Source organism: Malikia granosa (genome assembly GCF_002980595.1).
Lineage (GTDB): Bacteria > Pseudomonadota > Gammaproteobacteria > Burkholderiales > Burkholderiaceae_C > Malikia > Malikia granosa.
The window spans coordinates 1-45,584 of record NZ_PVLQ01000036.1 but is presented as its reverse complement, the minus strand read 5'-3'; the positions used below and the strand labels follow the sequence as shown (position 1 = coordinate 45,584).

Sequence of the window (45,584 nt, the reverse complement as noted above, 5' to 3'; positions counted from 1 at the left end):
ATTGATGACACGCCCTAGAAAAAAGTCCTGAATCCGGGTTCAGCTTGGCTGGCACGCCGTCGAGCCAGACCGCTTCCCGGTCCAGCCGGGTGGCGTTTGCCAGGTCGATGTCGAAGGTGATTCCGAGCGCGCTGGCGAGCCGGGGCTGCTCGATCGGCAGCTCCCAGCTCAGGAAGACCTGGCTGCCATCCGACTCGGCCGAGAAGTCGCCTGGATCGAATCCATCCTTGTGCCGGTCGATCACGGCATGAGGCTGGGCCGTGTCGAAGATCACCACCCGGCCTCTTTGCAGCGGGATGCGCTGCCCCGTGGCGGGAAAATGCAGGTCCTGCCCGCGGTCCTCGCTCAGGAACAGGTTGCAGAAGGCCAGTGATCCATATTGCTCCGCATCATGGTGGTAGCGAGCGCCCAGGCAGGCCATCAAGGCCAGCTCGGATGGCGCCAGCAGTCCTGGCAGGCCTTGCGAGTCCATCCAGTCGCTCATCGCCTGCACGCACAGCCGGTAGTCCGGCCAGCGCACCCTTGACCTGGCCAGTGACAGCGGCTCGACATCGCCGGCCTCCAGGCCCAGGCGCAGGATCTCGCGCTGCCAGTCCGCGCCCAGCCTGGCCGAGAGAGGAGGCAGTTCCAGCAGGCCCGACAGCACGACAGGGCTCACGCTTCGGCTGCGCAGGCCGGCATCGGTGGAGAAATAGGCAACGAGCGGGCCTGGCATCTGGTCTTCCATGAAAAAGCCCGCACGAGGCGGGCACTGGCTTGAGGTGAGGTGAAGGCTTACAGCACGTCGCTCGCGTAGTCGGCCAGGCGCGAGCGTTCGCCGCGTGCCAGCGTGATGTGGCCGCCATGCGGCCAGCCCTTGAAGCGGTCGACCGCGTAGGTCAGGCCGCTCGAGCCCTCGGTCAGGTAGGGTGTGTCGATCTGCGCCAGGTTGCCCATGCAGATGATCTTGGTGCCAGGGCCGGCGCGGGTGATCAGCGTCTTCATCTGCTTCGGGGTCAGGTTCTGCGCCTCGTCGATGATGACGTACTTGTTCATGAAGGTGCGACCGCGCATGAAGTTCAGGCTCTTGATCTTGATGCGGCTGCGGATCAGCTCGTTGGTCGCCGCGCGGCCCCATTCGCCGGCATTGCCGCCTTCGCCCTTGGCCAGGAATTCGAGGTTGTCGTCGAGCGCGCCCATCCAGGGGCCCATCTTCTCCTCCTCGGTGCCGGGCAGGAAGCCGATGTCCTCGCCGACGCTGACCGTCGCGCGCGTCATGATGATCTCGGTGTAGCGGCGCTCGTCGAGCACCTGGGACAGGCCGGCGGCCAGCGCCATCAGCGTCTTGCCGGTGCCGGCCGTGCCGGCCAGGGTCACGAAGTCGATCTCCGGGTCCATCAGCAGGTTGAGCGCGAAGTTCTGTTCGCGGTTGCGGCTGCTGACGCCCCAGACCGCGTTCTTCAGGTGGCTGTAGTCCTTGAGCGTGCGCAGCACGGCGGTCTTGCCACGCACCTCGGTCACGCGCGCATAGAGCGCGGGCTCGCCCGGCGCCTCGAAGTAGACGAACTGGTTCAGGTTCATCTGCTCGGCCATCGGTCCGCTGATGCGGTAGAAGGTGTGCGGGCCCTGGGTCCAGCTCTCGACCTTCTTGCTCTGGTGGGTCCAGAAGTCGGCCGGCAGCGCGAGCCAGCCCGGATAGAGCAGCTCGTCGTCGGCCAGCGCCTTGTCGTTCTCGTAGTCCTCGGCCTGCAGCCCGAGCGCGCGCGCCTTGACCCGCATGTTGATGTCCTTGGACACCAGCACCACGCCGCGCTCGGGATAGCGTTCGGTCAGCGCCTTGACCACGCCGAGGATCTGGTTGTCGGCCTTGCCCTGGGGCAGGGCCGGCAGCGTGACATCGAGCGGTTCGGTCTGGAACAGCAGCAGGCCGGTGGCCTCCTTGTGTCCGATCGCCGCCAGCGGCAGGCCCTGCGCGATGTCGCCGCCGCTCTTGGCCGCGAGCTGGTCGAGCGAGCGGCTGACCTGGCGCGCGTTGCGTGCGACCTCGGTCATGCCCTTCTTGTGGCCGTCGAGCTCCTCGAGCACGATCATCGGCAGGTAGATGTCATGCTCCTCGAAGCGGAACAGCGAGACGGGATCGTGCATCAGCACATTGGTGTCGAGCACGAACAGGCAGGAGGCGGCACGGCCCTGGTGGCTGCGCGGCTTGATCGCCGCCTTGGCCTTGCGCGCAGACTGGCGCGCTTCGGTGGCCGGCAGCTCCGTGCTGGCTGCTGCGGGACTCGCGGCGCTGGCCACGGCTTCGGCCGTGGGCGCGGTGGCTGCCCCGGTGTCTGCCACTGCAACGGCGGCTGCGGCTTCAACAGGCAGCGGCTGGGCGCTGGATGCGACCACCTGGCTGACTGCGGCGACTTTCTTGCGCGCGGGCGTCTTGCGTGCCGGCTTGGCTGCAGGGGTAGCGGGCGTCGCCTGGGTGCCGGTTTCCGCGGCGGCCTGGGGTTCGGCGGCCGCCTGTGCCGGCTGGTCCAGGACCACGACTGGTGTGCCGACCGCGACGGTCTCGGCCTGCACGACTTCAGCTGCCGGGGCGGCCGCGCGGCGACGGCTGCGTACCGGCTTGGCCGCAACGGGTGCCGGCGCGCTCGCCGCGGTCACTGGTTCCGCCAGCCATTCGGCCGGGGTCGGGCTGTCGGCTTCGGCGGCTTGCTGGCTCGTCACGGTCTTGCGACTGGCCTTGACCTCGAAGGCCTCGGGCGAGATTCGTGCGGCTTTGCGGGAGGGGGCGGGGGGCAGGGGCATGGTCGGACCAGAAAGCAAAAAGCCGCCGGGAATCACCGGGCGGCTAGGGATGACGGGGTGGCAAAGAGGTAAGTTGCAATGCCTTGTAACATGCAAAACATTATGCCCCAGCACCGCGTCAGCTGGCGGCCGGATGCCGCCGCTGCCTGCCGGGCGTTCTGCGCAGGGCGCAGGGACCCGGCCCGAGCTTATTAGGCAGCCTGCTTGAGCGCCTTGACGGCGGCCAGCACTTCCTCGACATGGCCGGGAACCTTGAGGCCACGCCATTCCTGCTTGAGCTGGCCGTCGGCACCGATCAGGAAGGTGCTGCGCTCGATGCCCTTGACCTTCTTGCCGTACATGATCTTGTTCTTGACCACGCCGAACATGTGGCACATCTTTTCCTCGGTGTCGGCGATCAGCTCGAACGGCAGCTCGAGCTTGAGCTTGAACTCGTCGTGCGACTTCATGTTGTCGCGCGAGACGCCGAAGACGACGGCACCTTCCTCGACGAAATGCTTGTAGTGGTCGCGGAACTGCATCGCCTCTGTGGTGCAGCCGGGGGTGTTGTCCTTGGGGTAGAAGTACAGCACCACCACCTGTCCGTGATGCGACTGGTTGCTGACCTTGACACCCCCGGTCGCATTGGCTTCAAATTCAGGAATAAGTTTATTGACAACAACGGCCATCGTTCGGCTCCCTGCTCGGATCGGGTAAGGTAATATGCCGCCGTGCACGGAATTTCCCGACCTTGTCAAGGTCGGCTAGTCATGCACGGCTACGGGAATCAGCCTGCTATTTTACCCCGAAGCGGGCCCCTCTCCCGGCGGGCGCCTGCGCGCTGGCTCAGGGGGTTTCGAGCAGCAGCGCGGCGACGACCCGGCGTCCTTCCTGGGCCAGTATGTTGTAGGTGCGGCAGGCCGCGGCCGTGTCCATGGTCTCGACCCCGATGCCGCGCTCGATCAGGCCGCGCAGCAGCGCGGGCGAGACGAAGCGCAGCTTGGCGCCGCTGCCGAAGATCACCACTTCGGGCGCGTCGTCGGCCAGGCTGGCGAAATGCGCGGCGCTCAGCTCAGCGAAGCTCCGGCAGCCCCAGTCGCTGCAGCGGCCCTGCGAGCTCACGACCAGGCTGTGGTGTTTTTTCTCGCCGCTGACGGCAATCCAGTCCTCTGCGTAGGCATTGATGAACAGGGTGTCGAAGCGGTCAGGTTGGAGTTTCATGGCCAGAGCTCAAAATTGTGGTGAAATTATAGGTTTCACCCGAGGTTGAGACTATGCCAGCCCCCATCATCCATAAATCCGCCAAGCTGGACAACGTCTGTTATGACATCCGTGGACCCGTGCTGGACAAAGCGCGGGCGATGGAGGAAGACGGCCACAAGATCATCAAGCTCAACATCGGCAACTTGGCGGTGTTCGGCCTGGAGCCGCCCGACGAGATCGTGCAGGACATGATCCGCAACCTGCCGCAGGCGGCCGGCTACACCGACAGCAAGGGCCTGTTCGCGCCGCGCAAGTCGATCGTGCACTACTGCCAGGAAAAGCGCATCGCCGGCGTCACGGTCGAGGATGTCTATCTGGGCAACGGCGCCAGCGAGCTGATCGCGATGTCGATGAACGCGCTGCTCAATCCGGGTGACGAGATCCTGGTGCCCGCGCCCGACTACCCACTGTGGACCGCCTCGATTTCCCTCTCGGGCGGCACGCCGGTGCACTACCTGTGCGACGAGCAGTCCGACTGGAACCCGGACCTGGCCGACATCGAGCGCAAGATCACGCCCCGCACCAAGGGCATCGTGATCATCAACCCGAACAACCCGACCGGCGCGCTGTATCCGGACGCGGTGCTGCTGCAGATCGTCGATATCGCGCGCCGGCACGGCCTGATCGTGTTTGCCGACGAGATCTACGACAAGGTGCTGTACGACGGCAATGTCCACACCTCGATCGCGTCGCTGGCCGATGACGTGCCCTTCATCACCTTCAACGGCCTGTCGAAGAACTACCGCAGCTGCGGCTACCGCGCCGGCTGGATGATCGTCTCGGGCGACAAGCGCCGCATCAGCGACTACATCGAGGGCCTGAACATGCTGGCCTCGATGCGCCTGTGCGCCAACACGCCGGGCCAGCTGGCGATCCAGACCGCCTTGGGCGGCTACCAGAGCATCGACGACCTGGTCGCGCCGAGCGGGCGCCTGTGCCGCCAGCGCGACCTGGCGCACAAGCTGCTGACCGAGATCCCGGGCGTGACCTGCGTCAAGCCCAAGGCGGCACTCTACATGTTCCCGCGGCTGGATCCCGAGATCTATCCGATCGCCGACGACCAGCAGTTCGCCTACGAGCTGCTGGCCGAGGAGAAGGTGCTGATCGTGCAGGGCACGGGCTTCAACTACCCGACGCCGGACCATTTCCGGCTGGTCTATTTGCCGCACGAGAACGACCTCGCCGATGCGGTCGGTCGCATCGCGCGCTTCCTGGCCAACTTCCGCAAGCGCCACGGTACCGACCGCGCCTGAACCCCCTTTTCAATTTTTGCAACTGGAAGATATCCGATGAAACCGATCCAAGTCGGCCTGCTGGGCATAGGCACCGTGGGCAGCGGCACGTTCAACGTGCTCAAGCGCAACCAGGAAGAGATCACCCGCCGTGCCGGCCGCAGCATCCAGATCACCATGGTCGCCGACCTCGACGTCGAGCGCGCCCGCTCGGTGGTGGGCGAGGGCGTGCAGGTGGTCAACGACGCGCGTGCCGTGATCGCCAATCCCGAGATCGACATCGTCATCGAGCTGATCGGTGGCTACGGCATCGCCAAGGCGCTGGTGCTCGAAGCGATCGCGGCCGGCAAGCATGTCGTGACCGCCAACAAGGCACTGCTGGCCGTGCATGGCAGCGAGATCTTCGCCGCCGCCCAGGCCAAGGGCGTCATGGTCGCGTTCGAGGCCGCGGTGGCCGGTGGCATCCCGATCATCAAGGCGCTGCGCGAGGGACTGACCGCCAACCGCATCGAGTGGGTGGCCGGCATCATCAACGGCACCACCAACTTCATCCTGTCCGAGATGCGCGACAAGGGCCTGGACTTCGACGTGGTGCTCAAGGAGGCGCAGCGCCTGGGCTATGCCGAGGCTGACCCGACCTTCGACATCGAGGGCGTGGACGCGGCGCACAAGGCGACCATCATGAGCGCGATCGCCTACGGCATCCCGGTCCAGTTCGACAAGGCCTATGTCGAGGGCATCACCAAGCTCGGCGCGGCCGACATCAAGTACGCCGAGCAGCTGGGCTACCGCATCAAGCTGCTGGGCATCACCAAGCGCGTCGAGGCCGGCGTCGAGCTGCGCGTGCACCCGACCCTGGTGCCGGCCAAGCGCCTGATCGCCAACGTCGAGGGCGCGATGAACGCCGTCGTGGTGCAGGGCGATGCCGTCGGCACCACGCTCTACTACGGCAAGGGCGCCGGCTCCGAGCCGACCGCCTCGGCCGTGATCGCCGACCTGGTCGACATCACCCGCCTGCACACCGCCGACCCGCTCAACCGCGTGCCGCACCTGGCCTTCCAGCCGAGCGCGCTGAGCGACCTGCCGGTGCTGCCGATGAGCGAAGTCGTGACCAGCTACTACCTGCGCCTGCGCGTGGCCGACAAGGCCGGCGTGCTGGCCCAGGTGACCGGCATCCTGGCCGGCCTGGGCATCAGCATCGACGCGGTGCTGCAGCGCGAGGCCGACGAGGTGGCCGGCGAGGGCGCGACCCAGACCGACCTGATCATCCTGACCCACGACACCCGCGAAGGCACGATGAACGACGCGCTGGTGCAGATGCAGGCGCTGCCGACGGTGCTGGCGCCGATCGCCCGCATCCGCAAGGAGGAACTGGCCTGATGCGCTATCTCTCCACCCGCGGCCACGCCGACCGCAAGCGCTTCTGCGAAATCCTGCTCGAGGGCCTGGCGCCCGACGGCGGCCTGTACCTGCCCGAGTCCTACCCCCAGGTCGACGGCGCCCAGCTCGAGCAGTGGCGCCAGCTGCTGCGCGAGCAGGGCTATGCCGCTTTGGCCTTCGAAGTGCTGTCGCTCTACATCGACGACATCCCGGCCGATGACCTGCGCGCGCTCTGCGCCAAGACCTACACCGAGCAGGTGTTCGGCAGCAAGGAAATCGTGCCGGTGCGTCCGCTCGAGGACGGCCTGCTGATCGAGGCGCTCTCGAACGGCCCGACCCTGGCCTTCAAGGACATGGCGATGCAGCTGCTGGGCAACCTGTTCGAGTACGAACTGGGCCGCCGTGGCGAACAGCTCAACATCCTGGGTGCGACCTCGGGCGACACCGGCAGCGCGGCCGAGTACGCGATGCGCGGCAAGCAGGGCGTGCGCGTCTTCATGACCAGCCCGAACGGCCGCATGAGCCCGTTCCAGCAGGCGCAGATGTTCAGCCTGCTCGACGCCAACATCCACAACCTCGCGATCGAGGGCGTGTTCGACGACTGCCAGGACATCGTCAAGGCGGTCAGCAACGACCTCGAGTTCAAGCGCCGCTACAAGATCGGCACCGTCAACTCGATCAACTGGGCCCGCCTGCTGGCCCAGGTGGTGTACTACTTCGCGGGCTACCTGTACGCGACCGAGTCGAACGCGCAGAAGGTCAGCTTCGCGGTGCCGAGCGGCAACTTCGGCAACGTCTGCGCCGGCCATGTCGCGCGCATGATGGGCCTGCCGATCGAGCAGCTGGTGGTGGCGACCAACGAGAATGACGTGCTCGACGAGTTCTTCCGCACCGGCATCTACCGCGTGCGCGGCAGCGCCGACACCTACGAGACCTCGAGCCCGTCGATGGACATCTCGAAGGCGAGCAACTTCGAGCGCTTCGTGTTCGACCTGCTGGGCCGCGATGGTGCGCGCGTCAAGGCGCTGTTCGGCGATGCGCTGAATAGCGAGGGCCGCTTCGACCTGAGCGCCGATCCGCATTTCGCGCAGGCCGCTGCCCGCTACGGCTTCGTCAGCGGCAAGAGCACGCACGCGAACCGCCTGGACACCATCCGTGACACCTACCAGCGTTTCGGCCAGATGATCGACACCCACACCGCCGACGGCGTCAAGGTGGCGCGCGAGCATCTCCAGCCCGGCGTGCCCATGATCGTGCTCGAGACCGCGCTGCCGATCAAGTTCGCGGCCACCATCGTCGAGGCGCTGGGCCAGGAGCCGACCCGTCCCGCGAAGTTCGAGGGCATCGAGGCACTCCCGAAGCGCGTGCAGGTCATGCCGGCCGATGTCGCACAGGTCAAGGCCTATATCGAGGCGCATTGCGCCGACTGAGGGCTTGAGCCTGTCGTCTTCCTCCTGCCTGTCCCTTCCACCGTCGGGTTGTCGCCATGAGTGATGCAGTCCATGAAGTCCCAGCTCCGCGCCGTCCCGGGCTGATGAGCCTGGAGCAGGCGCTGGAGCAGTTGCTGGGCGCAGCCCGGCCGCTCGCCGGCCAGCAGTCGGTGGCCACGCTCGAGGCCGACGGCCGGGTGCTGGCGCAGGACATCCGCTCGGCGCTCGACGTGCCGGGCTTCGACAACTCGTCGATGGATGGCTATGCGGTCAACAGCGCCGAGGTCGCGGCGGCGATCGCCGCGGGCCGGTCGCTGCCGGTGTCGCAGCGCATCCCGGCCGGCCATTTCGGCCCGGCGCTGCAGCCTGGCAGCGTCGCGCGCATCTTCACCGGCGCGCCTGTTCCCGCCGGGGCCGACGCTGTTCAGATGCAGGAGGAAGCCGAGGTGCTGGCCGATGGATCGGTGCGCCTGCTGCAGGCGCCCGTTGCCGGCCAGTTCATCCGCCGCCGTGGCGAGGACATTCGCCAGGGCGAGGTCGTGCTGGCAGCCGGCACCCGGCTCGGGCCTGCCGAGCTGGGCCTGGCCGCCAGCCTGGGACTGGCCGAGCTGCCGCTGCGCCCGCGCCCGCGCGTCGCGCTGTTCTCGACCGGCGACGAGCTCGTGATGCCGGGCGAGGTTGCGCCCGAGGCGATGGCGCCCGGTGCCATCTACAACTCGAACCGCTATTTCCTGGCCGTGCTGCTCAAGCGCCTGGGCTGCGAGGTCAGCGACCTGGGCATCGTGCCGGACCGGCGCGAGGCTACGCTGGATGCGCTGCGCGCTGCCGCCGAATCGCACGACCTGATCGTCACCAGCGGCGGGGTCTCGGTCGGCGAGGAGGACCATGTCAAGCCGGCGGTGCAGCAGCTCGGCGGCCTCGACCTGTGGCAGATCGCGATCAAGCCCGGCAAGCCCTTTGCCCATGGCTGGATCGCGCGCTCAGGCAAGGTAACCCAGGCCGGCCAGCTGGACGGGTCGGGCCAGGCCGGTCAGACTGGTGAGAGCGCCGACCGCTGCCATTTCGTCGGCCTGCCGGGCAATCCGGTCTCGAGCTTCGTGACCTTCCTGCTGCTGGTGCGGCCCTTCCTGTTGCGCCTGCAGGGCATCAGCGCCGGGCAGGGCGTCACGCCTGGTGGGGCCGACGGCCTGCCGCCGGCGCTGGCCTTGCCGGCGCATTTCGACTGGCCGCGCGCCGATCGTCGGCGCGAGTTCCTGCGCGTGCGCCGCAATGCCGCGGGCGGGCTGGACCTGTTCCCGAACCAGAGCTCGGGCGTGCTGACCTCGGTCGCCTGGTGCGACGGCCTGGTCGACCTGCCGGCCGGGCGCACCATTGCGCGCGGCGAAACGGTCAACTTCATTCCCCTGGCGGCCCTGCTGGGCTGAAACCGCATGCAGATCGAGATCCGTTTCTTTGCCTCGCTGCGCGAGGCGCTCGGGCTTTCCAGCCTGAGCTGGCAGACCGAGGCCGGCACCGTGGGCGCGCTGCGCGACGAACTGGTCGCGCGCGGCGGCGTCTGGGCCGAGGTGCTGGCGCGCGGCCGCGCGGTGCGCGCCTCGCAAGACCAGGTCATGGCCAGTGACGCCACGCCGCTGCGCGAGGGCGCGGAAGTCGCCTTCTTCCCGCCGGTGACCGGGGGCTGAGCATGTCGGCACCCGAAGCAGCCGCCAGCGCCCAGCGCCGCGCCAGCGTCAGCATCCGCCACGAGGACTTCGACCTGAGCGCAGAGGTCGCCGCCCTGCGCGAGGGCATTCCCGCCGTCGGCGCGGTCTGCGCCTTCGTCGGCACCGTGCGCGACCGCAACGAGGGCGCCTCGGTCGCGACGATGGAGCTCGAGCATTACCCCGGCATGACCGAGAAGGCCATCGAGGCCATGATGGAGCAGGCCTTCGCGCGCTTCGACATCCTGGGCGCGCGCGTGGTGCACCGGGTCGGCCTGCTACAGCCGCAGGACCAGATCGTGCTGGTCGCGGTCAGCTCGATGCACCGCGGCGAGAGCTTCCAGGCCTGCGAGTTCCTGATGGACTACCTCAAGACCCAGGCGCCGTTCTGGAAGAAGGAGGTCACGCCCGAGGGCGCGCGCTGGGTCGATGCGCGCGTGAGCGATGACGCGGCGCTCTCGCGCTGGGGCATCGCCTCGGGCAACGCCTGAGCCAGGCTGACCTATCCCGACCGATCGCGCGGCCAGGCTTCCTTTGCAGGCGAAGGTCAGCAGGCCGGGGTCGCCGGAGTCTGTTCCCGCTTCATGAAGCTCAGCGGCGCTTCAGTCCTTGTATTGCCGGCCTTCTGCTGATCCGGCTGCTGGCCCAGCGCCCTCGCGCGCAGCTGGCCGCAGCCGCCGTCCACGTCCTGCCCGGCCGAGTCGCGCAGGCAGGCGATGATGCCGTGGCGGCGCAGCGCCTGGGTCATCTCCCAGGCGCGCTCCTCGGATGGGCGCTGGAAGCCCGAGCCCTCGACACTGTTGAAGGGGATGAAGTTCATCATCGCCTTCTTGCCCTTGAGCAGCGGGATCAGGCGCTCGACCTCGTCGTCGCCGTCGTTGATGCCTGCCAGCAGCGTCCACTGGTACTGGATGGGATAGCCGGTGGCCTGGGCGTAGCTTTCTGCCTGCTCGACCAGTTCGGCCGGGGTGATGCGCGGCGCGCGCGGCAGCAGTCGGGCGCGCAATGCCGCGTCGGTCGTGTGCAGCGACACGGCCAACGCCGGCTTGACTTGGCCCTGCGGCAGGCGCTCGAAGGCGCGCGGGTCGCCGACGGTCGAGAACACCAGGTTCTTGTGGCCGATGGCGCCATGCGTCGCGAGCAGCTCGATGGCGTCGAGCACATTGTCGAGGTTGTGCGATGGCTCGCCCATGCCCATGAAGACGACCTTGTCCACCTTGCGCAGGCTGCGCGCGAGCACGACCTGGGCCACGATCTCGGCCGAGCTGATCTGGCGCAGCAGGCCGCTCTGGCCCGTCATGCAGAACTGGCAGCCGACCGCGCAGCCGACCTGGGTCGAGACGCAGATCCCGCCGCGCGGCAGCAGCACGCTCTCGACCGTCTGGCCATCGGCCAACTCGACCAGCAGCCGCGCCGAGCCGTCACTGCCGGGATGCACGCTGCGGATGCGTGCCAAGGCTTCGAGATCGGCCTGCAGCGCGGGCAGACCCTTGCGCAGGCTCAAGGGATAGTAATGCTCGGACTGGCGCCTGGTGCGCTGGTCGAGCGCTCTAGCCTGCAGCCAGGCGCGCAGGATGCGGTCTTCGTGGACGGGGCGGGCGGCGAGCGCGCGCAGGCGCTGCCTGATGTCTTGGATCTGCATGGGATGGGAATGCTAGCACCTGAGGTGCGCCCGATACGACGCTGGTCTCAACGACCTTGAAATGCTCGCCACCGGCCCCCAAGTCCGACACAATCAATCATCACGGAGGTACTGGATGCGAGCTGACAGACTCACCACCAAGTTCCAGGAGGCGCTGGGCGAGGCGCAGACGCTGGCGCTGGGCAACGACCACGCCTATATCGAGCCGGCCCATGTGCTGGCTGCCATGCTGGCGCAGCAGGACGGCCCGCGGTCGCTGCTGCAGCGCGCCGGCGTCAATGTCGCTGTCCTGGCCCAGGCGGCCGACGCGGCGATCAGGAAGCTGCCCCAGGTGCAGGGCCAGGAGCAGGTCCAGGTCGGGCGCGACACGGTCAGCCTGCTGCAGGCGGCCGAGAAGGACGCGATCAAGCGCGGCGACCAGTTCGTCGCCAGCGAGTCCTTCCTGCTGGCGCTGGCCGACAGCAAGACCGACCTCGCTGCCGCCGCGCGCCAGGCCGGCCTGCAGCGCAAGACCCTGGAAGCCGCGATCGTCGCGGTGCGTGGAGGACAGAACGTGGACAACCCGGAAGCCGAAGGCCAGCGCGAGGCGCTGAAGAAATACACCCTGGACCTGACCGAGCGCGCACAGCAGGGCAAGCTCGATCCGGTGATCGGCCGCGACGACGAGATCCGCCGCGCGATCCAGGTGCTGCAGCGCCGCAGCAAGAACAATCCGGTGCTGATCGGCGAGCCCGGCGTCGGCAAGACCGCCATCGTCGAGGGCCTGGCCCAGCGCATCGTCAACGGCGAGGTGCCCGACTCGCTGCGCGACAAGCGTGTGCTGGTGCTCGACATGGCGGGGCTGCTGGCCGGCGCCAAGTTCCGCGGCGAGTTCGAGGAGCGGCTGAAAGCCGTGCTGAAGGAAGTCGCGCAGGACGAGGGCAGGATCATCCTGTTCATCGACGAGTTGCACACCATGGTCGGCGCCGGCAAGGCCGAGGGCGCGATGGACGCGGGCAATATGCTGAAACCCGCCCTGGCGCGCGGCGAGCTGCACTGCATTGGCGCGACCACGCTGGACGAGTACCGCAAGTACATCGAGAAGGACGCCGCGCTGGAGCGCCGCTTCCAGAAGGTGCTGGTCGACGAGCCCAGCGTCGAGGACACCATCGCCATCCTGCGCGGCCTGCAGGAGCGCTACGAGAAGCACCACAACGTCGACATCACCGACCCGGCCATCGTCGCGGCGGCGGAACTCAGCCACCGCTACATCACCGACCGCTTCCTGCCCGACAAGGCGATCGACCTGATCGACGAAGCGGCGGCCAAGATCAAGATCGAGCTCGATTCCAAGCCCGAGGTGATGGACAAGCTGGATCGCCGCATGATCCAGCTCAAGATCGAGCGCGAGGCGGTCAAGCGCGAGAAGGACGAGGCCTCGCGCAAGCGGCTGGCTCTGATCGAGGAGGAGCTCGAGAAGCTGCAGCGCGACTACGACGACCTGGACCAGATCTGGAAGTCCGAGAAGGCCAGCGTCCAGACCTCGGGCACGCTGCGCGAGGAGGTCGAGCGCGTCAAGCTCGAGATCGAGGACTTCAAGCGCAAGGGCAATTTCGACAAGGTCGCCGAGCTGCAATACGGTCGCCTGCCCGAGCTGGAAAAACGCCTGAAGGAGGCGCAGGCCAAGGAGGCCGCCGGTCCCGACAAGGCCAAGGCGCCGAAGCTGCTGCGCACCCAGGTCGGCGCCGAGGAGATTGCCGAGGTGATCAGCCGCGCCACCGGCATCCCGGTCTCCAAGCTGATGCAGGGCGAGCGCGACAAGCTGCTGGCGATGGAGGACAAGCTGCACGAGCGAGTCGTCGGCCAGCACGAGGCGATCCAGGCGGTGGCCAATGCGATCCGCCGCTCGCGCGCGGGCCTGTCGGACCCGAACCGGCCGCTGGGCAGCTTCCTGTTCCTGGGACCGACCGGCGTGGGTAAGACCGAGCTGTGCAAGGCGCTGGCCGGCTTCCTGTTCGACAGCGAGGAGCACCTGATCCGCATCGACATGAGCGAGTTCATGGAGAAGCATTCGGTGTCACGGCTGATCGGCGCGCCGCCCGGCTATGTCGGCTACGACGAGGGCGGCTACCTGACCGAGGCGGTGCGGCGCAAGCCCTACAGCGTGGTGCTGCTCGACGAGGTCGAGAAGGCGCATCCGGACGTGTTCAACGTGCTGCTGCAGGTGCTCGACGACGGTCGCCTGACCGACGGCCAGGGCCGCACGGTGGACTTCAAGAACGCGGTGATCGTGATGACGTCCAACATCGGCTCGCAGCTGATCCAGGCCATGGTGGGCCAGGACGCCGAGGACATCAAGGACGCGGTCTGGGGCGAATTGAAGACCCATTTCCGGCCCGAGTTCCTGAACCGGATCGACGAGACGGTGGTGTTCCATGGCCTGGACGCCGCGCATATCGCCGCCATCGCCAAGATCCAGCTCCAGGTGCTGACCGAGCGCCTGGCCAAGATGGACCTGCAGCTGCAGGTCAGCGACGCGGCGCTGGAGGAGCTGGCCAAGGTCGGCTTCGACCCGGTGTTTGGCGCCCGGCCCCTGAAGCGCGCGATCCAGCAACGCATCGAGAACCCGCTGTCACGGCTGATCCTGGAGGGCAGGTTCCCGCCCCAGAGCGAGATCCCGGTCGATGTCGACCCGATCACGGCGCCGGGCCAGTTCCAGTTCGGGCGCGTGGTGCACTGAAGCTCCATGCCGGGTCGTCCCCGCTCAGGCGCGGGCTGGCCGATACATAACCCGACTGCACGAGCGAGTGCAAAAAGCAAAACAGCCCGTGAAGGGCTGTCTTGCTTTGGGACGGGCGAGAGGCTTACTGCACGCGCGCCTTGTTGATCAGGTTTTCCTGGTACTGCATGACCTTCTGCTGGGCCAGGGCCTGGACGATCTGCGGCTTGATCTGCTCGAGCGGGGGCAGTTGCTGGCCCGGATTGCCGGCGGCAAAGCGGTCGTACTCGGCCTTCACGTCGGCGTCGCTGACCTGGGTCTTCTGCTGCTGCTCGGCGAACAGCAGCGCGGCCATCACCTGCTGCAGCGCGATGGTGGCCTTCTGCTCGTAGCCCTTGCCGGTCTTGATGCCCTGCTTGGCAGCGGCCTGGACGAAGGTCTCGAGGTCGAGCAGGTGCTCGGTGACCTGGGCCTTGACCTGGTCGTCGACCGGGCGGCCGCTGCGCTCGACCTGGGCCAGCATCGCATCGATGCGGGCCTTGGGCAACGGCTTGCCGTTGAGGCTGGCCGGCGCATTGCTGCGCTGGGCTGCCTTGAGCAGCTGCTCGCGGTACTGGGTCAGTTTCTGCTGCGCCAGGTGCTGCTGGATCTGGGGCTTGAACTGCTCGATCGGGGGCAGCTGGGCGGTGCGGATGTCATCGACGCGGATGATGTGCCAGCCGAACTGGCTCTTGACCGGGGTCTCGGTGAGCTGGCCCTTGTCGAGCTGCTGCATCGCGGCCGAGAACTCGGGCACGTAGTTGCCCGGGGCGGCCCAGTCGAGGTCGCCGCCGTTGGCGCCGGAGCCCGGGTCCTTGGACTTGGCTTTCGCCAGTTCCTCGAACGAGGCGCCGCCCTTGATCTGGGCGATCAGGGCCTTGGCTTCGGCCTCGCTCTCGACCAGGATATGGCGGGCACGGAATTCCTTGCCGGTGTTGCTGGCGACGAACTTGTCGTACTCGGCCTTGATGTCGGCGTCGCTGACCGGGTTCTTGCGCTCGAACTGGGTGAACAGCTCGTTGACCAGCACCTGCTGCAGTGCCAGTTCCGACATCTGCTTGTACTCGGGCTTGGCCTTGATGCCCTGCTGCTCGGCGGCCTGGGCGAAGATCTCGAGCTTGGTCAGGTGTTGCTTGATCTGACCCCGGGTGGCCTCATCGACCGGACGACCGGATTGCTCGAGCTGGGCGACCATGGCCTCGACGCGCGAAGTGGGCACGGCCTTGCCGTTGACGACGGCCAGGTTTTGCGCCCAGGCGGGTGCGCTCAGGATCGTGGCCAGGGCCACTGCGGTCAGGACTTTTTTCATGCTGGTGTGACTGAGGAAGACGGGATCAGCGCCTGATTTCGATCGCCACGGCATGCAGGCCGGCCGCGATGAAAGGAGACAGCGCATCATACACAAGCCGATGGGCCGCGACCCGGCTCAGGCCTTCGAAGCGCGGCGAGGCGATGGCGACGCGGAAATGCGTGCCCCAGCCCAGTCCGTTGGCGCCGGAATGGCCGGCATGGGCGGCGCTCTGGTCCTCGACCTCGAGCGCGCTGGGCTGGAGTTGCGCCCGCAGATGGGCCTCGATCGCGGCGGCGGTCGGTATCGCGCTCATGGGCGTTCATCCTTCAGGTAGCGGGCGACATAGAGGCCCTGGCCGACGAGGAAGATGACCGGGAAGGCATAGCCCCAGAGCTTGAAGTCCATCCAGGCCTCGGTCGAGTAGTAGGCCGCGACATAGGCGTTGCTGGCGGCCATGAAGAGGAAGTAGCCTATCCAGGCCCAGGTCAACCGGCCCCAGACGGCGTCGGGCAGTCGCAGCTGGCTGCCCAGCAGCAGCTGCAGCACGTTCTTGCGCCAGCCCCAGAGTGCCGCGGCCAGGCCCAGCGCCATGCCGACGTAGAGCACGGTCGGCTTCCACTTGATGAAGCGCTCGTCGTGCAGGCCCAGGGTCAGCGCGCCGAACACCAGCACCAGGGCCAGTGTGGCCTTCTGCATGGTCTGCAGGCGGCGGTCGATCGCGTAGATGAGGACGCTTTGCAGCACGGTGGCTGCCATCAGCACCGCCGTGCCGACATAGATGTCGTGCAGCTTGTAGGCGCCGAAGAACAGCAGGATGGGGAAGAAGTCGATCAGGAAGCGCATGACAGCGATTATCGTGGCTTGAAGTCGAGCGCCGCCGAGTTCATGCAGTAGCGCAGTCCGGTTGGCGCCGGGCCGTCCTCGAACACATGGCCCAGGTGGGCGCCGCAGCCGCTGCAGACGGTCTCGACCCGGGTCATGCCGTGGCTGCGATCGACCTTTTCCTCGATCGCGCCGGCCAGCGACTCGTTGAAGCTGGGCCAGCCGCAGCCGGCATCGAACTTGGTCTCGGACTCGAACAGCTGCTGGCCGCAGCAGATGCAGTGGTAGCTGCCGTCGGCCCAGACCTGGTCGTACTTGCCGCTATGGGGCCGCTCGGTGGCGGCCTGGCGGGTGACGAAATAGGCCATGGGCTCGGCATCCTTGGCGGCGAGCAGGGCGCGCCATTCGGAATCGGATTTCTCGACGGGATAGGTCATGGGTGGTCTAGGCTGGGGTTGGGACAGGATCGAGCGCGTCGTCGAATCCGGGCGGCGCTCGGGGGCTGGATGTCAGGAAGACAGCAATTCACCGCTTCAGGACGAGCAGCTGATGCTGATGGTAGCGGCCCAGTCGGGCGGAAAACCGGCCAGGTCCTCGCTGCCTGGGATTTCATCGTAGGGCCGGGCCAGCGCCGCCTGCAGGCGCTGCAAGGCGCCCAGGTCGCCGGCCTGGGCCTGGCGGATCGCGACCTCGCCCAGGTGGTTGCGCAGCACGACCCGGGGGTTGGCGCGCAGCATGCGGCTGCCCACCTGGTCAACCTGGCCCAGCCGGCCGGCCGGATCGGCGCTGGAGTCGGCATCGGCATCGGCATCGGTCGCCAGGCGCTGCTGCCAGCGCGTCCACCAGCCGTCGAAGCCATCGGGCTGCAGGAACAGGTCGCGCACCGGCTGCCAGGCGGGCCCCGGCGGCTGGGCGGTGCGGGAGGGGTCCGACAGTTCGGCCCGGCCGGCATAGTCCGCGCTGGCTGCCTGTGCCAGGCTCAGGCGGCGCCAGAAGATGGTGTAGTCGACGCGCTCGCGGCCGAGCAGCTGCAGCAGGTCCTCGGTCAGCAGGTCGTCGCCTTCGCGCAGCTCGGCCAGCCCGAGCTTGTCGTTCATGCGCCGCTGCAAGGCGGTCGGGAACAGGGTCTTGTAAGGCTCGAGCGCGTCGAGCGCCTGCTGGGTGTCGTCGAGCAGCGGCAGCAGGGCCTGGCCCAGGCAGAACAGGTTCCAGTAGACGATGTTGGGCTGGCGCGAGTAGGCGTAGCGTCCGGTCTGGTCGCTGTGGTTGCAGACATGGCCGGGGTCGAAGCCGTCGAGGAACTGGAACGGGCCGTAGTCCAGCGTTAGCCCCAGGATGCTCATGTTGTCGGTGTTGAGCACGCCGTGACAGAAGCCCACTGCCTGCCACTGCGCGACCAGCTCGGCGCTGCGCCGGGTCACGGCCGCGAGCAGCGCGGCATAGGGGTTGCCGTCAGCCGCACGGCAGTCGGGGTAGAAATGGTCGATGACGAAGTCGGCCAGCCGGCGCAATTCGGCGTGCCGGCCGCCGTGGCTGAAATGCTCGAAATGGCCGAAGCGGATGAAGCTTGGCGCGACCCGGGTGACGACGGCGGCGGTCTCGACCGTTTCGCGGCGTACCGGCGCTGGCGAGCCGGTGACGCAGAGCGCGCGCGTGGTCGGGATGCCGAGCGCGTGCATGGCTTCGCTGCAGAGGAATTCGCGGATCGAGCTGCGCAGCACCGCGCGGCCGTCGCCGCCGCGCGAGTAGGGCGTGCGGCCGGCGCCCTTGAGCTGGACCTCGTGCCTGCCCTGCGGGCCGACCCGGTCGCCCAGCAGCAGCGCGCGCCCGTCGCCGAGCTGGCCGGCCCAGTGGCCGAACTGGTGGCCGCTGTAGACACTGGCCAGCGGCAACAGCTCGTCTGGCACCTGGTTGCCGCTGAGCCGCTGCAGCAGAGCCTCGTCCTGCGGCAGTTCGGGCGCCAGGCCCAGCAGGGCCGCGGCCTCGGCGCTCCAGCCGACCCAGTGCGGGGAAGGCAGCGGCGTGGGCGGCAGGCGGGTGTGGAAGGCGTCGCCCAGGGACTCGAATCGGCTGGCTTGGAGTTGCATCGGCGCATTGTCGGGCGGCCCGGGAAGCCTTGCGCACCGGATGGTCATGGTAAAAACCCGCCGGGGCTGGCACCGGCCGGCCCGGAATGCCTATCCGTGGAATCCTTTGTCATTGCCTTGCTCAACGGAGTCAGCTACGGCTTGTTGCTGTTCATGCTGAGCTCCGGCCTGACCCTCATCTTCAGCATGATGGGGGTGCTCAACTTCGCCCATGCGAGCTTCTACCTGCTCGGGGCCTATTTCGGCGCGGCGCTGTCGGCGCGGCTCGGCTTCTGGCCGGCGCTGCTGCTGGCGCCGCTGGCGGTCGGCCTGCTGGGCGCCTGGTTCGAGTCGGCCTGCCTGCGCCGGGTGCACCGGCATGGCCATGTGGCCGAACTGCTGGTCACCTTTGGCCTGTCCTATGTGCTGCTCGAGCTGGTGCAGCTGGTCTGGGGCCGCGCGCCGCTGGACTTCAAGCCGCCCGCCCTGCTGCAGGGGCCGGCCTTCACGCTGGTGCAGGAGCTCGGGCGCGACGCCCATCTGGTCTGGGGCGAGGCCGGCGCGGCGGTCTGTCGCGCGCCCGGCCTGCTGTGCCACCCGTTTCCGGCGACCCGGGTCTTCATCGTCGCGGTCGCGCTGCTGATCCTGCTCGCGCTGGGCTGGCTGCTGCACCGGACCCGGATCGGCCTGGTGGTGCAGGCGGCGCTGACCCATCCCGAGATGGTCGAGGCGCTCGGCCATGACCTGCCGCGCGTCTTCATGGGGGTGTTCGGCGCCGGTGCGGCGCTGGCCGGCCTGGCCGGTGTGGTCGGCGGCAGCACCTTCGTGACCGAGCCCGGCATGGCGGCGGCGGTCGGGCCGGTGATCTTCGTCGTGGTCGTGGTCGGCGGGCTCGGTTCGCTGGCCGGCGCCTTCCTGGCCTCGCTGCTGATCGCGCTGATTCAGACCTTCGCGGTGGCCTATGACTTCAGGCTGCTGCCGGGGCTCGGCCTGGCCCAGGTCGCGCCCGTCCTGCCCTATCTGCTGCTGGTGCTGGTGCTGCTGCTGCGCCCCAGCGGCCTGTTCGGCCGGAGGCCGGTCTGATGCGCGCGGAACAACTGGCCTGGGCCGTGGCGGCCCTGGCGCTGCTGGCCGCGCCGCTGCTGTGGCCGGGCAATGCCGCGCTGGCGCTGCTGACCCAGGGCGCGATCGCGGCGATCGCCTGTCTGTCCTACAACCTGCTGTTCGGCCAGGGTGGCATGTTGAGCTTTGGCCATGCGGTCTATACCGGTCTCGGCTGCTATGCCGCCATCCACGCGCTGCGGGCGCTCGCGGCTGGCTGGCTGGTGCTGCCGGTCAGCCTGGTGCCGCTGCTCGGCGGCTTGGCCGGGCTGGTGCTGGCGCTGCCGCTGGGCTGGGCCAGCACGCGCCAGTCGGGTACGCCGTTCGCGATGATCACGCTCGGCCTGGGCGAGCTGGTCGCGGCCGCCGCGCTGATGTTCCCGCTGCTGTTCGGCGGCGAGGCCGGGATCTCGGCCAACCGGGTGCTGGGGCCGGCCTGGCTGGGCGTCAGCTTCGGGCCGCAGATCGAGGTCTATTACCTCTGCGCGCTCTATGCCCTGGTCTGTGCGGCGCTGCTGCGCGGCTTCCATTTCACCCCGCTCGGGCGCATGCTCAACGCCGTGCGCGACAACGCCGAGCGCGCCGCCTTCGTCGGCTATGACCCGCACGCGGTGCGCTTCCTGGCCTTCCTGGGCGCGGGCTTCTTCGCCGGCATCGCGGGCGGGCTGGCGGCGCTGCATTTCGAGATCGCCAGCGCCGAGGTGCTGGGCGCGCAGCGCTCGGCATCCTGGCTGCTGTTCACCTTCCTGGGCGGCGCCGGCTATTTCCTCGGGCCCGTGCTGGGCGCCGTGCTGTGGGTCGTCAGCAGCGCGCTGCTGTCGGAGTGGACGCCGGCCTGGCCGCTCTATCTGGGTCTGCTGTTCCTGTTCATGGTCATGCGCGCGCCGCAGGGCCTGGCCGGGCTGATCGCCCAGGGCTGGGCCCTGGTCCGGGGTCGCAGCCCCGCGCTCTGGCTGCCGGGGGCGCTGGCGCGGGCGGGCGCCGGGGCGCTGGCCCTGCTGGGCGGCTGCGCCCTGGTCGAGTTGCTGTACCGCCTCGAGCTCGAGGCCGTGATCGGTGGCGAGTTCCGCTATTTCGGCCTGCGGCTCGACAGCGCCAGTCCGGCCAGCTGGCTCGGTGCCGCCGCCGTGCTGCTGGCCGGCTGGGGCTGGGGCCGCTGGCTGGGCCGCTCCGGGAGGCCGCAATGAGTCGTACCGATGCCGTGCTCGCCGTCGAGGGCCTGTCCAAGCGCTTTGGCCGGGTCGAGGTGTTGCGCGAGGTGACGCTGTCGATCGCGCGCGGCGAGCGGGTCGCGCTGATCGGCCCCAATGGCGCGGGCAAGTCCACGCTGTTCAACCTGCTCAGCGGGCGCGAGGCCGCCAGTGCCGGCCGGATCTGGCTCGAGGGGAGGCGCATCGACGGCCTGCGTCCGCACCAGATCAGCCGCCTGGGCCTGGCGCGCAGCTTCCAGGTCAGCCACCTGTTCCCGCGCCTGAGCGTGTTCGACAACCTGCGCTGCGCCATGTTCTGGAGCCAGGGGCTGGGCTACAGCTGCTGGCGCCCGCTGTCGCGGCTGCGCGAGCTCAACCGGCGCGCCGAGGCGCTGCTGGAGCGGCTCCAGCTCGAGTCGCGGCGCGACCTGGCCGCCGCCAACCTGAGCTATGCCGAGCAGCGCGCGCTCGAGATCGGTGTCACGGTCGCGGGCGGGGCGCAGGTCATCCTGCTCGACGAGCCGACCGCCGGCATGAGCCGCAGCGAGACCGAGCGCTGCATCGAGCTGATCCGCGACTTGAGCGCCGGCAAGACGCTGCTGATGGTCGAGCATGACATGGGGGTGGTGTTCGGGCTGGCCGACCGGATCGCGGTGCTGGCGCAGGGCGAGCTGATCGCCTTCGGCACGCCGGCCGAGATCCGCGCCGATGTCCGGGTCCGGCAGGCCTATCTCGGGGCCTTGCCCCCCTTGGAGCAGCCATGAGCGATAACCCCATTCCGCATCCCGCATCTGGCGCGACCGCGCCGCTGCTGCAAGTGCGCGGCCTGCAGGCCTGGTACGGCAAGAGCCATGTGCTGCATGGGGTCGATCTGACGGTCGGCGCCGGCGAGATCGTCGCGCTGCTCGGGCGCAACGGCTCGGGGCGCTCGACCACGGCGCGCGCCATCATGGGCCTGGTCGACTGCCAGGGCGAGATCCTCTGGCGCGGCCGTTCGATACTGGGCCGGCCCACCTTCGAGATCGCGCGCTCCGGCATCGGCTACGTGCCCGAGGACCGCGCGATCTTTCCGCGCCTGACCGTCGAGCAGAACCTGCTGCTCGGGCGCCAGCGCGGCAAGTTCGGCCGCTGGAGCCTGGAGCAGCTCTACGCGATGTTTCCCGCGCTCGGCGCGCGGCGCCAGACCGAGGCCGGCCGGCTCTCGGGCGGCGAGCAGCAGATGCTGACCCTGTGCCGCACGCTGATCGGCGAGCCGCAATTGATCCTGGTCGACGAGCCGACCGAGGGCCTGGCGCCGCAGCTGGTCGAGCAGGTCGGCGCCTTCTTGCAGCAGCTGCAGCGCGAGGGCCTGGCCATCCTGCTGGTCGAGCAAAAGCTCGCGATCGCGCTGGCTGTCTCGCCGCGCGCGCTCGTGATGGGGCGGGGCCGGGTGGTCTTCGACGGCACGCCGGCGCAGCTGCTGGCCGACGCCGGGCTGCGGCGCGAGTGGCTCGAGGTCTGAGGCCTTGGACGCACGCTGGCCGGGCTCTTGAGGGGCCGCCGCCGGGCTTGCGCTATGCTCGGGGGCCCGCTTCATCCCCATCAAGCCACTGGAACCTGACATGGAATTCCCCGTTCACATCCCCTTCGTCGAGCTGCTGGGCTTCGAGCTGCTGCGCTGGGAGAACGACGAGGCCGAGATCCGCTTCGATGCCCGCAGCGAGCACCAGAACAGCTTCAGCGTCGTCCATGGCGGCGCGTTGATGACCCTGCTCGATGTCGCGATGGCCCATGCCGCGCGCAGCGGCCACCCCGAACTCGGCGCGGTCACGATCGAGATGAAGACCAGCTTCATGCAGGCCGCGCGCGGTCCGCTGCTGGCTAAGGCCCGCGTGCTGCACCGCAGCGCGACGATGGCCTTCGTCGAGGCCAGGGTGCTGGACGCCGAGGGCGCGCTGTGCTGCCACGCCAGCGGCACCTTCAAGTGCATCCGCCGCCTGCCGGTCGGTGCCAAGGCCAGCCAGGCGCTCAATGGCGCGGCACCGGTCCAGACCGACTGATTCCCAGACCTGAGCGGCCGAGCGGCCCTGCTGTCCGCCGCTTCAGCTGCTCCTGCCGTTGCAGCCGCGCTGCCGGCTATTTCTCGAGCACATACTGCCCCGGTGCCGGGCCCAGGCTCGGGAACTGCGCGTTGGCGGCCGGATAGGCCGGCACCAGCTCGCCGGTGCGCGCGTGCAGCCAGGCGGTCCAGTCCTGCCACCAGCTGCCTGCCTGCCGGGGCGTCTGCTCGAGCCAGCGCTCGCTGGAGTCGTTGCGTCCGGGCTCGCCGACCCAGTAGGCGCGCTTGGGCGGATCGACCGGCGGATTGACGATGCCCATGATGTGGCCCGAGCTCGACAGCACGAAGCGCACCGGTGCCGCCAGGTTGACCGCCGCGCGGATCTTGTAGCAGGACCGCCAGGGCGCGATATGGTCGTCCTCGGCGCTGACCGCGTAGAGCGGCTGGGTGATGCGGTCGAGGTCGATTGGTTCGCCGGCGATGGTGAGCGCATCGCGCTGCACCAGCCGGTTCTGCAGGTACATCTCGCGCAGGTAGAAGGCATGCATCTGGCGCGGCATGCGGGTGGTGTCCATGTTCCAGAACAGCACGTTGAAGGCCGGCAGCGGCTCGCCGAGCAGGTAGCTGTGCACCCAGTAATGCCAGATCAGGCTGTTCGAGCGCAGCAGCCGGAACGACAGCGCCATCGCCTCGCCGTCGAGATAGCCCTGGCGCGCCATGATCTGGTCGATCATGCGCAGGCTGTCCTCGTCGATGAAGACGCCGATCTCGCCCGGCTCGGCAAAGTCGGTCAGCGTGGTCAGCAAGGTCCAGTGCGCCACCGGCATCTGGTCAGCCGGGTAATGCCGGTTGGCCCAGGCCATGTAGCTCGCCGCCAGCGTGCCGCCGATGCAGTAGCCGACCAGATGCAGCTGCGGCACGCCGCAGAACTCGCGCGCCACCCGCACCGCCTCGCCCAGCCCCTCTTGCAGGTAGTCGTCGAAGCTCAGGTCCTGCAGCTCGGCGCCCGGGTTCTTCCAGCTCGTGATGAAGACCGAGAAGCCCTGCTCGGTCAGGTACTTGACCAGGCTCTTGTGCTCGTTGAGGTCGAGGATGTAGTACTTGTTGATCCAGGGCGTGCAGATCACGATCGGCTGCGCGCGCACCTGCTCGGTGGCGGGCGCGTAGTGGATCAGCTCGAGCAGCCGGTTGCGCCACACCACCTGGCCCGGCGTGGTGCCGAGGTCGCGCCCGACCTGGAAGGCGTCGGGCTCGACCATCAGCACCTTGCCGGCCTTGAGGTCGCGCAGCCAATGGTTCATGCCCGCCTGCAGGCTCTGGCCGCCGGTCTCGAGCGCGCGCTGGATCGCGCGCGGATTGGTCCAGAAGAAGTTGCTCGGCGCGATCGCGTTGAGCCAGTTGTGGACCCAGAAATGGGCCTGCTGCTGCTCGTGCTGACACAGGCCGGGCGCCTGATGGCTCAGCGTGCGCAGCCGGTGGTCCAGGCTCAGGAAGCCTTCCTTGAGGATGTCGAAGCTGGGCGACTCGAGCCAGACCGGGTCGGCAAAGCGCTCGTCCTCGGTGTGGGGTGCGACCGGATCGTCCGGCTGCACGCCGAGCAGCCGCTGCACCCCATGCTCGTAGAGTGCCAGCGCTTCGCGCCAGGACTCGTCGGCCTGGCGCAGCCAGTCCTGCGGGTGGGTCCACCAGGCCAGCTGGGCGCGCCAGGGCGCGGTCAGCATGCCGAAGGGGTCGGCGGCCTGGCGCAGCGCCTGCAGGGCCAGCTCGGGCAGCGTCAGCGCGGTGTTGCCGTCATGGGGGGCGGAGTCACTCGGCATCTCAGTTCGGCTTGATCGCGACCTTGAGCACGCCGTCGCGCTGGTGCGCGAACAGGTCGTAGGCGGCGACGATGTCGTCGAGCGAATACTGGTGCGTGACCAGCAGGCCCAGGTCGACCCGGTTCGAGGCCACCACGTTCATCAGGCGGCGCATGCGCTCCTTGCCGCCCGGACACAGCGCGGTGTTGATCTTGTGGTCGCCCAGGCCGGCGGCGAAGGCCGACAGCGGGATCGTCAGGTCGCCCGAATACACGCCCAGGCTCGACAGCGTGCCGCCGGGTTTCAGCACGCGCAGCGCCGACTCGAAGGTGGCCTGGGTGCCGAGCGCCTCGATCGAGGAATCCGCGCCACGCCCGCCGGTCAGCTTCATGATCTCGTCGACCACGTCGCAGTTCCTGAAGTTGAGCGTGACGTCGGCGCCCATCTGCTGCGCGATGCCGAGCCGGTGGTCGTTGCCGTCGACCGCGATGATGGTGGTGGCCCCCAGCAGGCGCGCGCCAGCGGTGGCGCACAGGCCGATCGGGCCCTGGGCGAACACCACCACCGTGTCGCCGATGCGGATGTTGGCGTTTTCCGCGCCCTTGAAGCCGGTCGACATGATGTCGGGGCACATCAGCACCTGCTCGTCGCTCAGGCCGTCGGGGATCGGCGCCAGGTTGGCCTGGGCGTCGGGCACCAGCACATATTCGGCCTGGGTGCCGTCGATCAGGTTGCCAAAGCGCCAGCCAGCGGTGGCCTTGTAGCCATGGCAGCCGCACAGGCCGCCCGGGATCAGGTAGCTGCCGTCCTGCGAGGCGGCGCCGTCCTGGGCCGCGTAGGAGTTGAAGTTGGGACAGATCGCGCCGGCGATGACGCGCTGGCCTTCGCTGTAGCCGGTCACGGCGCTGCCGAGCTTCTCGATCACGCCGACCGGCTCGTGGCCGATGGTCAGGCCCTTGGCGACCGGGTATTCGCCCTTGAGGATGTGGACGTCGGTGCCGCAGATCGTCGTGGTCGTGATGCGCAGCAGCGCATCGTTGGGTCCGACATCGGGAATGCGTTTCTCGACCAGCTCGATACGGCCGGGTTCGACGAAAACGGCGGCTTTCATGGTGCGCATGGATCTGTCCTCTTGTTGGGTGGGGGGCACGACGAGCGCAGGGACTGCGGCTCTGGCCCCAGGTTTAACCCAAAATGGCGACCTTGTCACGCCTGTTGGCGCCGCCCGCCACCAGCGTTTGATCCAGGTCAAGCGGGCCGGCGCCGGCGGCCTGCCGCAGCGCTTCATCTCACCTTAAGGTGCGGCCCATCTAATCATTCCCGTGGAGCTTGAGTTCCACCTGACACACTCCCTTAAACGCTGCAAGGAAACCCCATGAAACTGAAACTGACCGCCATCGTCCTGGCCCTGTCTGGCACCGCCGCCTTCGCTGGCCCGACCTGCAATGTGCCGCAAGAGAAGTGGATGAAGGAAGCCGATTTCAAGGCCCAGATGGAGAAGCAGGGCTACCAGATCAAGACCTTCAAGGTCAGCAAGGGCCAGTGCTACGAGATCTACGGTTTCGACAAGGCCGGCAAGAAGGTCGAGATCTACTTCGACCCCGCCACCGGCGCCGAACTCGAGCGCAAGTGATCGCGCTGCGCGCCTGAAGCTGCCCTCTGTCCTGCAACCCCCGCCGACCATGAACACTGACCACCAAGCCGCCATCGCCCCTGCCGTCAAGGTCTGGGACCCGTTCGTTCGCCTGTTCCACTGGAGCCTGGTGAGCTGCGTGCTGCTGAACCAGTTCATCCTGGAAGCCGGCGCCACCGCCCATGAGTGGACCGGCTATGTGGCCAGCGCGCTGGTGCTGGCCCGGGTGCTGTGGGGCTTCGTGGGCAGCCGTCATGCGCGCTTCGCCGACTTCTTTCCGACCCCGGGTCGGCTGCTGCGCCATTTCAAGGCGCTGAGCCAGGGCCGGCATCCGCAGTACGCCGGCCACAACCCGCTCGGCGCGCTGATGATGCTGACGCTGATGGCCTGCGTGCTGGCGCTCGGGCTGACCGGCTGGATGCAGACCACCGACGCCTATTTCGGCGAGGAATGGCTGATGGAGCTGCATGAATGGCTGGCCAATGGCCTGCTGGTCGCTGCCGGCCTGCATGCCGTCGCCGCGATCGTCATGGGCCGTATCGAGCGCGTCAACCTGGTCAAGGCCATGGTGACCGGCGTCAAGCAACCCTACTGAATTACGATTCCGGCATGAGACTGCTGCTGCTGGAAGATGACATCACCCTGGGCGAGGGCCTGCGCGACTACCTGCGCAGCGACGGCTACCTGGTCGACTGGTGCGCCACGCTGGCCCAGGCGCGCGCGCTGATCAGCGAGCCCTATGACGCCTGGCTGCTGGACTGGAACCTGCCCGATGGCTCCGGCGTCGACTGGCTCCGGTCGCTGCGCGCGCGCGGCCTGAAGGTGCCGGCCCTGCTGCTGACCGCACGCGACCGGCTCGACGAGCGCATCCAGGGTCTCGACAGCGGCGCCGACGATTTCCTGGTCAAGCCGTTTGCGCCCGAGGAGCTCAGCGCGCGCCTGCGCGCGATCTCGCGCCGGGTCGCCGGCAGCGCCCAGCGCAAGGCCTTCGGCCCGGTCGAGCTCGACCTCAATGCCAAGGCGGTCTGGCTAGCCGGCGAGAGCGTCGAGCTGACCGCGCGCGAATGGGCCATCCTCGAGGCGCTGGCGCTGCGCGCCGGGCGCATCGTCTCCAAGGCCGACCTCGAGGCGCTGGTGCTCGGCTTCGACAGCGAGCTGTCGAGCAACTCGACCGAGGTCCATGTCTTCAAGCTGCGCAGCAAGCTTGGCAAGACGCTGATCGAAACCGTGCGCGGCCTGGGCTACCGCATCCCGGCGGCCTGAACCATGATCCAGCGCAACGGCTTGCCTTCCATCCTGCAGCGCGTCACGCGCACCCTGCTGGTCATGGCCCTGCTGTGGGCCCTGCTGATGGCGGGCGTGGTGCGGCTGGTGACCCACCACGAGGTCGACGAGCTGATGGACCAGAGCCTGATCGAGTCGGCCGAAATCCTGCACAGCGTGATCGCCCTGCTGCACCAGCAGGGGCTGGACCAGGCGATGGCACAGACCCATTCCGAGTACGAGGAGCATTTGGTCTGGCAGATCATCCAGCCCGAGACCGGCTTGCTGGTGGCCCAGTCGCACAAGGCGCCGGACCGTCCGATGCAGCTGACGCTTGCGCCGGAGCCGCGCGACACGCCCGACGGCCTGTGGCGCGTGGTCAGCTTCGGCTTCCAGAACGACCCGCAGCATATCCTGCTGGTGGCGCAAAGCGAGGAGGAGCGGGTCGAGGCCCGCACCGAGGCTGCGACCTACACCCTGGTCGGCACCCTGCTGATGGGGCTGCTGATGACCTTGCTGCTCAATCTGCGGGTGCGGCGCGAGCTCAAGCCGCTGGCTCGCCTGTCGCAGGCGGTGCAGGCCTGCGATCCGCTGCGGCTCGAGACCCTGCCGAAGTCGCCCGAGCGGGCCGAGCTGGTGCCGATGCTGCAGGCGATCCGCGAGCTGGGCCAGCGCCTGGCCCAGCGCATCAACTCCGAGCGGGCCTTCTCGGCCCACGCGGCCCATGCCCTGCGCACGCCATTGGCCGGCATTGATGCCCAGCTCGCGGTCGCGCTCAAGGAGGCCCCCGAGTCGCTGCGCCCGCGCCTGACCCGCACGCGCGAGGCCGCGACCCGGCTCAGCCGCGTCATGCAGGCGCTGCTGACGATGTTCCGCAGCGGCGGCGACCCGCAGCGCCAGCCGGTCGATGTCGCCGACCTGCTGCCCATCCAGGCCTTCAGCAGCCTGCAGATCGACACCGAGGCCGACTTGCCCGTCAGCGTCGACCCGGACCTGCTGGCGGCCGTGCTGTTCAACCTGCTCGACAATGCGCAGCGCCACCGGGCGCGGCGGGTGCAGCTGCGCGTGAGCCAGGCCGACGGCATCAACCGGCTGCGCCTGCAGGACGATGGCGAAGGCTGTCCGCCTGAGCGGCTGCAGTCGCTGCGCAGCGCGCTCGAGCGGCAGGACTATGGCTCGGATGGCAGCACCAAGGGGCTGGGCCTGGTGCTGGCCGACCTGGTGGTCCGCGCCCATGGCGGGCAGATGACCCTGCCCGCGGTCGAGTCGGGCTTCTGCGTCGAGCTGAGCTGGCCGCAGGACTGAGCATGGGCCGCGCGCCGGATCCTGCTGCGGCCCTGGACCGGCTGGCGCGCGATCAGGCCATCGGGTCCAGCGCCTGGCCGGGCCGCCAGCTGGCGCCTGCCGCAGCAAAGCGGCGTCCGGCGATTGCCGCGCTCGAATGCTAGGATGGCCAGCCATTCCCCACCCACCGGCCCGCCCATCGATCCATTCGTTCGCTGGGCCTGATCGGCCCTGTCGGCCCTGTATCCGCGATGATCCACCTGTCCCTCATCCCGCGCATCACTCCCGTCTGGCGCGGCGGCCTGCTGGCCCTGCTCGCGGCCACCCTGTTCGGCCTCAGCACGCCGCTGGTGCAGCAGCAGGGCGCCGGTCTGGGGCCGTTCGGCACGGCGGCCTTGCTCTACGCGGGCGCGGCCCTGGTCGCGCTGCTGCTGCGCCGGCCGCCCGAGCGGGAGGCGCCCATGCGCCGCTCGCACTGGCCGCGCCTGCTCGCGATGGCAGCGACGGGCGCGGTGCTCGGGCCGGTCGCGCTGGCCTGGGGCCTGCAGCAGACCAGCGGCTCGAGCGCGTCACTGATGCTGAGTCTGGAGGCGCTGTTCACGGCCGCGCTGGCCTGGCGCTGCTACGGCGAGGTCATGGATCGCCGGGTGCTGCTGGCGATGCTGCTGCTGTTCGCGGGCGCGCTGTTGCTGGTGGCCGAGCAGGGGCTGGCCGGCCAGGTGCAATTGCTCGGCCTGCTGGCCGTCATGCTGGCCACCCTGGCCTGGGGCCTGGACAACACCCTGTCGCGCGGGGTGGCGGATCTGGACCCGGGCCAGGTCGTCCTGGTCAAGGCGCTGCTCGGCACGGCGGCGACGCTGGGCCTGGCGCTGCTGGCGCAAGAGCCCCGGCCGCAGGCGCGGCAGGCGCTGGCCTTGCTGGCCGTGGGCGCGACCGGCTACGGCCTGAGCTTGCGCTGCTACCTGCTGGCGCAGCGGGCCTTCGGTGCCTCGCGCACCGGGTCGGTGTTTGCCTTCGCGCCCTTCATCGGCGCCCTCGGTGCCTGGGCGCTGGGCGAGCGCGCTCCGGGCGTCTTGCTGCTGGTGGCTGGCGCATTGATGCTCGGCGGCGTCCTGCTGCACCTGTCGGAGTCGCACGAGCACGACCATGAGCACGAGGCGCTCGAGCATGAGCATGCCCACCGGCATGACGATGGCCACCATGCGCATGGCCATGAAACGATGCCGGCCGGGCCGCACAGCCACAGCCACCGGCACGAGCCGCTGCGGCATGCCCATCCGCACGGGCCCGACATCCACCATCTGCATCGGCACTGAAGCCGGCTCAGCCCTCATCCCGGTTGTCGAAGTCCAGGCCGCTGGCGCGCTGGACCCGGCGGCCGATGGCCTCGCCGAGCAGTCCCGGCCGGGGCTCGATGACCGACAGGAATTCGCGCGCGCGCGTGATGCCGGTGTAGATCAGCTCGCGCGTGACGATCTCGCCGCCGGCCTCGGGCAGCACCACCACCGTGTGCGCGAACTCCGAGCCCTGGCTCTTGTGGATGGTCATCGCGAAGGCGGTCTCGACATGGGCCAGCCGGCTCACCGCGACCGAGCGCAGCTGTTCGCCGTTGAGGAAATAGGCGCGCAAGCTCTTGCCGCCCGCTGACGCCGAGGCGCTGGCAGAGGGCAGCACGATGCCGACATCGCCGTTGAAGATGCCCAGCGCCTTGTCGTTGCGCGTGACCATGACCGGGCGGCCGACATACCATTCGCCCACGGGCCGGATCAGGCGACTGGCTGCCAGCGCGCGCTGCACGCCCTGGTTCAGCGCCCGGTCGCCCCATTCGCCCTCGTGCACCGCGCACAGGATGCGGAAGCGGTCGAAGGCGATCAGCACCCGCTTGACCCAGTCGGCATGGGCCTGCTCGGCGCTGCCAGGCCCATCGGCCTGGTCCGGGGCTCGCGGCGGCTGCGGGCCGGCCTGGATGGCCCGCAGGTAGTCGCTGTAGCTGGCGCTGGCGCCGGGCCGGCCCTGCAGCGCGAGCTGCAGCAGGATCTCGGGGCTGGCGGGCTGCGGGGCCAGCCAGACCAGGCCGTCGCGCTGCTGCGTCAGCAGCTGCATCGCGGCGCCGGCCCGGCCTTCGTTGACCTCGCGCGCCAGCGCGCCGATGGTGGTGCCGAAGCGCCGGCTGTGGCGCAGCATCACGGTCTGCTGGTCCAGCGCCGAGCCGCTGGCCTCGCAGGCCGGCAGGGCGTCGCCCGTTGCCTCGAGCAGGTAGTCCCGGGTCGCGGTGTCATAGCGCAGCTCGGCCGCATGGGCGCAGAGGTCGCCCAGCACCGAGCCGGCCTCGACCGAGGCGAGCTGGTCCTTGTCGCCGAGCAGGATCAGCCTGGCATGGGGCGGCATGGCCTGCAGCAGCGCGGCCATCATCTCGAGGTGGATCATCGAGGTCTCGTCGACGATCAGCAGGTCGAGGTCGAGCGGATGGCGCGCATCGTGCCGGAACTGGCGGCTGCCCAGCTGCATGCCGAGCAGCGAGTGCACCGTGCTGGCCTTGCCGATGCGCTCCGTGAGCGCCTGCAGGTCCAGCGCCTGGCCCAGGCTGGGCTGCAGGCTGACTAGCGACTGGTCGATCGACTGGCGCAGCCGCGCCGCGGCCTTGCCGGTCGGGGCCGCCAGCGCGACCTTGAGCCGGCTGGCATCCGGGCTCATCGCCAGCAGCAGCGCCAGCAGGCGGGCGGCGGTGTAGGTCTTGCCGGTGCCCGGGCCGCCGGTGATGACGGTCAGTCCGCTGCGCAGCGCGAGCGCGCAGGCGATCTTCTGCCAGTCGGTCCGGCGCCCGGCTTCGCCCGGCTCTGAGGCCTGGGGCGCGAACATCCGGTCCAGCCATTGCCGGGCCAGGGTATGGTCGACCGGCTGCTGCCTGGCGGCCCGTTCGCTGATGGCCGAGGCGACCTGCTGCTCGTAGACCCAGTAGCGGCGCAGGTAGAGCAGCGGCGCCGCGCGGCTGCCGCCCAGCACCAGGGGCTGGCCCAGGTCCGGCGCTTGCTGGTCGGTGGCCTGGTCCTTCAGCGCCTGGCGCACCAGAGGGCATGCCTGCAGGGCCTGGACCCAGCCGTCGAGCCCGGCCGGCAGCTGGGTCCACAGGGCGGCCAGTTCGAGCTGTTCCGGCTCCGGCCAGCCCAGCAGAGTCGCGGCTGACTGCACCAGCTTGGCCAGCGGCAGGCAGCTGTGGCCGCGGCCTTCCATCTGGGCCAGCAGGGCGCTGGCGACCAGCACGGCGGGCGCGGCCTGCGGGTCCTGTTGCTGGATGAAGGCGGCCAGCGCGCTGTCGAGCCGGCGCAGCCAGCCCTGGTCGGCCCAGGCATGAAGGGTGTGGACGATGTCGGTCATGGGGTGGCGAGCAAGGGGGGCGCGAGCATGGCGTCGAGCGCCTGCAGGCATTCGATCGAGGGCTGCAGGCAGCAGCTGCCCTGGGCCGGGCCGTGGATGCCGCGCAGGAACAGGTAGACCGCGCCGCCGAGCTGGCGCGCGGGGTCGTAGGCGGCGCCCAGCCGGCTGGCGAGCAGGCGGTGCAGCGCCAGCAGGTAGAGCGCAGCCTGGACATCGTAGCGGTGCTGGGCCATGGCCTGCAGCAGCGCGTCCGGGCCGTAGGCGCCATCGTCGGCGCCGAGCCAGTTGGACTTGTAGTCCAGCACCCAGTAGCGGCCCTGGTGCTCGAACACCAGGTCGGCAAAGCCCATCAGCATGCCGTGCAGCTGGCTGCCCTGCAGCTGGGGCCGCTCGACGCCCGCCAGCAGATGGATGCGGCAGACCTGGTCGACGCGAGATGTGTCCATGCGCTCCAGCGGCAGCCAGAATTCGAGCTCGGAACGCAGGTTCTCGAGCTGCGCCAGCGCCAACCCGGGGCCGGCCAGGCGGGTGCCCACGACATCGCGCAGCCAGCCGACCAGCGCGGGCGCCTGTTCCTCGTGGCCGGCGCGTTCGCAGCGCGCCTGCAGCCGCTCGGCCAGCGCGTCGTTGTCCTGCAGCGCGAAGCGCTCCTGGGCCAGCCATTCGAGCTGCTCGTGCAGGAAGTTGCCCGTCAGCGGGCCGCGCTTGAAGCGGTGCCAGATCGCTGAGTCGGCCGGTGCGGGTGCCAGCGATCCGCCCGGCCGGGCCAGCGGTTCGGATTCAGCGCTGGATTCGGTCCCTGCCGGCGTGATGGGCGCGGCCTCGTCGTCGGCCGGGCGCAGCCGCTGGAGCGGCGACAGGCCGCCGCCCGCGCTGGCGCCCGGCGCCTTGAGGTCGCGCGTCAGGCGCGAGTAGCTCGCGATGCCCCAGCTCAGGTCGAAGCTGGCTTCGTACTGGGGCGCGGGCAGCAGTTCGCTGCTGTCGTCGGGGCGGTGCAGCCGGGTCAGGGCTGGCACCGGGTCGGCCGCGCGCAGCGAGATGCCGAGCCAGCCGCTGGCGAGCGCCTGCAGCGGCTCGAGCCAGTCCTCGGCCGCGCGCGGCTCGGGGCCGCCGACCAGGTAGCCGGCCGCGCTCAGGTGGCTCTGGCAGCCATCGCCGCGGGCCGGCTTGACGGCCGAGAAACCCATCCAGAGCGCATGGCGCGGCCGGGTCAGCGCGACATAGAGCAGGCGCATGTCCTCGCGCAGGCGCTCGCGCTCGTAGCGCTCCCGCGCCGCCTCGTCGAGCTCGAGCACCAGTTCGCGGCTGCCGTCCTCGCGCGGCAGGCTGGCCGACTTGACGAAGCGCGGATCGAAATTGCGGAAGCTGGTCGCATAGGGCAGGCAGACCACCGGGAACTCTAGGCCCTTGCTCTTGTGCACCGTGATGACCTTGACCAGGTCGGAGTCGCTCTCGAGGCGCAGCACCTGCTCCTCGTTCTGTCCGCTGTCCTCATCTATCCGGTTCACCAGCCAGCGGATCAGCGCCTGCTCGCCCTCGAGTTCGCTGCTGGCGGTCTGCAGCAGCTCGGCCAGGTGCAGGTAGTTGGTCAGGCGCCGTTCGCCGCCATCGTCCTGCAGCCAGCGCGCCGCCAGCCCGAAGCGGTGCAGCGACTGGCGCAGCATGGCCAGCACGCCCTGGCTCTGCCAGACCTGCTGCAGCTCGCGCAGCAGCGCGGCCTGCTCGTCGAAGGCCTCGTCGTCGACCGCGATCCGGCCCAGCGTCGGCAGCGGCAGCCCGATCAGCGCCAGCGCCAGCGCGGCGCGCACCAGCCCCGAGTCCTGCGGCGTGGCGACGCCGCGCAGCCAGTGCACCAGGTCGCGCGCCTCGTCGCTGCGGTAGACCGAGTCCTGGTCCGACAGGTAGACCGAGGCCACGCCGCGCCGCTGCAGCGCCCGGCGCACGGCAGCGGCTTCCTTGCCGGTGCGCACCAGGATCGCGATGTCGCGCGGGCGCAGGCCCTGCAGCGGCTGGTCGGGCCGCTCGAAACCGTTGTCCGGATCGTTGAGCCAGCGCACGATCTGCTCGGCGCAGCGCTCGGCAAAGAACTTGCGGATCGCGCCCGTGCTGCGCGGCACCAGGTCATGCTCGATCATCAGCGCCGGCAGCGCGCCACTCGATCCGACCCAGCGTTCCGCCCGGCCCTGGGCCTCGACCTCGACGAAGGGCAGCGGGTTGCCGGCCGGACCCTTGAACTGGAAGGCGCCGGACTCGCGCGCCTGCTCGGCCTGCAGGAAGCAGTGGTTGACCGCTTGCACCAGTTCCCGGGTCGAGCGGTAGTTGACCGACAGGGCGTAGTGGCGCTCGCCGGTGGCGCGGCGCGCCTGCAGGTAGCTGTAGATGTCGGCACCGCGAAAGCCGTAGATCGACTGCTTGGGGTCGCCGATCAGCAGCAAGGCCCGGGCGCGGTCGTTGTCCGCGCAGCGGTAGATCCGGTCGAAGATGCGGTACTGCAGCGGCGAGGTGTCCTGGAACTCGTCGACCAGCGCCACCGGGTACTGGGCCAGGATGCGCGCGCGCAGCCGCTCGCCGTGTTCGCCCTGCAGCGCGGCGTCGAGCCGCTCGAGCAGGTCGGCAAAGCCGAAGCTGCCCTGGCGCCGCTTGAGCCGCTGCAGCTGGCGCGCGACATGGGTCGCGGCATGACGGCGCACGGCCTGGCCCGGCTGCGGCAGCCGCTCGAGCTGGTCCTTGAGCAGGCTGAACTGCTCGAAGGCCTCGGGCAGGGCCGGCATGGCGCCGGCATCGCTGGCCCGCATCTCCTGCAGGCCGGCCGGGGTCAGTCGCTCCCAACCGGTCTTGAGGTCGGGCAGGATGGAGTCGTCCTCACCCCTGGCCCAGGCCGCCAGGGTTTCGATCCAGCCGCTGAGCCGGGCGATCGAGAACTTCTTGCCGTTCCAGCCCTGCTTGGCTGGCGGCGACTGCGACTGCACGAAGTCCAGCATCGCCTGGCTGCGTTCGATCCAGGGCGCGCGCAAGCCGGCCAGCGCGGCATCGAGCGCCGCCCGGCCCTCGGCCAGCACCTGCTGCAGCGAAGCCTCGTCGCCATCGGCCGGCTCGCCCTGGCCCAGCAGCTCGCGCATGTCCTGGTACAGCGCGGCCTCGTCGCGCCAGACCTGCAGCAGTTCGGCCAGCGCCTGCTCGGACAGCGGATAGCATTCGCGCCGCCAGTAGTCCTGCACCGCCTGGGTCAGCAGCGCCTGCTCGTCGGCGACCAGCTCCTCGTCGAACAGGCTGCCGCTGTCGAAGGCATGTTCGCGCAGCATGCGCTGGCACCAGGCGTCGATGGTGTGCACGCTGGCCTCGTCCATGCTCTCGGCCGCCATCGCCAGCTGCCAGGCCGCCTTGTTGCGTGCCTGCTGCTCGGGGTAGTCGGCCAGCAGGCCCTGCAGGAAGGGGTCGGCGGCATCGGACTCGGTCTCGCCGCGGAAGCAGCGCGCCGCCTCGAGCAGGCGGGCCCGGATGCGGTCGGACAGCTCGCGCGTGGCCGCGCGGGTGAAGGTCATGACCAGGATCTCGGACGGCAGCAGCGCGCGCTCGAAGGCGCTGTTGGCCTGGCCGTGGCCCAGCACCAGGCGCAGGTAGAGCGCGGCGATGGTCCAGGTCTTGCCGGTGCCGGCGCTGGCTTCGATCAGGCGCGAGCCCCAGAGCGGGAAGGTCTCGGCCTGCAGCTTGTGGGCAGTGGTGCTTGCATTCATGGGCTGATCGGGGTGGGGCGGTTGGCCTTCAGGCGTGCAGGCGGGCGTTGACATGGCGCGCGGCCCAGTCGAGCAGCGGGACGTACAGCTGTTCGGCGAGCGCCTGCAGGCCAGCGCCGGATTCGGTCCTGGCGGCCTGCAGCGCCTCGAAGTCCGGGTAGAGGCGGGCCAGGCACATGTCATTGACCTCGGCCAGCGAGTCGCTGAAGGCGTCGCCATTGCCCTCGTAGACCTTGGCCGGATCGCTGCCGTCGCCGTCGAGGTCGCGCGCGACCGCCAGCCCGGTCCTGAGCGGCAGCGGCAGCGGCTCGCGCATGCCCAGCAGCCAGAGCTCGAACAGGGATTGCAGCCCCGCGATCGCGCTGCCTGCTTCCATCGGCGCTATCTCGAGGACGCCGTCCTGTCCCACCACGCGCCCGTGCAGGCGCTGGCCGCAGGCCGCGGCCAGCAGCGAGACCAGCCAGGCCGACACCAGCTTGTCGGCGCGCGGCATCGGCTGCTTCTTGCCGTCGGTCAGCTTGCCCGATTCCAGCCGGAGCCAGGCCTGTTCGCCAGCCTCGTTGCGGTAGACCGGGTCGATCCAGTCGCGCAGCAGCAGGCCCTGGTGCCCGAACTCGACCGCCAGCCGTTCGGCTGCTTGCGGGAAATCCTGGCCCGCCTGCTGCCAGGCCCGGCCCATGGCCTCCAGGGTGGCTTGCAGCTCCTGCTGCTTGAGCGCGCCCAGGCCCTGCATCGGCAGCGCGCCCGAGCGGCGCAGACCCTCGAGCTTGTGCGCGATCAAGCCCGACAGGTCGATGCCGGCCTGGGGCGCCGGCCAATGCTGGACCTGCTGCTGCAGCAACTGGTACTGCTGCAGGCCGTCGAAGCCGAAGGCCTCGGTGTCGCCGGGCTCCTGCTGCGGGGTCCAGAAGCTCACGCTCAGGCGCTCGCGGAAGAAGGTCTTGACCGGATTGCGCAGGAAGCGCTCGAGCCGCTCCAGCGTCAGCGCCACGCTCCGGTCGGGCTCTTGGGCGGACAGCGTCATCGACTGATCCGGCAACGCCGCGCCGGCCAGCTGATCATGCGCGCTGCGCCATTCGCGCGCATAGGTCAGCAGCTCGGAGCCAGCCTCGAAATAGCGCCGGCTGAAGGGCTGCAGCGGATGCTCGGTGCTGCGCTGCGCCACCGCCTCGGGACCCCAGGCCGCGGCCAGGTAGTCGCGCAGCTGCGACACCAGCACCGAGGGCGGCTGCGCGCTGTTGTCGCGCACGCTGCGCCCGGTCCAGCTGATGTAGAGCAGGCGCCTGGCCGACAGCAGGGCCTCGAGCATGAGCTGGCGGTCGTCATGCTGGCGCGAGCGGTCGCCGGGCCGGAACTGGCCGGGCAGGCCCATCAGGTCGAAGTCGCTGCGCATGGCGCGGCGCGGGTAGTCGCCGTCGTTCATGCCGAGCAGGCAGACGACCTGGAACGGGATCGCGCGCATCGGCATCAGGGTGCAGAAGGTGACGCCGCCGGCACGGAAGCGCTGCTCCAGCCGCGGCACCTCGAGCGCCTCCAGCCAGCCCTGGCGCAGCGCGGCCAGCGGCGCCGGCTGCACGAAGCCGGCCTGGTCGCAGGCATTGCGCCAGGCCGACAGGCCCTCGTCGAGCGCGGCGATGGCCTGGCTGTCGGTCTCGTCGACCGGCTGGAACAGCGCGGCCAGCAGCCAGCGCGCCCGCTCGCACCAGTCGGTCGGGCTGGCCGATCCGGTGCTGTGCCGCCACCACTGCGTCAAGGCCTGCAGCAGATGGGCCAGGCTGCCCGCGAGCTCGGCGTCGAGCCCGCCGACCTCGGCATAGGGCTCGATGCCCTGCCAGCCTGCGGCCTGCTCCAGCTCGGCCAGCGATCCGGTGGCATAGCCCAGCAGCATGCGCTGCAGGCCGAACCAGGCGCTGTTCTGCTCGCCGCAGGCGGCCAGGTCGAGCTGCTCGCGCTGGCCGGCATGCAGGCCCCAGCGGATGCCGGCGCCGCCCATCCATTGCGCGAGCAGCGGCAGCTGCTCGGCCTCGATGCCGAAGCGGCGCGCGATGGCCGGCACCTCGAGCAGGTCGACCAGCTCGCTCAGGCCGCAGCGCTGGCCCGGCAGCTTGAGCAGCCATTCGACGGCGCCGACCACCGGGCTGCTGGCCTTGGCGCTCAGGTCGGCGATGTCGAACGGGATATGGCGCCGGTCCTGGCGCGGGTATTGGCCGAACACGGCCCGGATCGCGGGCGCCATCTGCTGCACGTCGGGCACCATGACCACGATGTCGCGCGGGTTCAGCTCCGGGCCGGCCAGCAGGCCCAGCAGCTGGTCGTGCAGCACCTCGAGCTCGCGCACCGGGCTGTGCGCGAGATGGAACAGGATCGAGCGGTCGTCCGCGGCCAGCGGCGGGCCCTTGCGCTGCGGATCGAGCGGCTCCAGGTCGCGGATGCGCTGCTGGACCCGGGCCAGCAGCGGCGTGGCCGCGCTTTCCTCCTGCTCGTCGAACAGGTCGATGCGCAGGCTCGGGAAGCGCTGGCTGGTGGCCACGCTGTCGTCGAAGTCGTCGAGCTGGCGGATGAAGTCGCGCCCCTGGCGGCCCCAGGCCGCCAGCAGCGGATGGGCATGCAGGTGCAGGTCCTCCAGCGGCAGCTCGGCCAGTTCGACGCCCCGGCGCAGCGGATGGCGCCGGCGCCTGGCTCGCAGCAGCTCGCGCCCCTCCATGATGTCGCCCCAGTGGAAGCGGCAGGGATTGGGCACCGCCAGCATCACCTGGCTGTGCCGGGCCAGTCCGGCCAGGGTCTCCAGCATCGGGCCCGGGATATGGCTCATGCCGAAGACGACGATGCGCCGCGCGACCCGCTCCGGCGTGAAGGCCGGATCATCGAGCCGGTCCAGCACCTGCCGGTGCAGGTCGGGGCGGGTAGCCGCGCGCTGCTCGGGCGTCAGGGTGTCGAGCACGGCGCGCCACAGCGCCGGCTGCCAGCGCTGCTCGTCGGCCAGCGCATTGAGGCGGCCGCTGGCGTCGCGCAGCTGGTCGCGGCCCGCGGCCCAGTCCTGCAGCCAGTCGGCGCGGTAGTTCTGGTACTGGTCGAACAGGTCGGCCAGCTGCGCGGCCAGCTGCGGCAGCCGCTCGGGTTCGCCCGGCTGCAAGTAATGCGCAATCGGCGCGAAGGCCGGCTCATCCAGCAGGCCGGGCAGCAGCTGGACCAGGCGCCAGGTCATCGGCAGCTTGTCCAGCGGCGATTCGCGCGGCACCGCGCCTGCGCCCAGCACCTGGCGGTAGGTGCGCCAGATGAAGCGCCCCGGCAGCTCGACCCGCGCCGCCGCGCAGACGCCGGCCTGGCAGGCCAGCTCGGTCTTGAACCATTCGGCCATGCCGCTGCTCTGGACCAGGATGATCTCCTCCTCCAGCGGGGCCAGCGGGTGCTGCTGCAGCCAGGCGATCAGCGCCTGCGCCAGGTCCTCGGCGCGGTTGCCGTGCAGCGCGATGAAGCCGGGCAGCAGGGGACTGGGGGCGGGGGTCATGGGGATTTCCTCGGGTCGGCGCGCCTCATCGGCACGCAATGGCAGTCGTCAAGGCCTATTGTCGCAAGCCCGTCGCCTCATTTGGCTCGCGGGTGACAATCCAGCCATGAATGCCGTCGTCCATTCCGAGCTGCCGCTGCTCTATAGCTACCGCCGCTGTCCCTATGCGATGCGCGCCCGCCTGGCGCTGCTGATCGCGCGCCAGCCCTTCGAGGCCTTCGAGATCGTGTTGCGCGACAAGCCGGCCGAGCTGCTGGCGCTGTCGCCCAAGGGAACGGTGCCGGTGCTGCGCCTGCCCGACGGCCAGGTGCTCGAGCAGAGCTGGGACATCATGCGCTGGGCCCTGTCCGCCGACCCCGAGGGCTGGTGGAGCCTGGGCCAGAGCCCGCGCAACCTCGATCTGCTCGCGCGCAACGACGGGCCGTTCAAGCAGCAGCTCGACCGCTACAAGTATCCCGAGCGCCATGGCGTGACCGACCCGGAGCTGGCGCGCGAGCCGGCGCTGCAAGTGCTGCTGCGACCGCTCGAGCAGCTCCTGCAGCACAGCCCCTGGCTCGGCGGCGAGCGGCCCTGCGCGACCGACCTGGCGATCTTTCCCTTCGTGCGCCAGTTCGCGGCCATCGATCCGGCCTGGTGGTCGCTCCAGCCCCTCCCGGCGCTGCAGGCCTGGCTGGCCCGCTGGCTGGCCAGACCCCTGTTCGAGGCCTGCATGGTCAAGCTGGCTGGGCAGCGGGTGCAGCGCTTTCCCGCCTTCCAGCCCGGCGCGCAGTAGCTGCTGCTGCAGGGTGAAAGCCTGGCACCGATCTGGCAAACTCATGCCCTTTCCTTCATCGTCGTGGTGGGCCGTGAATGCGGTCTGCCGGACTCCCTTGTCAGCATGCAAAAAATCATCGCGCAGATCGCGCAGGAACTCTCGGTCAAACCCCAACAGGTCAAGGCAGCGGTCGAGCTGCTCGACGGCGGCGCCACCGTGCCCTTCATCGCCCGCTACCGCAAGGAGGCCACCGACGGCCTCGACGACATCCAGCTGCGCGAACTCGAGCAGCGCCTGGGCTATCTGCGCGAGCTCGAGGACCGCCGCGCCGCGGTGCTGAAAAGCATCGCCGAGCAGGGCAAGCTCACGCCCGAGCTGCAGGCCGCGATCGAAGCTGCGCCGACCAAGCAGGAGCTCGAAGACCTGTACCTGCCCTACAAGCCGAAGCGCCGCACCAAGGGCATGATCGCGCGCGAGAACGGCATCGAGCCGCTGGCTGACTTGCTGTTCGCCGATCCGAGCCTGGTGCCGGCCGACGAGGCCAAAGGCTTTGTCAAGCCGGAAAAGGGCGAGGACGGCAGCGACTTCACCACCGTGGCGGCGGTGCTCGACGGGGTGCGCGACATCTTGTCCGAGCGCTGGGCCGAGGATGCAGGGCTGGTGCAGACCCTGCGCGAATGGCTGTGGCAGGAAGGCCTGCTGCAGAGTCGAAAAGTCGAGGGTAAGGACGAGAACCAGCCCGACAACGCCAAGTTCCGCGACTACTTCGACTACGAGGAGCCGATCGCTCGCGTGCCCTCGCACCGGGCACTCGCCGTGTTCCGCGGTCGCGCGCTCGAGATCCTCGACGCCCGCCTGGTGCTGCCCGAGGCCGAACTGCCCGCCGGCACCCGGCCCGGCAGTGTGCCTTCGCTGGCCGAGGGCCGCATCGCGCGCCAGCTGGGCTGGAGTCACCAGGGCCGTCCCGCCGACGACCTGCTGCGCAAATGCGTGGCCTGGACCTGGCGCGTCAAGCTGAGCCTGTCCACCGAGCGCGACCTGCTCACCCGGCTGCGCGACGAGGCCGAGAAGGTCGCGATCAAGGTCTTTGCCGACAACCTGCGCGACCTGCTGCTGGCCGCGCCCGCCGGCCCCAAGGCCGTGATGGGCCTCGACCCTGGCATTCGCACCGGGGTCAAGGTGGCGGTGGTGGACCAGACCGGCAAGCTGCTCGATACCGCGACCGTCTACCCGCATGAGCCGAGGCGCGACTGGGAGGGCTCGATCGCGACCCTGGGTGCGCTGTGTCTCAAGCATGGCGTGCAATTGATCGCGATCGGCAACGGCACCGCCAGCCGCGAGACCGACAAGCTGGCGGCCGACCTGCTGAAACGGCTGGCCGACCGCGGCCTGACACCGCAGAAGGTGGTGGTCAGCGAGGCCGGCGCCTCGGTCTATTCCGCGAGCGAATACGCGTCGCAGGAGATGCCCGATGTCGATGTGAGCCTGCGCGGCGCCGCCAGCATCGCGCGCCGCTTGCAGGACCCGCTGGCCGAGCTGGTCAAGATCGACCCCAAGAGCATTGGCGTCGGCCAGTACCAGCATGACGTCAACCAGGGCGAGCTCGCGCGCTCGCTCGAGACCGTGGTCGAGGACTGCGTCAACGCGGTCGGCGTCGACCTCAATACCGCCAGCGCGCCGCTGCTGGCCCGGGTCTCGGGGCTGTCGAACAGCGTGGCCAAGGCGGTGGTGCGCTGGCGCGAGGCCAACGGCCAGTTCAGGAGCCGCAAGGACCTGCTGAAGGTCACCGGCCTCGGCGCCAAGACCTTCGAGCAGAGCGCGGGCTTCCTGCGCATCCGCGGCGGCGACAACCCGCTCGACATGACCGGCGTCCACCCCGAGACCTATCCGGTGGTCGAGCAGATCATGCACAAGACCGGAAAACCGGTGGCCGAGCTGATGGGTCGCAGCGACCTGCTCAAGGGTGTCAAGCCCGAGCTGCTGGCCAACGAGCAGTTTGGCGTCATCACCGTCAAGGACATCCTGGCCGAGCTGGAAAAACCCGGCCGCGACCCGCGCCCCGACTTCCAGGTCGCGCGCTTCAACGAAGGCGTCGAGGACATCGCCGACCTCAAGGAAGGCATGATCCTGGAAGGCACGGTCAGCAACGTCGCGCAGTTTGGCGCCTTCGTCGACCTCGGCGTGCACCAGGACGGCCTGGTCCATGTGAGCCAGCTCTCGAACAAGTTCGTCAATGACGCGCGCGAGGTGGTCAAGACTGGCGACATCGTCAAGGTCCGGGTGGTCGAGGTCGATGTCGCGCGCAAGCGCATCGCGCTGAGCATGAAGCTCGATGCGGGCGCCGCTCGCGGCGAGCGGCGCGAGGGCGGCGGTGCTGGTGCCGGTTCAGGTGCAGCCGGGGCCAACCGCTTCCAGCCGGCCGGGCGCGGCCAGGCCCAGCGTGGCGGGCGCAACGATCCGGCACCGGCCGGCGCGCTGGCCTCGGCGTTCGCCAAGCTGCAGGGAATCAAGCGCTGATCGAGGCTGCGGGCGGGTTCTGCCTGCCTAGCCGGCTGTTGCCGGGGCGAGCTCGCAGCGCAACTCCAGCCCCCTGGCGCGCGCGCTGTCCTCGACCATTTCCCGCGCCTCGGTGACGATCCGATCGACCCGAGCCGGTTTTTCCTCGAGGACGAGCTGCTCGGCCTCGATCCTGGACAGGTCGAGCAGCTGGTTCACCCCCGCGAGCAGGTGGCCAGCTGCGCTCTCGAGCTGGTCGAGGCGGTGTGACTGCTGGGCGTCTAGGCCGGGCTGCCGCAGCAGGCGCGCGTTGTCGATGATCGCGTCCAGGGGATTCCTGATCTCGTGGCTCAGGCTGGCCAGGTAGTGGCTCCTGGCGGCCAACGACGCCTCGACGGCAGCCTTGGCCTCGCGCAGCTCGGCGGTCCTGCGCTCGACCATGGCCTCGAGATGCGCGCGCTGGCGCTGCTGGTCCTGCAGCCGCAGCGCCTCCGCCTGGCGCAGCGCCTGCTGCTTCTGTTCATGCGCCTGCTGGACCCGGGCCAGCAGGCGATGGATCAGCATGTTGAGCAGAAGCGTCGTGACCAGCACGTAGAGCCAGCCCTTGGCCAGGCTGGCGATCTCGATCAGCGCCGGGGAACTGATCCAGCCGTGGACGGCCCGGTCCGACAGCAGGATCCAGCCAGAGCCGAGCAGCAGGTAGAGCAGGGTGACCCGGTGTGCATCGCAGCGCCCGGGAGGGCTCCTGTCTGTCTCGGCGGGTCCGTTCATGCGGGCCGGTCCTGCCGGGAGTCCTGGGCCTGCGCATCGAGCTCGGCGAGTTCCTCGGGCGTGAAGACGCGCGAGCGGGTGTGGAAGGCCTTGCCCAGCGGACCTTCGAGCGAGAAGGTGCCGCCATGGCCCTCGATCACGTCGATGATGAGCTGGGTGTGGCGCCAGTAGCCGTACTGCGCCTTGCCGATGTAGAACGGGCAGCCGCCGATCTCGCCCAGCAGGACATCGCTCGCGCCTGTGGTCAGCTCGCCGAGCAGGTAGCAGTTGGCTGCGCTGTTGTCGCAGCAGCCGCCGGACTGGTGGAACATCAGGCCCGGGCCGTGCTGGGCCTTGAGCTGTTCGATCAGCTCGAGCGCGGCCGGGGTGGCAATGACTTTTTCAACCATGCGGATCTCCTTCTGGTGGTTTTCAGCCTTGGTCTTGCCAAGCACAGAGCCGCGGTCGCCGGGGGCGGCCACCGATTTCTGGTACTCCAGCATGAGGTGGACGCCCCCGGCGACCGCGGCGCTCCAGGCGCCGCAGCGCTGGATGGTCTCTTGAGGCCCAGCGCCCCTGAAGGGCCTGAGCCTGGCTCTTTTTAGAAGAAGCCGAGCTTGCTCTCGCTGTAGCTGACCAGCAGGTTCTTGGTCTGCTGGTAGTGGTCGAGCATCATCTTGTGGGTCTCACGGCCGATGCCCGATTCCTTGTAGCCGCCGAAGGCCGCGTGCGCCGGGTAGGCGTGGTAGCAGTTGGTCCAGACCCGGCCGGCCTTGATCGCGCGGCCCATGCGGTAGGCGACGTTGCCGTTGCGGCTCCAGACGCCGGCGCCCAGGCCGTACAGCGTGTCGTTGGCGATCGCGAGCGCCTCGGCCTCGTCCTTGAAGGTGGTCACGGCCAGCACCGGGCCGAAGATCTCTTCCTGGAAGATGCGCATCTGGTTGTGGCCCTTGAACAGGGTCGGCTGGATGTAGTAGCCGCCCTCGAGGTCGCCGCCCAGGTGGGCCTGGTCGCCGCCGATCAGCACCTCGGCGCCTTCCTGCTTGCCCAGCTCGAGGTAGGACATGATCTTGGCCAGCTGCTCCTTGGAAGCCTGGGCGCCCATCATGGTGTCGGTGTCGAGCGGGCTGCCCTGCTTGATGGCGGCCACGCGCGCCAGGCAGCGCTCCATGAACTTCTCGTAGATCGATTCCTGGATCAGCGCGCGGCTCGGGCAGGTGCAGACCTCGCCCTGGTTGAAGGCGAACAGCACCAGGCCCTCGATCGCCTTGTCCAGGAAGCCGTCGTCCTTGTCCATCACGTCGGCAAAGAAGATGTTGGGCGACTTGCCGCCGAGCTCGAGCGTGGCCGGGATCAGGTTGTTGGCGGCGGCCTGGGCGATCACGCGGCCGGTCGAGGTCGAGCCGGTGAAGGCGATCTTGGCGATGCGCTTGGAGGTCGCCAGCGGCATGCCGGCCTCGCGGCCGAAGCCGTTGACGATGTTGAGCACGCCGGCGGGGAGCAGGTCGGCGATCAGGCCGGCCAGGATCAGGATCGAGATCGGGGTCGATTCGGCCGGCTTGAGCACCACGCAGTTGCCCGCGCCCAGCGCCGGGGCCAGCTTCCAGGCCGCCATCAGGATCGGGAAGTTCCACGGGATGATCTGGCCCACCACGCCCAGCGGTTCCTGGATGTGATACGCGACCGTGTTGTCGTCGATGTTGCTCAGCGCGCCTTCCTGCGCCCGCACGCAGCCGGCGAAGTAGCGGAAATGGTCGATCGTCAGCGGGATGTCGGCGTTGAGCGTCTCGCGGATCGGCTTGCCGTTGTCGACGGTCTCGGCGTAGGCCAGCAGCTCGAGGTTGGCCTCGAGGCGGTCGGCGATCTTGAGCAGGATGTTGGCGCGCTCGGCGGCCGGGGTCTTGCCCCAGGCGTCGGCGGCGGCGTGCGCAGCGTCGAGTGCCAGCTCGATGTCGGCCGCGCCCGAGCGGGCGGCCCGGGTGTAGACCTTGCCGGTCACCGGGGTGATGACGTCGAAGTACTGACCCTCGACCGGAGGCGTCCACTTGCCGCCAATGAAGTTGTCGTACTGGGCCTGGTAGGCAATCTTGGCGCCTTCGGTGCCGGGTGCTGCGTAGATCATCTTGTCTTCCTCTTTGTGCGTTGCGGATGGAGTCATTTGCCTGCTGGCCTGCTACTCAGTTCAAGTTCCGTGCCAGCCTTTGGCGGCCAGCGCGGGGCCTGCTTGCGGCCTGTTTTCCGGCTGGCTGTCACGACTGTCACACTGGCTTGTTCCAGATTGGGACAGCGGCTGCTTCAGGTCCTGTTGCTCGGGTGTTCCATCACTCGACGGCCTTGGTCAT

General features: G+C 69.3%; 36 protein-coding genes and 1 pseudogene. 19 read left to right on the top strand and 18 right to left on the bottom strand.

Annotation, left to right across the window (positions count from 1 at the left end):
- The 4 genes from C6P64_RS11210 to C6P64_RS11195 form a co-directional block, all read right to left on the bottom strand.
- On the bottom strand, positions 1-715 hold a 715-nt coding region (locus C6P64_RS11210), incomplete at its 3' end, for a hypothetical protein (RefSeq protein ID WP_105748656.1).
- 59 nt (positions 716-774) lie between these two features.
- Positions 775-2,778, bottom strand: coding sequence for a PhoH family protein (locus C6P64_RS11205; protein ID WP_245911702.1), 2,004 nt, complete (start codon positions 2,776-2,778; stop codon positions 775-777).
- 191 nt (positions 2,779-2,969) lie between these two features.
- Positions 2,970-3,446: a peroxiredoxin gene (locus C6P64_RS11200; RefSeq protein WP_105748652.1), complete on the bottom strand. Its 477-nt coding sequence runs from the start codon at positions 3,444-3,446 to the stop codon at positions 2,970-2,972.
- A gap of 157 nt (positions 3,447-3,603) precedes the next feature.
- Entirely contained in the window at positions 3,604-3,978 is a 375-nt protein-coding gene (locus C6P64_RS11195; protein WP_105748651.1) for an Mth938-like domain-containing protein, read from the bottom strand.
- 53 nt (positions 3,979-4,031) lie between these two features.
- Between C6P64_RS11195 and C6P64_RS11190 the strand changes: the two genes are divergently transcribed.
- The 6 genes from C6P64_RS11190 to C6P64_RS11165 are packed head-to-tail and all read left to right on the top strand — an operon-like array spanning position 4,032 to position 10,253.
- The gene (locus tag C6P64_RS11190) at positions 4,032-5,273 is read left to right on the top strand and encodes a pyridoxal phosphate-dependent aminotransferase (protein WP_105748650.1); all 1,242 of its coding nucleotides are present in this window, start codon (positions 4,032-4,034) and stop codon (positions 5,271-5,273) included.
- Between the two features lie 36 nt (positions 5,274-5,309).
- Positions 5,310-6,632 carry a homoserine dehydrogenase gene (locus tag C6P64_RS11185; protein WP_105748649.1) on the top strand — a complete coding sequence of 441 codons (1,323 nt, stop codon included), beginning with the start codon at positions 5,310-5,312 and terminating at the stop codon, positions 6,630-6,632.
- Complete coding sequence (gene thrC / locus C6P64_RS11180; protein WP_105748648.1) at positions 6,632-8,062, top strand: threonine synthase; 1,431 nt, start codon at positions 6,632-6,634, stop codon at positions 8,060-8,062. Before C6P64_RS11185 ends, thrC begins: the two co-directional genes overlap by 1 nt.
- A 56-nt stretch (positions 8,063-8,118) precedes the next feature.
- Positions 8,119-9,486 carry a molybdopterin molybdotransferase MoeA gene (locus C6P64_RS11175; RefSeq protein WP_211296833.1) on the top strand — a complete coding sequence of 456 codons (1,368 nt, stop codon included), beginning with the start codon at positions 8,119-8,121 and terminating at the stop codon, positions 9,484-9,486.
- Between the two features lie 6 nt (positions 9,487-9,492).
- The gene (locus C6P64_RS11170) at positions 9,493-9,744 is read left to right on the top strand and encodes a MoaD/ThiS family protein (RefSeq protein WP_105748646.1); all 252 of its coding nucleotides are present in this window, start codon (positions 9,493-9,495) and stop codon (positions 9,742-9,744) included.
- A 2-nt stretch (positions 9,745-9,746) separates the two neighbouring features.
- Positions 9,747-10,253, top strand: a complete 507-nt coding sequence (locus C6P64_RS11165) for a molybdenum cofactor biosynthesis protein MoaE (RefSeq protein WP_105748645.1) — start codon at positions 9,747-9,749, stop codon at positions 10,251-10,253.
- A 56-nt stretch (positions 10,254-10,309) separates the two neighbouring features.
- Here the strand turns inward: C6P64_RS11165 and C6P64_RS11160 are convergent, their stop codons facing one another.
- Positions 10,310-11,404 (bottom strand): RNA methyltransferase, encoded by a 1,095-nt coding sequence (locus C6P64_RS11160; protein WP_105748644.1) that lies wholly within the window; start codon positions 11,402-11,404, stop codon positions 10,310-10,312.
- A 115-nt stretch (positions 11,405-11,519) separates the two neighbouring features.
- On the opposite strand from C6P64_RS11160, the gene clpB reads away from it, so the two are divergent.
- Positions 11,520-14,123, top strand: a complete 2,604-nt coding sequence (gene clpB, locus C6P64_RS11155) for an ATP-dependent chaperone ClpB (protein ID WP_105748643.1) — start codon at positions 11,520-11,522, stop codon at positions 14,121-14,123.
- A gap of 562 nt (positions 14,124-14,685) precedes the next feature.
- Here the strand turns inward: clpB and C6P64_RS18545 are convergent.
- The 5 genes and pseudogenes from C6P64_RS18545 to C6P64_RS11130 form a co-directional block, all read right to left on the bottom strand.
- Positions 14,686-15,450, bottom strand: a pseudogene (locus C6P64_RS18545) (foldase protein PrsA); the annotation flags it as partial.
- A 25-nt stretch (positions 15,451-15,475) separates the two neighbouring features.
- Positions 15,476-15,745, bottom strand: coding sequence for a BolA family protein (locus tag C6P64_RS11145; protein ID WP_105748642.1), 270 nt, complete (start codon positions 15,743-15,745; stop codon positions 15,476-15,478).
- Positions 15,742-16,275, bottom strand: a complete 534-nt coding sequence (locus C6P64_RS11140; protein WP_105748641.1) for a septation protein A — start codon at positions 16,273-16,275, stop codon at positions 15,742-15,744. The genes C6P64_RS11145 and C6P64_RS11140 overlap by 4 nt, the downstream gene beginning before the upstream one ends.
- Before the next feature lie 8 nt (positions 16,276-16,283).
- Positions 16,284-16,691: a peptide-methionine (R)-S-oxide reductase MsrB gene (gene msrB / locus C6P64_RS11135; protein WP_105748640.1), complete on the bottom strand. Its 408-nt coding sequence runs from the start codon at positions 16,689-16,691 to the stop codon at positions 16,284-16,286.
- A 96-nt stretch (positions 16,692-16,787) separates the two neighbouring features.
- Positions 16,788-18,341: a protein adenylyltransferase SelO gene (locus C6P64_RS11130; RefSeq protein ID WP_105748639.1), complete on the bottom strand. Its 1,554-nt coding sequence runs from the start codon at positions 18,339-18,341 to the stop codon at positions 16,788-16,790.
- A gap of 96 nt (positions 18,342-18,437) precedes the next feature.
- On the opposite strand from C6P64_RS11130, the gene C6P64_RS11125 reads away from it, so the two are divergent.
- The 5 genes from C6P64_RS11125 to C6P64_RS11105 all read left to right on the top strand — a co-directional run bounded on the left by C6P64_RS11125 (position 18,438) and on the right by C6P64_RS11105 (position 22,650).
- Positions 18,438-19,403, top strand: coding sequence for a branched-chain amino acid ABC transporter permease (locus C6P64_RS11125; RefSeq protein ID WP_105748638.1), 966 nt, complete (start codon positions 18,438-18,440; stop codon positions 19,401-19,403).
- A complete protein-coding gene (locus C6P64_RS11120; RefSeq protein WP_105748637.1) occupies positions 19,403-20,608 on the top strand; it encodes a branched-chain amino acid ABC transporter permease in 1,206 nt (401 codons plus the stop codon). The genes C6P64_RS11125 and C6P64_RS11120 overlap by 1 nt, the downstream gene beginning before the upstream one ends.
- Entirely contained in the window at positions 20,605-21,375 is a 771-nt protein-coding gene (locus tag C6P64_RS11115) for an ABC transporter ATP-binding protein (protein WP_105748636.1), read from the top strand. The genes C6P64_RS11120 and C6P64_RS11115 overlap by 4 nt, the downstream gene beginning before the upstream one ends.
- Before the next feature lie 44 nt (positions 21,376-21,419).
- Entirely contained in the window at positions 21,420-22,112 is a 693-nt protein-coding gene (locus C6P64_RS11110; protein ID WP_105748654.1) for an ABC transporter ATP-binding protein, read from the top strand.
- Between the two features lie 100 nt (positions 22,113-22,212).
- Positions 22,213-22,650 carry a PaaI family thioesterase gene (locus tag C6P64_RS11105; protein ID WP_105748635.1) on the top strand — a complete coding sequence of 146 codons (438 nt, stop codon included), beginning with the start codon at positions 22,213-22,215 and terminating at the stop codon, positions 22,648-22,650.
- A gap of 76 nt (positions 22,651-22,726) precedes the next feature.
- Here the strand turns inward: C6P64_RS11105 and C6P64_RS11100 are convergent, their stop codons facing one another.
- Positions 22,727-24,466, bottom strand: a complete 1,740-nt coding sequence (locus C6P64_RS11100; RefSeq protein ID WP_105748634.1) for a PHA/PHB synthase family protein — start codon at positions 24,464-24,466, stop codon at positions 22,727-22,729.
- A gap of 1 nt (position 24,467) precedes the next feature.
- Complete coding sequence (locus tag C6P64_RS11095) at positions 24,468-25,565, bottom strand: NAD(P)-dependent alcohol dehydrogenase (protein WP_105748633.1); 1,098 nt, start codon at positions 25,563-25,565, stop codon at positions 24,468-24,470.
- 255 nt (positions 25,566-25,820) lie between these two features.
- Between C6P64_RS11095 and C6P64_RS11090 the strand changes: the two genes are divergently transcribed.
- From C6P64_RS11090 to C6P64_RS11070, 5 genes are all read left to right on the top strand, one after another.
- The gene (locus C6P64_RS11090) at positions 25,821-26,078 is read left to right on the top strand and encodes a PepSY domain-containing protein (RefSeq protein WP_105748632.1); all 258 of its coding nucleotides are present in this window, start codon (positions 25,821-25,823) and stop codon (positions 26,076-26,078) included.
- A gap of 49 nt (positions 26,079-26,127) precedes the next feature.
- Positions 26,128-26,673 (top strand): cytochrome b/b6 domain-containing protein, encoded by a 546-nt coding sequence (locus C6P64_RS11085; RefSeq protein ID WP_105748631.1) that lies wholly within the window; start codon positions 26,128-26,130, stop codon positions 26,671-26,673.
- A 14-nt stretch (positions 26,674-26,687) separates the two neighbouring features.
- The gene (locus C6P64_RS11080; protein ID WP_105748630.1) at positions 26,688-27,341 is read left to right on the top strand and encodes a response regulator; all 654 of its coding nucleotides are present in this window, start codon (positions 26,688-26,690) and stop codon (positions 27,339-27,341) included.
- 3 nt (positions 27,342-27,344) lie between these two features.
- Complete coding sequence (locus C6P64_RS11075) at positions 27,345-28,646, top strand: sensor histidine kinase (RefSeq protein ID WP_105748629.1); 1,302 nt, start codon at positions 27,345-27,347, stop codon at positions 28,644-28,646.
- Positions 28,647-28,876: 230 nt separating this feature from the next.
- The gene (locus tag C6P64_RS11070) at positions 28,877-29,941 is read left to right on the top strand and encodes a DMT family transporter (protein WP_105748628.1); all 1,065 of its coding nucleotides are present in this window, start codon (positions 28,877-28,879) and stop codon (positions 29,939-29,941) included.
- Positions 29,942-29,948: 7 nt separating this feature from the next.
- Here the strand turns inward: C6P64_RS11070 and recD are convergent, their stop codons facing one another.
- Genes recD through recC form a run of 3 tightly spaced genes read right to left on the bottom strand, consistent with a single transcriptional unit; the run spans position 29,949 to position 39,242 of the window.
- Positions 29,949-32,000, bottom strand: coding sequence for an exodeoxyribonuclease V subunit alpha (recD, locus tag C6P64_RS11065; protein ID WP_170073087.1), 2,052 nt, complete (start codon positions 31,998-32,000; stop codon positions 29,949-29,951).
- Positions 31,997-35,734 (bottom strand): exodeoxyribonuclease V subunit beta, encoded by a 3,738-nt coding sequence (gene recB / locus C6P64_RS11060; protein ID WP_105748626.1) that lies wholly within the window; start codon positions 35,732-35,734, stop codon positions 31,997-31,999. Before recB ends, recD begins: the two co-directional genes overlap by 4 nt.
- Before the next feature lie 28 nt (positions 35,735-35,762).
- Positions 35,763-39,242: an exodeoxyribonuclease V subunit gamma gene (recC, locus tag C6P64_RS11055; RefSeq protein ID WP_105748625.1), complete on the bottom strand. Its 3,480-nt coding sequence runs from the start codon at positions 39,240-39,242 to the stop codon at positions 35,763-35,765.
- A 106-nt stretch (positions 39,243-39,348) separates the two neighbouring features.
- Between recC and C6P64_RS11050 the strand changes: the two genes are divergently transcribed.
- Both C6P64_RS11050 and C6P64_RS11045 read left to right on the top strand, forming a co-directional pair.
- The gene (locus C6P64_RS11050; protein WP_105748624.1) at positions 39,349-40,014 is read left to right on the top strand and encodes a glutathione S-transferase; all 666 of its coding nucleotides are present in this window, start codon (positions 39,349-39,351) and stop codon (positions 40,012-40,014) included.
- A gap of 105 nt (positions 40,015-40,119) precedes the next feature.
- Positions 40,120-42,513, top strand: a complete 2,394-nt coding sequence (locus tag C6P64_RS11045) for a Tex family protein (RefSeq protein WP_105748623.1) — start codon at positions 40,120-40,122, stop codon at positions 42,511-42,513.
- A 27-nt stretch (positions 42,514-42,540) separates the two neighbouring features.
- On the opposite strand, the gene C6P64_RS11040 is transcribed toward C6P64_RS11045, so the two are convergent.
- The 3 genes from C6P64_RS11040 to adh form a co-directional block, all read right to left on the bottom strand.
- Positions 42,541-43,263 (bottom strand): sensor histidine kinase, encoded by a 723-nt coding sequence (locus C6P64_RS11040; RefSeq protein WP_105748622.1) that lies wholly within the window; start codon positions 43,261-43,263, stop codon positions 42,541-42,543.
- Entirely contained in the window at positions 43,260-43,652 is a 393-nt protein-coding gene (locus C6P64_RS11035; RefSeq protein ID WP_105748653.1) for a DUF779 domain-containing protein, read from the bottom strand. Before C6P64_RS11035 ends, C6P64_RS11040 begins: the two co-directional genes overlap by 4 nt.
- 191 nt (positions 43,653-43,843) lie before the next feature.
- Positions 43,844-45,364 (bottom strand): aldehyde dehydrogenase, encoded by a 1,521-nt coding sequence (gene adh, locus C6P64_RS11030; RefSeq protein WP_105748621.1) that lies wholly within the window; start codon positions 45,362-45,364, stop codon positions 43,844-43,846.
- Between the last annotated feature and the right edge of the window lie 220 nt (positions 45,365-45,584).

What these genes read in the sequence shown, in the direction of transcription:
- C6P64_RS11205 (WP_245911702.1), bottom strand. Translation starts at nt 2,778, where the DNA reads ATGCCCCTGCCCCCCGCCCCCTCCCGCAAAGCCGCACGAATCTCGCCC.
- C6P64_RS11200 (WP_105748652.1), bottom strand. Translation starts at nt 3,446, where the DNA reads ATGGCCGTTGTTGTCAATAAACTTATTCCTGAATTTGAAGCCAATGCG.
- C6P64_RS11195 (WP_105748651.1), bottom strand. Translation starts at nt 3,978, where the DNA reads ATGAAACTCCAACCTGACCGCTTCGACACCCTGTTCATCAATGCCTAC.
- C6P64_RS11190 (WP_105748650.1), top strand. Translation starts at nt 4,032, where the DNA reads ATGCCAGCCCCCATCATCCATAAATCCGCCAAGCTGGACAACGTCTGT.
- C6P64_RS11185 (WP_105748649.1), top strand. Translation starts at nt 5,310, where the DNA reads ATGAAACCGATCCAAGTCGGCCTGCTGGGCATAGGCACCGTGGGCAGC.
- thrC (WP_105748648.1), top strand. Translation starts at nt 6,632, where the DNA reads ATGCGCTATCTCTCCACCCGCGGCCACGCCGACCGCAAGCGCTTCTGC.
- C6P64_RS11175 (WP_211296833.1), top strand. Translation starts at nt 8,119, where the DNA reads ATGAGTGATGCAGTCCATGAAGTCCCAGCTCCGCGCCGTCCCGGGCTG.
- C6P64_RS11170 (WP_105748646.1), top strand. Translation starts at nt 9,493, where the DNA reads ATGCAGATCGAGATCCGTTTCTTTGCCTCGCTGCGCGAGGCGCTCGGG.
- C6P64_RS11165 (WP_105748645.1), top strand. Translation starts at nt 9,747, where the DNA reads ATGTCGGCACCCGAAGCAGCCGCCAGCGCCCAGCGCCGCGCCAGCGTC.
- C6P64_RS11160 (WP_105748644.1), bottom strand. Translation starts at nt 11,404, where the DNA reads ATGCAGATCCAAGACATCAGGCAGCGCCTGCGCGCGCTCGCCGCCCGC.
- clpB (WP_105748643.1), top strand. Translation starts at nt 11,520, where the DNA reads ATGCGAGCTGACAGACTCACCACCAAGTTCCAGGAGGCGCTGGGCGAG.
- C6P64_RS11145 (WP_105748642.1), bottom strand. Translation starts at nt 15,745, where the DNA reads ATGAGCGCGATACCGACCGCCGCCGCGATCGAGGCCCATCTGCGGGCG.
- C6P64_RS11140 (WP_105748641.1), bottom strand. Translation starts at nt 16,275, where the DNA reads ATGCGCTTCCTGATCGACTTCTTCCCCATCCTGCTGTTCTTCGGCGCC.
- msrB (WP_105748640.1), bottom strand. Translation starts at nt 16,691, where the DNA reads ATGACCTATCCCGTCGAGAAATCCGATTCCGAATGGCGCGCCCTGCTC.
- C6P64_RS11130 (WP_105748639.1), bottom strand. Translation starts at nt 18,341, where the DNA reads ATGCAACTCCAAGCCAGCCGATTCGAGTCCCTGGGCGACGCCTTCCAC.
- C6P64_RS11120 (WP_105748637.1), top strand. Translation starts at nt 19,403, where the DNA reads ATGCGCGCGGAACAACTGGCCTGGGCCGTGGCGGCCCTGGCGCTGCTG.
- C6P64_RS11115 (WP_105748636.1), top strand. Translation starts at nt 20,605, where the DNA reads ATGAGTCGTACCGATGCCGTGCTCGCCGTCGAGGGCCTGTCCAAGCGC.
- C6P64_RS11105 (WP_105748635.1), top strand. Translation starts at nt 22,213, where the DNA reads ATGGAATTCCCCGTTCACATCCCCTTCGTCGAGCTGCTGGGCTTCGAG.
- C6P64_RS11100 (WP_105748634.1), bottom strand. Translation starts at nt 24,466, where the DNA reads ATGCCGAGTGACTCCGCCCCCCATGACGGCAACACCGCGCTGACGCTG.
- C6P64_RS11095 (WP_105748633.1), bottom strand. Translation starts at nt 25,565, where the DNA reads ATGCGCACCATGAAAGCCGCCGTTTTCGTCGAACCCGGCCGTATCGAG.
- C6P64_RS11090 (WP_105748632.1), top strand. Translation starts at nt 25,821, where the DNA reads ATGAAACTGAAACTGACCGCCATCGTCCTGGCCCTGTCTGGCACCGCC.
- C6P64_RS11085 (WP_105748631.1), top strand. Translation starts at nt 26,128, where the DNA reads ATGAACACTGACCACCAAGCCGCCATCGCCCCTGCCGTCAAGGTCTGG.
- C6P64_RS11080 (WP_105748630.1), top strand. Translation starts at nt 26,688, where the DNA reads ATGAGACTGCTGCTGCTGGAAGATGACATCACCCTGGGCGAGGGCCTG.
- C6P64_RS11075 (WP_105748629.1), top strand. Translation starts at nt 27,345, where the DNA reads ATGATCCAGCGCAACGGCTTGCCTTCCATCCTGCAGCGCGTCACGCGC.
- C6P64_RS11070 (WP_105748628.1), top strand. Translation starts at nt 28,877, where the DNA reads ATGATCCACCTGTCCCTCATCCCGCGCATCACTCCCGTCTGGCGCGGC.
- recD (WP_170073087.1), bottom strand. Translation starts at nt 32,000, where the DNA reads ATGACCGACATCGTCCACACCCTTCATGCCTGGGCCGACCAGGGCTGG.
- recB (WP_105748626.1), bottom strand. Translation starts at nt 35,734, where the DNA reads ATGAATGCAAGCACCACTGCCCACAAGCTGCAGGCCGAGACCTTCCCG.
- recC (WP_105748625.1), bottom strand. Translation starts at nt 39,242, where the DNA reads ATGACCCCCGCCCCCAGTCCCCTGCTGCCCGGCTTCATCGCGCTGCAC.
- C6P64_RS11050 (WP_105748624.1), top strand. Translation starts at nt 39,349, where the DNA reads ATGAATGCCGTCGTCCATTCCGAGCTGCCGCTGCTCTATAGCTACCGC.
- C6P64_RS11045 (WP_105748623.1), top strand. Translation starts at nt 40,120, where the DNA reads ATGCAAAAAATCATCGCGCAGATCGCGCAGGAACTCTCGGTCAAACCC.
- C6P64_RS11040 (WP_105748622.1), bottom strand. Translation starts at nt 43,263, where the DNA reads ATGAACGGACCCGCCGAGACAGACAGGAGCCCTCCCGGGCGCTGCGAT.
- C6P64_RS11035 (WP_105748653.1), bottom strand. Translation starts at nt 43,652, where the DNA reads ATGGTTGAAAAAGTCATTGCCACCCCGGCCGCGCTCGAGCTGATCGAA.
- adh (WP_105748621.1), bottom strand. Translation starts at nt 45,364, where the DNA reads ATGATCTACGCAGCACCCGGCACCGAAGGCGCCAAGATTGCCTACCAG.